Consider the following 45852-nt stretch of genomic DNA (forward strand, 5'->3'; position numbering starts at 1 on the left):
TCTTTTTGCAGTTCAATCGCAAGGCGGGCCGACCGCTTGACCAGGTTTGCAATCGTGGTCTGTTCAGACGGGTCACGGTCTTCGTGAACGACCGACACCGGGTCGACCAAAAGAATAGGGATACTCTTGGCATCGCCTGACTCATTCTCCTGTGAAACATCCAGATGCGTCACGCGCATGTCCGCTTCGGCGTCAAACACCTCGTCCGCCATGAGTTTGTTCATGAGGTCTTCGAAACGATCCTCGCGGTAAAGACCGGCATCGATCAGCATCTTGAGCGTATCGTCCTCCAACGGCTGCACGTAGGACAGCGGCAATTCCTGGTTGTCATGTGCGAAATCAAGGGATGTGATCCCCTCGGCGAAATCGCCCCACGCAAGCTCAACATCCGATTCAATCCGGATCTGCGGACGCTTCACACCGGCTAGATTGCTGGGAAACAGAAATCCGATCTTGTTTACACGACACTGGGTCACGGCTGGTACGTCATAGGATTCAAAGGTCTTCGGCGCTGTCGCCGCATCGAGCTTTCCTTTGCTGTATTGAGCGTCCAGCAGGCGGAACAATCTTCGCCCCTCTGTACTCGCCCGGTTGTACGGGTAGGTCTTCATAATGCGCTCATCCCTTCTTGTTTTCGATCATTTTTACGGAGGGTCTTTGGCTCAAAACCCTTTTGTGTAAAAATGGAAAATACTTCCTTTATTATAGCACGCTTCGGTAAAAGATCACAACAAAATTTAGTCGAAACTATTGAATGCGCAGCATTTTGAAGCAACTTTGATGGACGGTACATCTTCACATAAAAATAAAAAAGATGCTGATATTCAGCATCTTTTTTGAGAAACAATTGCGTTAGACTTCAAGAGCGACTTCTTTCTCCTGGTTTTGCCCCTCGCGAGCCGCTTTCTTCGCTTCACGGCTTGCAACCGTGTTTTCACGGTGCTTTTCAGCGCTAAACGGAACCTCCGGCGTTTTAAGGGAACTCGTATTGACGACCAATCCCTTTCCGCGGCTGTTTGGGAACAAGTCCGCCTCCAGCACCATCGCATCACCATCTTTGTTTGCCGCTTTTTCAATGGCTTCCCATTGCTTAGCGGAGTAGCTCGCCGTATAGGTGTCTTTTTCCTTACCAGCCTTGTCCTTGTATTTATCATACACAAGCATCGGGTTTGTGAAAACGTCATCCGGCTCACGCGTATCGTTTGAGATAGAGAACGCCACGTTCTTTCCGGTCATCCCCGGACCTTTTTGATCGAATACCCCACTGACGTGTACACGTTGACCTTTGAAACTCTGACCTTTTTTGAATGTAGCCATTTTCGCATCCAGCTCCTTTAAAATTCCATATTTTGTTAATTTTGATCTACTTCCATTATACCCCAATCAGACTGAGCGGCAAGCGGTTTGATGCAACAATGACCATCTCTTGTTAAACAAACGTGCAGTTTTCACTTCTACCTGTTTAAACAAAAAACGCACCCTTATGGGGTGCGAGTCTCTTTCTTTTTGAACAGAAACAGCGGTGCGGGGTTCGTGATGAACCGGCGCCACAGGAATTTCATCCATTTGATAAACCCATAAACCGCTAGGATCATCATGGTGACACTCGTCAGAAGCCACACCATCGTATCCATGTCCCCGGCCGCTGCGTCCGCCGGTACGCCAAGATACGCGCCGATAAAGACGAACATGAGCGGGATTCCCTGGACGAACACCGAGGTGCTCATGGCCAGAAGGAAGGCGCCGAAGGCCTTTGTGGCAAACGTCTTTTTCTGGACAGGTGCAACCTTGCTTTCAGGTTGTGTTTGTACGGTTGATTTTTTGGTCAGCATCTTCATCTTGCATCCAACTCCTTTTTAGTAGGTGACTCGAAACCGCCTGACGCGGGTCATTTCTCAGGGTTTGACTGGAAACCTGGGCTTGCGTTCACTTCTGTCACGATGCGCTCGCCCTCTTTTGGATCCCCCGCTGCCGTAAACTCGATGATGGCTTCACTGGATTCAAGGGCTTTTGGGTTCACCATGTCCTCATTCTTCCGGTGCATGTAATACTGAACGAATGCCACGTACCGGATTCGGTCGCCCTCTGATGTCATCGGCACCACATGGACGCTGCCAAGCGTTGTTTTTAACTCCTTGAAATCAATATAGGAAAGCGGGCCGTCATTTGTATCAATCTTTGTGTCCGCCGGCAGATAGACCGACGTGAATGAGTTATCTTTGCCGAGAGATTCGATGTAATCGCTCCGGGCCTTGTCGTAATCCGCTCGCGGATTTCCAGCTGAACGCGGGTGCGAAGTACGTTTTTGCTGCTTCCGTGTCCAGTGCGATGAGCGCCGGGTCAAGTCCTGTCGCCTTTTTGACCGAAACCGACTTTTTCTGATCGAGCTCCACCTGTCGTTTGCGCGCCTCGTTTTCGACGGAGCCGAGCTTACTCAAGAGTGCCGCATGGGTCTCCTCAAGCGCCTTTTTCTCCCCGCTCTGGTTCCAGAGCGAGATACCTGTTAGCAGGAGGGCAGCAATCCCTCCGAGCACAAGGAGGAGAAGGGTTCGGTTGTTTTTGATGTGACTCATGTATCAGATTCCCCCCACGTCAACTTCGTCCTGCAGCCCAACCGTCGTGTAATGGCGGGTCACATTTTGAAGTCTGTGATTTGTGACATCATAGACTGCATACACCAGACCGGCGGACTTCCCGACCTTCGTCGTCATCGAGAAAACGATCGGGACGCGATCTGTGTCCTGATAGGTGATGATCGATTCGAGTTTGAGCTTCCACTCGGGATTCAGCTTCCAGGTCTTAATGTGGTCCGCTTCGCCCGCTCCGGTCAGCTCTGTGTTTTTTTTCTTCACGGCTTCCAAGTTTTTATACAAGGCATCCCGCTGATTTTTATCCTCCGGGAGCGGCGCGTTGGTTTTGTAAAACGCGGTCAGGGCGTCATCCACAGCAATCATGTCCTTCCCGATTTTTCGCGCGGATACGGTCCGGGCATTGATTTCTTTCTGGTGAGCCTTCGCGTCGAATTCCCGATTGAGTCCCGCCAAGGTCTTTTCAGCCTCTACGAGCAGTCCCTCTGTCACCTTGACGTCCGATTCGAGCTTTGTGATAGCGTCGCCCTGGTTGGATATGAACCAAAGCATCCCGGTGAGGATCGTGCCAATGAGGACCACAATCCAGTACGTTCTTATCAGGTGAATCGATTTGTACAGCATGTTATACCGCCTCCTGTTCATGATTATTGTCATCCATTTCTATTCCATAAATAGATAAATTTACCAATAAGCTCCGTAAAAAAAGAAGGCATCGCCAGAAGCGACACCTTCCCTCCTGATACGTCCATTATACTGTACGCTCAGCGTTTTGGCAAGATTTTTTGTTAGATTTGAGTGGTCGCCCACTGCGGTTGCGCACCGGTCGGCTTAAAGAAATCCCAGCCTTCCTGCTCATACCTGTCTTTCTTGATGACGCGCCAGCTCCAAGAATAATTCAGCCCGGCACCCGCACCGGAAACGCCACGAATGTTCTGCTCGACAATCAGGATGTCACCGTTTGCGAATACGTGCTGGACGATCCCCGTATGGCCGAACTCACTGGTTGTGGAATCACTGAACACCGCTCCGGATGAAGGGACGGCACCAATGCTCTCCCCATAATGATCGGCCCACTTGGATGCCACATCCTTCCCGTCCCCGAACGGACGCGTACCGGCCCGCCCTTCCTGGTCCCATCCCGGATACAGACGGATAAAGTAGCTGTGTGAGAGCGCTGCGCACTGGTCGGGGATGATTCCGTTCGTCCAGCCGGAGGCGTTCCCCCACGCAAGACCCGCGTCCTCCGGATTCTTATAGAACTCTTTAAGGGACTCAGGCAATGTTTCCCTCGACCACGGAACGAGCGTCAAGTCTGATGGGACTTCACCAGTCCCGTCTGCTGCCTGATTGCCGTAATGGGATTTAATTGGATTCCCGCATCCATCGTCCTGATGATACGCACCAGCCGCACTGTTGCCACCCGATCGATCGACGTTCAGCCCACTTAAAATGCTGTTCGCGTAATTTCGATCAGCGGTCGCCCTCTCTAGGATAAACATATAATCCGTGGCATTCGTCTGACGATTCAACAAGGAATGGTTTGGAGAAGAAAGCCCGATCCATGTGTTCATAAACCGTTCCGTCTCACGCTGGACGTTCCCAGGCTCTGCACCCAAAAAGTCAGTCAGCTGTCGCTGTCTCACCGCATCGTCCCCAGCAAGCATGAATCGCACCTGAGTGTCGAAATCAAACCAGTTCACACCCTGCTCATTGGCAAATTCGATAAGCAAACGATTTCGACCGTTCGTCCACTGGGCAAGGCCGATTCCGACATAGTTGATGGCCGGAAAACGTGCCGCATAGGAGGCATCAATCAATTCAACCTTGAAATCAGCCGCAATGGCCGACTGTTTGCCAGCACCAATGGCAAACGGTTCGTCATAAATGGTCTCAACCGCTGTCGGGTCAAGTGAGCTTTCCGCCTGCAGGTTGCCAAGGACGGCCGCTGTCTGCTCTTTTGAGCCGCCAAGCTCTGAGTAGACCGACCAGAGCTTCACAGCGTTCTCCCTACGCACCGCCTCTATCTCCCCGTCAAAAATATACTCTTGGGAGGCTTTTGACACCTTGGTCTGCTCGGGTGTACAAAACGTCGAATCATCTTTTTTCGTGATTTCCTGACCAAGACCTACTACAACCAGACCTCCGACACCCACAAATGTAGACATGATGCCCACCGCCATGATATTCCCGATTGCCGTTGTAAGACCGAGAGAGCCGGAGAAAAACGAGCTGATCGCACTGAAGATCGAGCCTAAAAACCCGGCCATCTTGCCCAAAATCCCAAGCGCGAGCGCCTTAATCGCCATAAGACCCTTCATGAGGAGCATACCGGCCATCCCGAGACCGACCGCGCTGCCGCCAAGATTTATTCCAGCTGCGATCTTCACACCCTTGATACCCTTATCGACCCCGTCATCCATCTTCTCTTCGACTTGGTCGGTGAGCCCGTCACCCTTGCCGCCCGCATCTTTTTTCGCCTTATTGAACTGCTTTAGGGCTTTTCTCGCGCTGTTGAACTGAGCAAGTCCAGGCGTCGCATCCATCGCAGTGTCTGCAGCCTGGTGCTCAAGTCGGTCTTTCATTTTCTTATCACTGTAATCGACGCCTGTTGCATCGGCACCCATGTTCTTTCGTTTTCCAGGACCCTTTGCGGGAGAATCCGGCACACCGCCGACCTTTTTATCGGATGCATCAATCCCGGAATCGCGATCCCCCTTCTTCCCGGTTTGATCTTTACTCTCATTTGGATCATTAGGGGCTTTCGGTTCCTTGCCAGCCTCGGCACCAGCAGCACCCGGTTGTTTTCTGCTCGGTTTCGCTCCGGTATTTGCTGTCTGAGGTTTTGATGAACCATTAGAACCTTGTCGCCTCGCACCGTCGTCGGAACCTTTTTTTCCGCCTTGCTCTTTATTCTCTTTCGGACCACTACCATCTTTCGCATCTTTGCTGGCCTTAGATCCAGGTGTTTCGGGTTGCTTTTTGCCCGATTTTGGATCGGCATTTCCGTCTGACGGCGCTGACGGATCCGGTGAACCGGAACGACTTCTCACCCCGTCGGCAAGCCTGGACTTTGAACGGTCTTTTGGAACCGGTGACTTGCCGCCCGGCTCTCCCTGTGTATCCGACAGCTGCCCTCTTGTGGAGCGCCTGCGCCCACTGTACTGCTCCTCACTCATCCCTTACGCCCCCTTCGCATCTTTGTTGAAAACAGTAAAACCCGAAAGACCTCCCGTATGTGGCAGAAGGTCTCCGGGGGTGACTAGATTAATAGAATTGAACTGATTTTTCGTCGGTGAGAACCGAGTACGAAGACTTTTGGGACTGCACATCGGCGTCAAGAATTAAAAGATCGCGCATCAGATCACGCTGCAGCTTGTTTTTCACGGTGAGATAGGTTCGCCATGTGGACTGCAGAGATTCGACCGATCCTTTCGCGGCAACCTGAGCAGAAGGGCTTGTGCCCGTCGCTACGTTTTTCAAATCCAACACCGCACCGTCTGTTCCCTTGAGCAGCTCCACCCGTTCCACCTGTTCGATTTTCGACGGGTCTTTTTGGCGGATGGTCTCCTGCTCGCTCTGTTTCTTCATGTACGCATCAAACGTGGAAAGGTCGTCCATCACCTGGTCGATGTAACCATCACGAATTGTTTTGGTCGAATAATCGAAGATGTGCGCACCGGCCAGGTTCTGTGCGGCAACAAACACTCCCTTGTCATCCACATAGTCACCCTCCACAAACCACGGTGTTTTCGGTGGCTCATAACCTGCTGCCACCAAGCGGTTCGTGTACTCCTTCTCACGATTGAGCAGTTTGCCAAGCTCGCTCGTCTGCGTCTTGATCGCCTCGCGGATTTCTTTGTCACGCGTTTCAGCAACCAGTGCCGTGTAGAGCTTTGTCGGCTCGGTCTCGCCATCATCAAGCCCTTCGAGCGTCTTCACGTCGCTTGCACCAGGATTGACAAACAATTTCCCCTGGTCGTACTTCCCGAAGGAACCATCGGCCGACTCTTTATCCGGAGCCGGTTCAGCCTGCTCAGAAAGTGCGGCGTTCGCACGGATTGTAATGTCAGCCACTTCTTGCGGGATCGTCTCGCTGTGCTGGAAACGAATGATCGCATACCCCGTCGAGCCGAACAGGGAGAACGAAACACGTGGCTTATAGGAAAGACTTTTCGTTTCTCCTGTGATAAAGAGTTCATAATTGTTCGCATCGGAGCTCATGGTCTCAGGACTCTGCATACGAAGCAAAATCATCACGTCGGTTTTTTCCTTGTTTCCGTAAACCCCTTCAACGTACATCTTCTGATCCGACAGCGAGAAAGCAAAATTCTCGGTGTAGATGGCCTGCGCCGACACGCTCTTTGCGATGTCCGCCCGATTCACAACAAAGGACAGAACCGAAAACAGGAGCAAAACGGACAGCGTCGATCCAAGCATAATTGAAAACCGCTCCATCTTATGATGCGGGCCGAGTTTCAGCCGGTCTCGAAGTGATCCGAGCCTCCCGGCCAGAGATCGTTTTTCCTGCGCGCCGCCTTCTTTTCCGGATTCTGCGGCTTTATGATTTTTAAGTCCCTTCATGTCATGTCTCGCCATAACCTATCACCCTCTCTTTCTATCAAAATATTTATTAAAACGCTGTACTGTCAACGTTTTAAACTAACTATTATTCATTATATCACAGGATAAATGGAATAAATAGGAAATTGTCACGGGAATAAACCGGTCGCCCCACACATTTGTCCACAAAAAAAGGGGGCGCCTCGGCGCCTCCTTTTTCCCTTGTCCTTCTCGCTTACGGCAAGAATATGTTCGTGAAATGGAACAATGTGATGGTTTGGCCACCCAAGTCCTCGATTGTCGTTTTCCCGCCTTCTGCGATGCTTTGTACAAACGCAAATCCGGTGGACATAGACAGTGCGCCTCCAACTAGAAGCAATACGATTGCAACAGCCCAGTTCGTCTGCTTTTTCCCTTGTGACATCAACCCGGAGACGATTTGCCAAATGGCGTACGCTACTGCGCAAATCCCGAGGATCATGACCGCAAGTGAGAACCATTCGCCAAGCGTCGTGAACGAGTTCGTCAAAAAGTTACGCAAGTCCCAACCGCTGGCGGCACCTGCTACTAGCTCGATGTTTCCGATACCAAACATGAATTTTTCCCCCTTTACTTGTGAGTAGAAGCGCCAAATGTTAAACAAAACACTGGGTGCTCAACAATTTGAATCTAAAATGATTATATCACACCTTTTTTGGAAGGACAACACAATTTATCCATTTTATGGTAAACAAAATGCAAGTTTGTTTAACAGTCGGAGTCAAATCGTGCCGTCCCGCCTAAAGGATTCTCGGGTTATTCCTCGCTGTTTTCTACGGTTGAGCCGTCAACAAAGGAATCCCATGATTGTTGCATCTGTTTCGTGCTCTGAATGATGCCCGCTCTGTCACTTAGTGCATCCTCGCGGATTCCGGAACGGACAAGGTCACGCTTCATGTGAGTCAGACGACCGCTGAGCGTTTTCATCTGAGTGCGTCCAGCCTCGGTAATCGTACCGGCCTTCTCTTGGTACGCGAGTTTGTCGTACATCGCTTGGGTGTGGCCCATGTGAACCATCTGATTGATGATCGCCGTCCCGTTCGTTCGAAGCGGTCTGCTTGCAACGACCGGCTGGAAGTTTCCGTTTTTCAGCAAACCCTGGGCGTTATCTTTCAGTTTCTTCACGGCGTCTTGAGACGTTTTCACGGTGCTCTCAAGCGCTGTCACCTGACTCTCCGCGCTTGCGATAATCTGTGGTGGCCGCTTGCTTGCCTTGAGTGTGGCAAGTCGCTGCTCGGCCTGTCTCAGCTTCGACTGGTTCGCTTTGAGGTCTGTTGCACGCCTTGTGATCTGATCGCGGTAATCATCGTAATTGCTGATGCCCGCAGAAGCGAGTTCCGCATAGCTCTTAGTTGCCGACTGTTTTGGAACCGCCTGCACCTTCGGTGCCGCTTGTTTCCCGTCACGCCATCCGGCAGGGTTTAGCACGCGCTGTTTGACCCGGCTTGCCTGATCCAGCTGCTGTTTCGCTTTCACCTGTTCCTGTCTTGCTTGACGCATCTCCTGCTTGGGAACCGGTGCAGTTGAGTGCGTCAGGGTCTGAACACGGTTTGCCGCTTCTTCGTGGCGAACTTGCGCCTGCTCATGCTGTGCCGTCGCCCGGTCGATCTCTTCGGCTGTCCCACTTGGCTTCTGTGAAACCCGAGACATGTTCGTTTGGGCATCCGATAGAATTCGCGCCGCCTGATTCATCCGCTGCTCACGTTTTTGGACGACATTTTTCGGTTGCCCCGACGCGATAGCTGCTGCGTGCGCCGCCTGGGCGTTCTGATAGACCTGCTCGGCGCTTTCCACACGGGAACGGGCCGTGGATACTTCATTTTGGGAACGACCAGCCGCATTCGCTGTACGAAGGTCCTGTTCCATCGTCGCCGCTTGCTGTGCAGACGCCGCTTGGGCGGCTACTTTTCGCTCCTGTCTGGCGATCATAGCAGGAGGTAAGCCATCTGTTTTCATCTGTTCGAGTTTCGCCATACTCTCGCCGAGCACTTCTTTCTCGGCATTTGCGTGGCGTGCAGCACTTTTCACGTGATCGGATGTCACCGGCTGACGCGGTACCCCTGTTGCCGGCTTTCCGTTCGGGTTCGCCGCCATTGCTTGCGTGAATGCCTGCTGCGCGACATTCGCATTCTTGTTCATTTTATTTGCATAGCGCTCGGCCTGCATGATTGCATATGGAGAAGCCCCGCTTGCTTTCAGCTCCTCGACCCGAGCGTCCGCCCGTTTCGCCAGATCGTTCGTCCGGTTTGCCTGCTTGGCAAGTGCCGTCAAGTTTTGGCTACCCGACTTCCCTTTCCCCGGAAGCGGTACTGGGAGTACAGCATTTTTCATGGCGCTGTCACCCATGTGTCTCAAATGGGTTTCACCGATCGCCGGATCCTCGACTTTCTCGAATCCGCGCTCATCTACCGGTCCAACTACATCGTTTGCTGATACCCGTGAACCATCAGCTCCAGTCACAAACCCTTGATTGTCCAGTCCGACCGGAACCAGTCCGTTCGCCCCGTTCATCTGGAGGGCTTGACCGTCTGCGCCGACGACTTGACCGTCTTTGTCCAGACCATAATGCGTGGCATCCTGTTCGTTTTTCATCGCTTCATACTGACCGGAATCAAAACGCAACTCATCAAGCGCTTTTGCGGCTTTCGCGGCGGATACCGGCTTGCCATTGTGTCCCGGAATCGATGCGACAGGCTGGAGGGTTCCGTCTTTGTCCAAAGCCACAAAGTCGCCGTTTTCATTCACAAGTTGACCTTTGCTGTTCTGGTAGAACGCCTGGCCGTTTTCATCGGTGTACGCGTTACCGTCTTTATCTGTGAGTACCCCATCTGCACCAACCACCGGTTTCGCACCGGCCATCGCCAGTGGGACCATCGGGCTGATGGCGTTGCCGTCGGCATCAAGTGCATGACCATCGGCATCTTTAATGACGTTGCCGTTTTCGTCAACCTTCTGACCGGTTTCGGTTGTGTTTGCTGGAATGTCATCGTTTTCTGTGAAACCGTCGGTCGAAACTTTTCCGAGAGCCGTCGCATCGCCATAACGCATCGCCTGAACGGCCGCTTCTTTCGCTTCCATTTCACGGTCGTACGATTTCCCATCAATACCAAGAGCACCTTTCGCCACGTCTTTTCCTTTTGCTTTCGCAAGATCCTTCGCCGTGTCCATACGGGACTTGATTTTTTCACCCAGGGATCGTCCTTCCATCCCTCTTTCCTCAGCAAGCGCTTCGCGCTTTGCTTCTAAACCATGCGCCGCACCGAGAAGACCGGCCGCACCGCCAAGAAGTCCGGCATTGTCCGCATCTTTTGCCGCTTGGGTAAGTTTCCCGTCACCACCAATACGCCCTCCGGACATATTCGATACATCGAGCCCTTGACCGCCCGTTCCAGTATCAAGTGCACCCATGACGCGCGTGATGCTGTTTGTGACGACTTCCTCCATCATTTCTTTAAAGACTTTCACATTCTTAATCATGAAGAGTGTCAGGGCTGCTGTGATGACAATAACCATGAAACTGCCCAGGAATTCCATGATGACACCGGCTCCGAAATACTCTCCGCCTGTATCCACCACTTCATTGAAGTTCAAAAGCATCGTCATGATGATGTTCTCACTCAGGCTGTATAGGAAGATCATCCCGATAATCTGAATGATGAGTACAGCTGTTGAAATCAGCAATTTTGTCGTAAAGGCGATCGATCCGAGCGCCGTTCCGAACACACCGGACAAAATCCGTGGAATACTCTTGATCGCTACGCTGACCATCATAACCCCGTAAGCGATGGACAGAACCGCAAGGCTCAGCATCACCGTGATGTTCTCAAACCAGCGTGTCACAGAAGAAATACCCGAACCGCCAAACGTGACCGCCGCATACGCGTCACGGGACAAATCACTGGATGTTTTCTTCGGGGAGAATACTGTCAGCCCCGTGTTGGAGAACGTTGTGTTCAAGAAATTGTACATGGCAATCGGGGACAATCCGCCGACTGTTGCTGCACGGTCTGCACCGATTGGTGCGGTTTTACTTTCCACAACGGCAGGCATGGACGGTGCCACATACCCCTCTCCGGCATTGTATCGAAGGTCTCCGGAATTATAGATGTTCATTCCGTATGCCCCGAACTGAAAGAGAGCGTTTTTGGCAGGACCTTCGGTGAAAAGCCCTTTCGCGCTGCTGTCTACGTTGTTGTCTTCCCCGTTCCAGTGAATCGGCTTCATCCAATCTTCGTCTCCGTCAAATGGATTCAGCTGCTCACTCCACGTTCTGTTTTCACTTGCAGAGAGCGTAAACATCTTGACGATGTTTTCATCATTTTCAGCGCTCCGGTTCGCCGAGCGAATCCGCTGGATCTGACCGGAAACTTCCCCGTCATAATCAGAGCTTGTGTATTTCGCACTCGTCATGTGGCGGGAGAGGATGCTGTACACACTGGAGAAAGAGGATTTTTCACCAGCCGTCATTTCTTCTGTATCGACGTCTTTCCGGGTGCCACCCTCATCGAAAATCCTATCGATCTCGGATGTGGACGCGTAGCGCGCCTTTAAGGCTTCCGCGCGGTCGTTATTCGCCCGGGTGCCATTGACCTCAAGAATCAGCGAACGGTCACTCAAGGATCTTTTTTCATCTTCTTCATAGCGCGGGTTTCGAATATCGCTGTCTGCAGGAGGAGCCAGACGGGAATATTTGACCCAATTCTCAAAATCCACATAAGAGGACAGAACCAGGTAATCCGCATATTCAGACCCGACGGACACTTTCGAATCCAAGTCTTCAATCAATCCGGTGTACGTCGCCCCGATCAGCGGAAGTCCTGCAAAGAGCATGAACACCCGAACACCGTACCTGGCAAACTTTTTCATGGCCGACCCTTTACGGAAGACCAATACGGAAAAGGCCGTCACAGCAAGAAGCATCGGGAATAAAAACAGAATGGAGAATTCCTGAACCGCTTCGTACATGGAGCCCACATACTCCGCAACCCCCGACAAGATGCCGAGATTCGCACTAGCCGTGCCGTTCATCGCCGTTTCAAAGAGCTTAAACGGATTCAATGTTGTGAGAATCATAAGCGCGCCGCGGAACAAAAACGGTGCGGCATTCGCAAGCAGATACACCAGCAGCATGAGGCCGGAGCTCAAGACCCGCATCATTTCCCCAAGGCCTGGGCGTACGGTCGAAACAAGACCCATTTCGGTCAGGACTTCGCCGTATCCCGCATACTGGAAGAACGGGTTGTTTAAGCCCGCCGCGTACACGTTGTTTGCACCCCCGTTGTCCACGACGTGCATCAGCTGGTCGTAGGTGATTGTCGCGGATGCCGATGTATAGGAGTTCATCAGCCAGCCGACAATCCCAGTGTCATCCGAGAGGATTTCCGCATAACCGAGAAGCCCTCCCGCATTTCCTGCCACCAATAGTCCGCTGTCGCTGTTCTTTTCAAGCATGTGCATCTTTTCAACATTGGAGCCCGGCGCGAGAGCCGTGGCGAACTCGCGGGTAAGCTCACTCGCCCTTTGGTACAGGGACAGCTCGGTCACGCCGCCCTTTTCTTCCGCAAGCACGCGATGACCGATGGGCAATAGTGCCGTAAGGACGATGATGATCGCCGCAATCAGCACCAAAGTGGCGCGAGGAATCAATTTCCGAAATTGCAAACTCCCCACTCTCCTTTCTCTTTATATAATAGTTTTATGAAAACTGTTTCATATTACGTAATACTTAACGACTAAGTCCCATCTGAATGTCGCTTGCGAACACCACGTTATCGAACCCGCGGCGAAGATAATACCGGTACCGCTCTTTATGTTCGAGCAGGGTTTTGAGTGCAATCGGCACCTCCTGCTTGAGCGTCGTTTCATATTCTTCGATTGTCGCCTTTGTCATCCCACCGAGGAGCGTGTAATCTGCACTCTCGAACTGGTTGAATGCACGGTCAGCAAGCATCCGGTCGACACTGTTATAAATATGGACGACCCGCACACCATTGTCGTGAAGCTGGTCGAACTGGTCCCGGACATACTGCTTGATGCCCGGTGCGAGCTGTTCTGCTCCGTGCAGAATCACCACATCGCCTTGAGACAGATTGCCGACGGCGAACCCGAGCGCATTGACGAACTGAGCCATCATGACGCCACGGCTTCGTTTAATCAGGGAACTGAAATCATAAATCACGCGATTGGAGATGGCGGCCCGGTCGATCTTGGTTGAAGTCGTCGTGTTGAACAGATCCCCGTTCGAGTCCATCATGTCTCGAAACGCCGTACGGAGGAACCCATACGCGTTCATGACCTCCGGATCTTTATTCCGAGCCTGCACTTGTGCATGGTATTCCATGTCCAGATACGCCTGGAACTCAGGAAGTTTCGGAACCTGATTGTGCGGGATTCCAACGAGTCTTAGCGCATGCCTGTTTTCCTGTGCGTTTCGTGACCACATCCGCTTATCGACGTAGAAATCATTCATGACCTCCTGGAGAGCGCCCTTGATGCGAGGACGCTTTTCGTCGGTCATCGGCTGTAGCTGTTCGAGCATGATCGCCATCTTCTCCAGGTGGGCCGGGAAGATGCTCAGTTCATTTTCTTTGTCTCCGAAAAGCTCGAACGGATTGATGTCACCGGTCGTCATGTCCACATTGGATGTGACGTCGGATAAATCCACACCAATCTCGCCCACATGCGCCCTGTTTAAGACCAGATGAACGACGCGGCGGTTTCTGAGAAGGGCGTTCATGCCGAGCTTCGCACCCCACACATCGACGCCGCGCTGCCCTTTGAAGTCCCAGTTGCTGAGCGTCTGAGCTTCGGCTTTCCCGGCAATGACGACGTGTGAATCGTACTGGTCGATGTCCATCAGGACAGCCGAGTTGTTCACATCCCCTTCCATCTGGCCGATGTATTCGCCCCTCGGGTCTTCGATTCCCCGTGTGACGAGGCTGTAATTTCCGGCAAACTCGGCCGAAGTGAACATGAAGTTGCGCCCCATCTTGTTTTCTACTTTGTTTAAGAGATTCGCAAGCTCGCGCTTTTGCTCCCCGACATACGGTGCGGCAAAGATCGTATCAAAGCGGTCTTTGTACTGACGGTTGATCTTATTCACCGCATCATCCAGCCGCTCAAGGGTCGGTGCCTTGACGAGAAGCCGGATTGCGACGCGCAGGTAGCTGGAACCGTTCATGAGATCATGTGCGATGTCCAGAAGTTGCTGCTGCTTCTTGCTGAGTTTTTGACGGGCCGTGAGGGAACCATCCCGCTCCGTTTCGCTCGCCTGGTTATTCAAGAGTCCTTCTGCTCGACCCTGGTGCTGTTCGACCCAAGACTCGCTCATGCGCCCGACATGCTCGATGCGGCGCACGCTCACATCATTTCCGATGTTACGCGGAATGAGGTTGATCCCCCAGAAGTACCCGAGGTTATCATCCGCTTCGCTTCGATGAAGAACCGTGAGCACCGTCGCATATGACCCGTCCACCTGGAAATAATCCGAGCGGAATAGAAATTTCGATTTAGGTTTGATCGCCCGGAACAGCGGAAAATCACGAATCCTCAACTTCTCGTCCTGCTTTGCGCCTGTTTCCTTTTCGCGCCGTTTGTTTTTGTTCATTAGGTTGCTGAGACCTCTTGCAGGTGCACCACTCATCTTCCATCCCCCTTTCTCATCCTTTGTCTTTTATTTGTGTGATCCAAGAAACGAACCGAAATAACGCTCCATTTCCTTATAATTCAAGGTTTTTGCCAGACGGAACATCAGTCCATCCCCTTCCACATCACCAATCAGCAGATTCTCAAATTCGGCGAGTGCCGCATCAGATGGTGCTCGGACCACAAGATACTGATGGAGCGAGGTCAGACCCTGATTGTTGTTGATCGCATATTTCAAAATATCGTGCTGCTCTTTGAGCAGGGCGTTCAGACCCTTCGATTTCACGACCAGTGCCTTTTTCGCCTCTTTTACGGCCTCCAGCTGTTCATCTACCGAGTGTCCCTCATAAACCGTGTCGTAAATAACTTCGACTCCGACTGGCAACTTGCGGTAGAACGCGTCGACCTTATTGAGAATCATCTGTTTGTCCTGTTCGAACATCAGAGCGGACGCCGATCCGACGATATGGTAACAATGGCCGACCTGTCCGTCCAAAAAGTGGATGCGTCCGTCTTCCGGGTCGACATCCCTCACGTTCAAGAGATACTGTAGCGGATAAACGGTGTCTGACATCCGCACAGGGACGTACCGTCCGCTTTTCGGCAGGTAATTTATCATCGACAGCACCAGCTCAAGACCCGTGCGATTGGTTTTATCCGCCCGTACAAGCAGCACAGACAGGATAACCCAGGCGATCGTGAACCCGATGATGATCGGAATGCCGCCTTTGCCGATGAACGACTGGAACACCAGGTAAAACCAGCCGAATGCGGCAAGGAGTGTAAACAGGATGGTCTTGGCCGACACTGGCCGATTCAACCCCACTCCGTTTTTAGATTTGACGTTGAATTCCATATCGAAGTACGAAACGTCAAGGCTCGTCGGTATTTTAAATCGTGTTTTCGCCAAACGGAAACCCTCCTCTCTCTTTGCATCTGCCATTCTCCCATCGGAACCCCGAACATATGGCAGATTATGGAATATAGTATATCACAAACAAAACGTTGAGTACACAGTGTTATTGTAACAATTTGCGAAGGGTTTACCTCCGGTTTTCACGGTGAAAATCCGGGGTGAGTCTCCACCTTCCGGACGCGCGATCGAGCTCCAGGGAAAGCTCGCACCGGTACGGTTTTCCGTTGCGGCTGATGCCATTGAACGAAATGCTCCCCCCATCACGCAGACGGCTGATTTCTGAATGGCTGAGCCGCTCGCCGCTGAACACCGGAAGAAACACGCACGTCGTTCGGGTAAATTGCTCCGCCTCTTCCCCGAACTGTTCAAAATGGGGAATGATCCCCCACCGGGACGGATACGGTCCGTTTTCCGGGATGAAGCCGAACGATACATTCACCGCATAGGCAGCCTGGCTCCGGTTTGATTCGCACACCAGCAGCAGACGTTCCCCGCTGCGCAGCATCTCCTGTTCTTCTCCTGTGAAGACGTGACCGTTCCACTGGAGCGGAAACGGTGCATCCTTTTGCTCATAGCTTGCCGCATCCCAAGGAGCAAACCCAAAGTATTCATGGCCACCATACTCCTGCCATTCGAGAGACCCGACGATGCCATCCGTATAGGCCGTTTTGATTCGTATCTCATACCCCGCCATCAAAAGGGCGACCTCATCGTCTGTGAACCGGTATCCGGACCAGATGCGGTTAAAGCGCGCAGCCTCGTTGTTCCACAGTGACATATGGACGTATTCTGCTTCATGGTCTTGTATGTATGGATCCGGTTCTGACGCATCGGTTTTTGGCACACTGAGCGGCACGCCGGTCGGACGGAACGGTACGAGAAACGACATCGAATCAAACCTCCTTTTTTACGGAATGGGACTTCGCGGATCAATCAGACACCCTTCCTCCGGTCGAGCATCTTTTGCAGCTGATGCCGCTCCCCATCGTCGAACGTGGAGAGCTGACCTGCAAGTGATTCAATCATGGTCTTCTCACCCGATGTCAGGTGCGAAATATCGAGCTTGCCGTACGTGCGGGATTCCATCAGGGCCTGCTTGATACATTCGGCCGTGTCATGGGTGAGATGGTATGCCTCTTGGAGCCTCGCGACCCAGTCTTGGGGTGCGTTGCGCAGCCCACGCTCGACGGCTGACAGATAAGCAGGACTTACGCCTAGATGGAGAGCCATGTCTTTTAGATACTCGCCGTGCTCCAATCGGATCCTGCGTGTGATCTGACCAAACGGTGTTAATTTAGAGGGCATGTCTTCCTTTACCTCCCTTCCATAAACTGGTTATTGTATTCCAATTATACCATTATATGTAAAATAGTTCTACGCACTTTGTTTAAATTTGGTAAAAAAATCCTTTTTTAATGAGTCACAAAAAAAATTTATTCCCCTGCTGGAGTGTCCCAGATTCAAACAACAAAAACTTTTATTTTCTGCGCTCCCTTATCCACAGGTTTTCAACAGGTTCATATACAGGAGCAGAGCATCTCTTTATATTTTTTATAAATATAGTTGGGACAAAAAGAGAAAGAGAGTCTATAAACCTTGATTTAATAGGGTTTAGGTGTCCCAGATTTCGAAAAAATGTCCCAGATTCACTGCCGTTTGTCCCTGGAATGGCGTGATTTGTCCCAGAAAAACCCGAAATGTCCCAGAAAAAAGGCGATTTCCAGGTCAAACCCCCTTGATTCTTGTGACCTGACGCCTTACTGACGCCTTTTTTTATTCATCTTTTTGCATAAACAATCCATCGCACTTGCGTCCATGCAAGGAAATCTCGTAAAAAAGTTGGGACACGCTGGGACACGAAAAACCGACTCGTAAACCTCGAAAACCGTTGGTATGACTGGATTGAACAGGGCTCAGAGGTCGGGAAAAGAGGCAAAATCGCGATTTCGAATCTGGGACACGCCAAAACAGGCGTGAACCCTTGATGTGCCTCGATTTCCGGCATTTTCTTTCTGTAAAACATACGCCCGTGTCCCTACTTTGAAAACCGAATCTGGGACACGCCAAATCATCCCCCTAAACCCTTGCTGTGACTGGCTTTGTGCCATTAAGACCCCATGGAATCCCGTTCCGTGTCCCAAAAATCTGGGACAGCCGGAGCGACGGGACTCTATTGACATTAATTTCCATTTATTGTATGCTTGAGTGTTTACCCTTTTTTGGTTCCTCAAAGAGTTTCCGAGCGCCAATCCGTGTCGTGGCGAAGAAGAAGCCCCTTCCTGACAAACCCCCGCCATCCACCGACCAATCACAAGATTACAAGAGAATAGATAAGGAGAGAATCCATGAAAAAGAATAGAAGAATGAAAGAATCGCAGAGGAGGAGAGTGTCATGACAAGACCGCACTATCAGGCGGACCGACCTAAGATGGCGAAGTGGCTGGAATCGTTTTTAGACGGTACCCCAAAGCCCGCTGATCCGACGAAAGAGATTCTTACACAGATCGGAGAGAGCGCGCTGTTCGCCAAAATCGCGAGTGTGGAAGAAGACAACCTGGGCGTGAGCGCCCGTCTCCGCCGGAAAGTACCGGACCGCCTTGAATTCAGCGAAATCGCCGCGATCCTGCTGCACATGTTCACGTTCCGGTCGATCGCTACGTCCAAGCAGGCGGACAGCGGCACGCTCGGGCTTTACGTGACAGGGGATGACATCATGTGGCAGAAGGGCTCGAAGTTCCAAAACCCCGAAGGCATCTACTCGACCAGTGAAAAGCTGTTCGCCTACATCATGAGGCAGATCACCGAGGACATCCGTCAAAAGGAGATCGAAGAAGCACTGGCCTTTATCAATACGTACGCACCGGAAGTCGGCACGACGACAGACGCCCACCTCTTCCCTGTTAACAACGGTATCTACAATCAACATTCGGGGAAGCTCGAACCCTTCACAGAAGAATACGTATTCCTCACGAAAATCAACGTGGATTATGATCCGCACGCCAAGAACCCCGCGATTCAGGAAGCGGACGGATCGCACTGGGACGTGGATTCATGGCTTGGAGGACTTTCTGTAACACCGGAGGTGAACGAGCTCTTATGGCAAGTGATCGCCGCCAGTCTGCAGCCGAACCGTGGACGGAACAAATCAATCTGGTTTTATTCTGAATCCGGCAACAACGGAAAAGGAACGGTAGGTCAGCTCATCAAGAATCTGCTCGGGAGAGGGAATTATTCTTCACTCTCTGTGATCGACTTCAATCATGAATTCAAGAAACAGGATCTGCTCGGTGTGGCCGCGAACATCGCCGACGAGAACGACGTGGACAAATACATTGATTCGGTCAAGGACTACAAAGCGAGCATTACAGGCGATGACGTCATCATCAACCGGAAGCATAAAGACCCGGTCAGAATGCAGTTCCGGGGACTGAACATCCAGATGATGAACGGCCTGCCGAAGACCAAAGATAAAACCGGTTCGTTCTACCGGCGCCTGATTATCGTCCCGTTTATCAAGTCGTTCACAAACAACGGGGAGAAAAGCTATATCAAATCAGACTACATCGCCCGTCGTGAGGTGCTGGAATATGTCTTGCACAAGGCGCTGTCGCTTGAGTTTGACGAATTCATCGTGCCGCAGGCATCGGCATACCTGCTCGACCAGTACCGCGAGAAGAACAATCCGGTGCTCGATTTCTGGAACGAGCTGCGTGAAGAGTTTAAATGGGATCTGATTCCTAAGCAGTTTCTGTATGACCTGTACCAGAAATGGTTTGAGCGCAGCAACCCGAGCGGCACACTGATTGGCCAGCGGACGTTCTTCGACCAGCTGTCACCGATCATTGATGCGGACGGCGAATGGGAGAATCATATCGGGGCGGACAAGACCAACATCCGCACCGGAAACAAGATGGATGACGACGAACCCCTCATCACGGAATACGGGCTCGATAAACCATACCGGAACGGCGCTCCTTCCCCGTGGGTACACGGAACCTACAGCGGAACGAACGTACAGAAGATCCGGGACTTCGACCGGAAATCCAAGTATCGCGGCATCGTCCGGAACTGATTCAGGCTTATAAAACCGAAAGGAGTGGGATGTATGATCCTGTGGCTGCTTATCGCATGGCTGATCGCTGCCATCCTGGCTCATCAAGGGCTGAAACGACACCTGGAGGCGAAATCAAGGATGTATGCAAACGACGCGTTTTTGGACCAGTATTTTGAAAAGAAAAGCATGATCCCAAGCGGGGAGGTGCTCCAGTTAAAGGGGCACCGCCTGATCCACAGGCGCCCGAATGAAAAGCGCACGATCAATCTCTATCAGGTCGAGCGCGTATCGGTCCGGTATTTCCGCCTCGCCGTAGGATTAAAAAACGGTGACACCTTGTGGCTGCCGCTCTGGTTTGATTCTCTGCCCTATATCTATGCGATCCTGAAATACCATCGACCGGACGAATCCCGGAGCGCCCTTACAACCCGGAAACCCTGAACAACAAAAACCGCAAAGCCCATGCGCTTTGCGGTTTTTTTTATTCAGACGGCACGATCACCCGAAGTGGGCTTCAAGCCCCCAGAACTTACTACCGTTGTATTCTTTTAGTTCAAGGGACAGATTGCAGGTAAAGCTCTTACCCTTCTTGCTTTTCGCTGTGACCATGACCTTGCCGCCTGCCCGAAGGTCCTGGACTTCCTGTTTCGTGAGCTTGTAGCCGGAGAACTCTGCTTTAAACGGAGCGTTCGCCCGTGTCAGCTTCGTTGGATCCTCACGCGGCTCGAAGTGCGGTTCGATCCCCCAGCTCTTGTTGCCCTTGAACTCCCGCAGCTCAAAGCTCACCATGACGTCGAACGGCTTTCCGGTTTTCTTGCTCACGGCTTGAATCTTTACTTTTTGACCGGCGCGCATTTTCGCCTGATCGTCCTTTGTGAACGTATACCCGGACCACTCTTTAGGGAACGGGGCGCTCTCGCGCGTGTAGCTGTCCGCTTCTTTGCGCTGGAATCCCCAGAACGGACGACCTTTGTATTCTCCCTGGCCGAGTGACCCTTCGACCGTGTACACTTTGCCGGTCTTTTCGCTTTTGGCCTGGAACGAAATCGTCTCGCCGTTCAAGAGCTTTTCGATCTCAGGCGGCCCGAAGATATGCCCGCCCCATTCTTTGTTAAAACGGACGATTTCCCCCGTCGGCTTGTAAATCCCCTGCATTTTCGGCTTAGACTGACGCTGCATCGACGCATCAGGCGCACCGACCGAGGCTTTTAACGTTTCGGCATTGCGGTAAAACACCTCTTTGTCATGCTTGATTAAATCCGTCGCGGTATCCAGCACGGCGTGCGGTTTGACCTTGAAATCGCCCGCGTCTTTCATGGCCTTGAACAGCTTCTCCGTGACACCCGGATCACCGATCTGTGACCCTTGAAGGAGCACAGCCGCAATCTCTCCAATCTTGGTCAAGTCGAGCTTCCCTTTTGTATCTGTGAGAAGGGCGGTCTGTCCGTTCGTGACTTCACTGAGCGTGCTGACCCTTGTCGCACCGGTTCCGACCTCGTACCTGGAAAGCTGCTTCTCCAGCCATTTGTGAGACGGATGCGGCGGCTTTTTGTTCACACCCTCAGATACGATCGCCGCCCCGTTTTTCCCGAGCCCGACACTCGTCACATCGTCCCCATCTTCATCGTTCGTCTCTTTATCCGCATCGAAGATCGCCTTGAACCCCTGGTCGATTGGGACGCTCACCGTGGCCGTGAACGCCGGATGCTTTTCAATATGCCCTTTGATGCTGTCATACACGTAATTTTCCCCGAACATGGCCAGAAAGTTCTTTGCGAGCGTCTCGTAAATCGCTTTCGCGCTCGGACCATAGCTTGATAACGCATCGAGAGACGCAGGTACGACCGTCCCAGGACGGTTCGCACCATGTGCTCCGCCGTCTTTTACGTGTGTCGGGCGCGGCTTACGGTGCGTGAGAAGCGATGTGTCAGCCCCGACCACGCTTGCGATCCTGTCGACAAGCGGCAGCATCTCTTTAAATTGTTCGAGTGAGATGACCTTGTCTTCGGTTCTTGGATAGCTCACGATTTTCGCTTCGTACATCTTTTGATACGTCATGAGCACTTCTTTGGACTTGAATCCTTTCGTGCCGAGGATCGATGCGAGTCCCCCGAGGTCAAGCAGCTTTCCAGGAGCCGTCTCTTTGCGGGTCCTGGAGTCCTCGATCACAGCAGACGGGCCATATGCCGCTTTGTCCTTCTCCGCGTCCGCTTTGCTGTCAAAACGGAAGGTATCACGGTCTTCATCGAACTTTCGGGAAAATACGTTGCCGTTTTCGTCTTTGTATTTGACTTCGAAATACGGCTTTTTCTTATAGGCTTTGACCAACGCGAGCTGGTCGGCGACGAGCTTGGTCATGACGGATTTCAGGCGACCCTGCCGTACAACCACACCGTAGCCCTTAGAGCGTGCAGCGTGCGTCGAGAGACGTGTGAGCTGCATGGAAATGAAATCCCACTGGCTCCGAACGTTCGCCTTCACATATTCGCCGTCCTTGTCATAGCTCGGCAGATCCTGAATGTTTTTGAATCCCTTCTGGAGCTCTTTTTCAGACTCGTCGATGAAGTACATGCGCTTCACGGGGCCTGTCCAGCCGATGGCCTGAATGACTTCCCATCCGATCAGCTGGCCTTCCCCTGACGGATCTTTATCCGTCGCGATGACAATGGCGCTCGCACCTTTGGCCGCTTTCTTGACGTCTGAGATCGCACCGGCTTTACTCGTCACTTTTCCGGTTTTCATGTTTTTTGATTTCTGCGCCTGCTTCTTCCAGTTGAGCTGACGGATGTCCCACGGCATCGTGCCGGGCTCCCAGGACTGAAAATCCACCTTCTCACGGTCTCCGACCATCTCATGGGGCTCCACGAACTCCAGCATGTGGCCATAAAGCGACTGAACCTGATATGCCTGTCCGTCATACGTGCCGTTCATCCCTCCGAGCGCTTTCGCGAAGTTCTTCGCGGCACTCGGTTTCTCTGCCAATAGTAAGTACGTCATATGCGTCAACCTCTCCCCTGTTCTTGTTTTTTATTTGACGGGCCTTAAAGCGCCCGGTTCTGCATCTGTCTCAGTCGCTCCTGTCTTGCGAGCGTCTTCTTCCGCTCCTCTTCTGCCTGGATATGCCCGGAGACCACCAAATCCGTCTCTGCGAGCGCTTTCCGGTTCGACGCAAGCACCCGCATCAATTCCCCGACATCCCTCGGCAGGCCGCCTGCGAGAAGCCCCATCCGGTCAAGCAGCGTCACAGTCTGCAGGACGGTGCTCCGCTCGGTGTAGGTCCTGAACATCGCTTCCTGCTCGTTCAATTTATCAAGAAGGCGACCCATTCCCATGTTGAGCATCCCGATCCGCTCTGCGGTCTGATAGTCCAGTTCGGATCCCGAAACCTTCTCCGGCTCCTCCCGGTATTCCTCGGATGTGTGAGCAACGAACAAGAGTGTGTAGATGTCCAGCTCATCGCTGGCCTGACTTAAATGTGTATCGGGATTAAAACCTTGGTCAAAGACCGGATGCTGCAGCACCATCCATTGTTTGGCGTACTGGATGTGCGTGCCGGCTTCGTCCCTGAACGCATCGAACATCAGATACCGGAGAAGCGATGCCTTCGTCGTAAACACCCGATTTTTCTCTGTGATTTCATATTCACCCCACGGAAAGGCGACGACCGCCCCTGTGTGCTTTTCTTTCAGCCGCTTTTGGACGGCGGCAAGCATCGGCTCAGGGATCCCCGATACTTTCAACCTCTTGATGTCTGGATTTAAACGGACCGGTCGGTCCCCTCCGACATGCTCGAAGATCCCCGGGAGGGTCTTAAATCGCTTCCAGTCAACCGGTGATACTGCACCGGATGGTTGAACCGACTTCTTTTTTTGTGAGGATGTTGCGTCCTCTCCGCCGTGTGAGTGCGAGAGAGCAGGTTCTTCCGGCTCGGGTCGGCCAGAAGATGTACCACCCCCGTGTTCAAGTTTCGGTGTTTCCTGCTGCACCTGCGGTGCGGTTTTTTTTCGTTCCGGCTGCCTGCTCTCTCCCTGCCTTGAAACCTTTTCCTTGTGGCCCCTTATCCCGGCAAGCTCAGCCTCAATGTCGAGATTGAAATCAAAATCTGACATATGTCGTTCACCTCCTTCTGATTTAAGTTAGCTCCCCGTCTTCCTCTTCGACCAGGTAATTGTCACCTCGGATGATGCCGAGCATCGCATCGAACCCGTTCACAACGGACTTTTCCAGATGCTCATGGCTAACGACAAGGTTGTGTACCGCATCGACCATTTGATTCAGTCGCTGGATTTCAGCCGTCGGCAGATCGTACTCCTGGTTCCGCCATTTCACATAGTGATACATCGCTGAAATGAGGAACTCTGTTTGATCCATCCCAAATCGCTCTGACCAGTGGAGTAGGTAATTGTAATCCTCCGGATAAAGCCTCATGTTGACACGGTCGGTCTTCTTTGCCCGAGGTGCAGCCCTGAGTGGACTTACTTCTTTTTGCGCACCGGTATTGGCTGGCATGCTCGCTCACTCCTTTGTAATTGGAAATATATGTAAGTATTATTTTACATGTAAAACGCTGTACGTACAAGGTTTTGGAAAGAATTTACCTATTTTTCTTGTGCAACAAAAAACCGTGACGTCAAACCATTCCCGGCACACCGGGCGATTCAATGCGTGAAGGAAAAAGACGCAAAATCCGTTCAAACCACGCGGTGGCAGGCACCGCCGGGAAAACGGGTGAAGACGAAAACGATAACAAATAATCCTAATAGGAGTGGATAAATATGAAAAACAACAATCAATCAATCGAAATGGTAGAAGTACGCAGTTCAGTCAATGACAACACGGTGTTGCGTTTTGAGCATACAGGGGACGATTCGATTAATATCGTCACAGCAGGATTTGCGAAAATCTGTACTTTACTCAAAATCAATCGCGTACAGGCAGAAAGCCGCTACTACGTGACAAAAGCCTGACCCAAAAGCGATGTGTGAACCACACATCGCTTTTTTTCTTTTATTAAACTAATAAAATCGGAGCGTGATTCTCTATGAAACCAATCGAAAATCTGGACGCGGTGATTCGTAAAACCGAGAATAAGCTGGGTCATTCTCGCCGCCGTGCCAAGCAAACAAATGAAAAACATGAAGGCATCAAAGATAACGGAGGGGTCATCACCGAACACGGCGGATGGGACCGCGGATACTGGGAGGGCCGGGTCGCGGTACTTGAAGACTTACTGGATGATCTGAATGAATTAAAGGCATTCAAGACAGAAAGGGTGGATAACGCATGAATGCAGAACGGACACTGACGAACAGCCTCTCAATCGGACGGAAAATCGGAATGCTGATCGAGCACCTGCAGAGAGGGGGAGAGGTCGAAATCGACGGCTACACCTATGTGTGGCTCAACAACCACATCACCCGCACAACGACCGACGAGAAAGGAGAAACCCACTATTTCGGCATCGACGGGCTCGCCATTAAGATGACGAAAATTTGCGGCTCCACCGGTGAAGAGAGTCCTTATTATGTAGGACAGGTCGACCTTTCGATTCAATCATTCATTAACATGACAGAAAGAATAAAAGAAATAGACTGGCTCGGTATGTGTGCCGGGAATGCCTTGCAATCTATGAATAAAAAACGTTAGTCAAACGGAGCGATTTCGCTCCGTTTTTTTTATTGCCTTACAAGAGGCGGCGACGTTGCACCGCCAGCCAACAGCATAGAGAACGAAAAAAGGAGAGATTCAACATGACGTTTGATATAGAGGTCAAATTCATAGACGGCTCAAGCGTGACCATCGAAGTCGAAGCGGACAGCCCGGACGACGCCCTGAATGCAGCGATGCCGACCGAATTCCGCATTACAGGTGAGTCCGAATAACACGAAAACCTCTCAATCATTAAACCATCGCGGTGTTCACCACCGCCGGTAAATGAGATGAAGGAAAAGGATCAGAATCCGCTCCTTGAAAACTAAATACGCAAGACCCCGGGGCGATTTTCAACGCCTGAGAAAACGGGTGACAAAGGCCAGAGCGCCAATCGTCCAAACTAGGCGGTGCTCACCACCGCCGGTAAAAGACGTGAAGAAACATCACAAATAAAACTATAAAAACACTCTAAAGGAGAGATTTATCATGGCAAAGAAATTTAACGAACTTACAGAAAAAGGTCAAAAGCAACGTCTGGCAAAATACCAGAAAGAAAGAGAAGCGCGCGGAACGCAAGAAACGCTTGCCCGCCTTGTAAAACCTGCAACAATTAAAGAGATTTCAGGTGAAAACAAACTCGCCATCTTCCGCTTTGCCGCTTATGACAAAGCGACAGACGAAACGAAATTCTTCACAGCGAGCGCTTTTATCGCAAAAGGTAAAGAGAAATTAGAAGAATACTACATGAGCCTCACAAAAGGTCAGCTGGTAGCGGTCGAGTACAAAGAAAACAACGGCTACACAAACATCTATAACCTGATGGACCGCTCGTACGCGGACAGCCGCAAAAAGAAATAAAGAGTAAAAAGCGATAGGCAGATTCCTGCTTATCGCTTTTTTTTTCTGCAAGACGAAAAAGATTCAAAACCAGGCAGTGTAACCACTGCCAGCCAATCAGACGAAGAGGGAGAACCGACCCCTCACAGACTTTCAAACCATTGCGGTGAGCCCACCGCCGGTGAAAAGCCTGAATCCAACTATAAAAAGGGAGCGATCACGATGGCTGCGAAAAAATTTAACGAATTAACTGAAAAAGGACAAAAACAGCGTCTGGCAAAATACCAAAAAGAGCGCGAAGCTCGCGGAACAGAGGAAACGTTGGCTCGTCTGGTACGCCCTGCAACAATCAAGGAAATTAAAGGAGACAATAAAATGGCGGTCTTCCGTTTTGCCGCTTACGATAAAGCAACAGACGAAACAAAATTCTTCACAGCGAGTGCTTTTATCGCAAAAGGCAAAGAAAAGCTCGAAGAATTTTACACAAGCCTTGCAAAAGGACAACTTGTGGCGGTTGAATACAAAGAAAACAAGGGCTACATGAACATCTATAACCTGATGGACCGCTCATACGCGGACAAGCGAAACAAATCCGGTGCTGCAGAACCCGCTCTGGAAGAACAGGAAGCGGAACTGGAAGTCTAAGAAAAAGACCAACTCGTATTTACGGGTTGGTCTTTTTTTTCTCTCTAATAAACAATTATTATGCTATCGTTAACGTAGAAGCATTCTATGAGAAGGAGAACGATGAATGATTACGAGAAACGATGCTTGCCCGTGCGGCAGCGGAAAAAAGTACAAAAAATGCTGCATCAATCAAACGGTTAACCCGACCACTCTGTGGAAACAACGAGCGCTCACCACCGCGTCTCTCCATTCGGACACACTGACCGCCACGTATTTTGCCGTATTCGACCATTCGATCAAGAAATCTTGGAGGGGTGCTTGCCACGCCATCTCTGGCATTTTGTACGTCTTGCTGCGCGAGCAGGGCATCGAGACGAAACGACGGCTCGGTTTTGCAATGGTAGAGGGTGCCAAAGTGCCATTCTGCCATTCCTGGGTAGAAATAGACGGCCAGGTTTATGACAGCAGTCTCTATCGTCCGAATGCGACCGGCATCTCTACGGGGGATGCCCTTTCGGCCCCGATCTTTAACGGCATCGACCTCAGTACAGGTGAACCATCGGACGTCCGTTACGGTGTGAAGGCCGCCCGGATCGACCGAATTTACGAACAGCTCTCCCGCTCCACATTTGGTGCGTATATGGACGGCTGGCCGCAGCATAAAGACGGACTTTGGGGGGAAGCCTGTGAAATCGGGGACAAGCTGGGACTCACATTGAAGGTTGGAGGACTCAGAGAGCGCTATGCAGGACAGCCCTTTAAACACTAAAGAACCGGCTCTTAAACGAGCCGGTTCTTCTTATTTAAAAGTATTTGGACACCAGGTAACGCATCTGATCGAACAGGCGAACCGTTTTTCGATGATTGTCCTTATTCTCCTGTTTTTCTTTCTCCGCCACTTTGCGATCAATTTCCGCTTTCGCCGTCAGTTCCTTTGTTTTTAGCCGCTCTTGTGCGATTTTCAGATCCATCTCCAGCTTGAACCCTTTGAGCGTCTCCTTTACGATTGGCGCATTCCAATCCTTTTGGGTCTTTAAATACGCCCTCGTCCGATCGGAGTAGCTTTTATACAGATTTTCGGTTCGTTTTTCCAATGACCTCTGCTCATCTCGCGAATACTGCATGGATGTTTCGATCTTTTTGTCCAAGGCGATGTCTTCCTTTTGGTAAACTTCCGCCTCATTGGTCACATATTTATCCGCATAATAATTGAATTCGCTCTCCAGGTCCCGCGGTTCTGGATTTCCGGCAGCGCTTGCGCTCGGTATTGCTACGCATGCAGCAAGGGCTGTGGCCATGATAACTTTATAGGTTTGTCTCATCTTCATTCCTCCATTATGTATGTCTCTTATAAAATTACCATATTATTCCATAAACGTCCACTTTTGATTGATCGCATTCACCGTTCCCCCTGTGAATTTCTTTCTTTTTTCTTTCGGGTTTTCCGCACAGCGAGGAAGTCAAGCAGCAAAATCGCCAGCACGGCCGAATAGACAATACAAAACCAGACGACCAGCCCCATGACAATCGGCAGGAAAAGCAAAAAATGAAGGAACGAACCGCTTTGATAGAGCTGGAACCAAGAAATCATATCGTCTTCAATGAGAGTCATCCACACGTACGCCGCTGCCGGAACGACCGGGAGGAGAATCAGAGACGATAGTTGCACCAGCCGTTTGTTCGTGTTGCGCATAATCAAATGGTTGATCGCCAGTACGGCAAGCGTAAGACATAAAATTATCATTGAATCACCTCCCCATATAAAAACGCAAACCGTAACGGTTTGCGTTATTCATGACCCGCATTAGTAATGCTCGACCGCTCCCCGGGTGCGACCCTCAATCGTAAACAGGATCGCCTGATACCCCGTCAGATGGTCCACATCCCCCAAGTCGGCATTCATGACCTTCTCGTAGTTCTCCTTCGACTGTTCATCCACCGGCACCATCGGAGCCGTGAAGAAGCACGCGATGATGATCGCAAGCGACATCACGCCTCCAATCAGCATCATGCTCCTGAATGTATTGGCTTCCAGCATGTTCTGTCTCCCGCCTCTCTCGACCGATTATTCACCGGCCGTTCCTCTTACGCGACTCGAACTCGTCCCGGTCACAGCCGGTTTGAAAAACGATGACCCGTTGATGCTTCCAATCTGGCGTGTGAGGACATAATGAATGGCTGTTCCGTAGCGGGCCTGTTCGTCACCCCGGTCGAAGTAGACGGACGATCCGTCTTCCGTTTTGTATTCACGGATGAAAAATCCGCTCGATTTCACGGATGGGTCGTTGCGGTCGCTTTCAAGCAAGCACTCCGCCCCGTCATCCGGACCGTCGACGATGCATCCGCCATACGCCATCTTCGCCTTGTCATTCAATGCGATTTTCGCTTCCTGCGTAAGTCCTCCGTGACGCTCAATCTGGTAGTTTGCCTCCTGCTGGAAGCTGTTCACTTCGTTCAATCGGAACATGAACACAACAGCCACCGTGATAAACATAACGCTTATCATTCCGATGAACCACTTGGCGTATTCCATCACAGCTCCTTCAAGCATGCGCATTCGCCCCTTTCTGATTTGAGATGTAAAATGTTTCCATTTTTATTATAGCGTGTTTCTCCGTCCAGGGCGCCTTTTTGTGGCATCCTGGAGGAGATTCGCCGTGATGATTGTTAAACGATTTGCGTTTCTTACTCGTTTGTTGCATCCTCATCGTCCGCTTTCTCTTCTTTCGATTCAGAAGACTTCTTCTCCGCCTCTGCACTCTCGCCTTCTGCCTCTTGTACCTGTGATGCAGGATTCATCATGTCCCCGCCGAAGTCCAGATCTTTGAAGTTATCAATCATGAGCCCCACACCAAGACCTGCCACAAGGATAAAACTCGACATGACGACTTTGGTCGGGAACATTACAAACCGGCGCAGCTTCATTTCGATGATCTCATCAATGGCGTTCATCATGTCCTCAGAGGCCATTCGCCCGAGTTCGTCGATGACCGACACGTCAAACGTCGACTGCTGAAAATCATAGATCGTGGACATGAACAAGTGACTCATGTCCGTTCCTGATGACCGCTCAGCGAAGTCCGTGAACGGTTCCAAGCTCTCGGGGTTGTCCCCCATTTCACCCATTAGCTGGTACAGACTGCGGCGGTCGGACTCGTCTTCTGTTCTCTGCAGGATTTTATTGAAGATCGTATACAGAGCCGCCGTCCCGCCGGATGCCTTTAAATACGGGATCACCAGGCGCGTAAACTTCGAAAAGTTCAGCTGACGCTGGAACTTCCAGGCCCTGTAGTAATTCTCGACTTTCTTCGCCTGCATCTTGTAGAACACCACACCAAAGATTGGCCCTGCGAGATACAGCCAGACATGGACGAATGCACCCGCCATACAGCCTAGCATTACGACAAACAGGGAGAACATCACCCGTTTTTTCTGGAATTTATCGATCTTCTTGGTGGAGTCCCCCATCTCCCTGAATTGATGGTACAGCTTATCCTCTGCGAGCTTCTCCCAGATTGACGTCTTGGATTCTGTCTCCGGATCAGCTTTGGTTTTCTGTCCTTTCCGAACACGCTCCCGGTTCTTTGCCTGATTGTCTTTGCGGGCCTGCTCCTTCTTTTTGATGAGATCGGCCTGTTTGGCTTCCTTGCGTGTCACTTTGACCCCCGGACGCTTAGCTGCATCCGGAAGTTTTGCGGCACCAGTCGCTTGACTCATACGCTCCACAACCCCTTTCTGTTTGAATGAATGACTATTTTTTCCGGATTTCCATAACGGAATCATCGAACAGGTACCCGACAAACTGCTTGAAGAACAAGGCCAGCATGAGCAGATAGAGCCCGCTTGAAATATAACCCACCGGGTGGCGGGCAAACGCCGTCAGGTACACATCGAACCCGAAACTCACGGCAAGGGCGATAATCAGGATGCCCGTTATGATAATCAGCTGCTTCATGTCGCGCAGGTGTCCGTTTTTCGCTTTTTCATACGCATCCTGCTTCTTGCGGATGTCATTGTGATAGGTCTTGATGTCTTTTAACGTATCGGTGTTCGTTTTCCCCTCGATCATGGCCGTCTCCAGCTGCTCCAGATACTGCAGGAAAATCACATCGTCGTCGTATTTGTCACTGAACCAGATGATTGATTCGCGCATCCGCTCGTTGTCCGCTCCGATCAGCATTGCATGAAATCGTTTCAGGTCTTCTTTGAACTGCCCGTTCGACCGTGAGGTGACTTTCCGGATGGCCATCAACACCGTCTGTTTATCATCTGTCAACACCTGGGTGATGTTGTTCAAAAACTTGTTGCGCTGATTGAACGCCTCGTATTCGTACTGCTTCCGGATGGACTGGGGCAGCAGAAACGTCATCCCATAAATCGCTCCGATGATGATACAGACAGCCGACACCCAGCCGTTGTAGAGGAGCAGGAACGAAAACACCCCGAACAATCCCGCCGGGAGTCCCACATAGTTTACAAAATCCTTTATCCCGAGCTTGCCGCCGTACGCAATCCGGTACGCCCGCAGCTCATCCACGTTCATTGAGTTCTTCTTCTTTGTCGCGATTGCCACGACCCCTCACCCCTCTCATGCCCTGTGCATGTTTTCGTGATAAAGAGCGGATGCTGATCCGCTCTTATACGTCCTCTTTGCTCAGCATCTGTTTTTTCTTGCTCACCAGGTCTTCAACCGATGGTTCGGATGCTGCCGACCTGGAACTCGCCGCAGGGCGTTGAGGTTGTCGTTCAGCAGGCTTGCTCATACGGGCCGCCTCCGCCCCGATGTCCTGCAGAATGCGCTCGACATCGGAATCGATTCCTGCATCCCTTGCGTCGGTCTTTGCCGGACGCACTCTCATCTTTTCTTCCTGGCTCACCCGTCGCTTCGCCTGATGAATCTTTCTCGTTGCCGCACTTGATACAGCGGGAGAGGTTCCAACTTCCGGTGCGATGTAGCCGTCCCGGTTCGTGCGGTACTCCACGCCGACTCCGTCTTCGTCCAGGTTAAGCGCTGCTTTCTCCCGGCCCATCAGAACTTCAAGGGTCGTCCCCATCCGTTTGATTTTCGCATGGTCCGGGCGTCCGTTCTTATCAAGCGGAATCGTGGATTCGAACGTGTGCGCATCTTTCTCCGGATTATAGGGGCGCTCGGATTTGAAGTTCGCCGGAAAATTCATCTCGACCATCGCTTCTTCCATCATTCCCTTGAACTTATCGGAGACATCGAACGTCTCAAAATGAAAGATGCCGTCCACAAAACGCTGCTTGAACACCGTGCGGTCCCCGTCCGGATGGAACTCGATGATCTCCGACAGGTATCGGATGACGTGCCCGTAGTATTTCACTTTCCGGATATGGATCCCGAAGTTGAAATATTCACGGATGTCCTGCTTTAGCGCCTCCTCGGACAGCTCATATCCCATCTTCGCCATGTTGATAAAGCGGGACGGGATCGCGCGCGCTTCGGCGGCATGAAGACTCGTTATGATCGAATGTCCGGAGAGGACCGCCTGGATCATTTCATAGGCTTCCTGTCCACGTGTCTCCGTGACCATGATCCACGCCGGATGGTTCCGGAGGCCCGCTTTAATCAGCTGGGTGACACTGACCCCTTCGGATGTGACCCAGGAGTACACGTCCTTATCCGGGAACATTTCCTTCATGAAGGTCTCCGGTGTATCTTCGATCAAGAGGATGCGGTCATCGAACGGGATGAAGCCTGAAATCAATTTGTGAAGCTCCGTTTTTCCCGTCCCCGTCGTACCGGAGATAACCATGTTCGCCTTCGTGATGGCAGCTGCTCGAAAGAAATCATACATGAACATCGGGGCGAAGCCCTGGAAGTTCTCTTTTGTAAGGGCGAGTCTTGGCCGCACCACACGGAGTGCCATCGTCGTACCGGATTCCGGTGCGGTGTTCTGAGCGTGCACGGCGTTGATCCGCACGTTTTGGAACCGGCCGTCAAAGATCGGACTTTTCGCCGTGAATTCCTTATTGTTGGCATTGGCGAACTTGTTGACGATCCGCACGATATACGCCTCGGTTATCTCAAAATTCGTTTCGAATTTCTGCTTGCTGTCGTTCGTTTCGATGATGAGCTCTTTCCCGTTATAGCCGATGTCTGTGATCGACTGGTCCTGGAGGATCTCTTCGATGACACCTGTTCCAATCGTCTCCCGGACGACATATTCAATCACATCTGTATTGCCTTTGGTTGCCTGCTTGTACTCCCTTTTTACAATTCGTTCAAGGTTTGCACGCACATCCTGATCGAACATCCCTTGCACGACAAGATCTGCATAGCTCTCAATCAGGGATTTCCGAATCTGTTCGACCTCAGCCGAGCTGATTAATTCATGCGGTTCAATTTTTTGCTGCACCTGCGCTTCTCGTTTTCTTCCCAGTGCCATATGCTTGTTCACCCTTCCGTTTTTATTTCGTAAAGTCACACCCGACTGTTCCAGCTGATCGGCTGTGAAGTGCGTACATTCAGAAAAACTAGAAAATATTTCCATTTGTCTTTTTTTATTATACGATAAAAAATGCTGGGCGTATAGGGTTTTCAACTTAATTTGATGGCATAAACAATCGTACGTACACCGAAATACATCTTTTTACAAAAACCTGTTACGTAATATGTAATAAAAAGAACCTGCCAGGTCGGCAGGTTCTATTCTCATTGGGCTTGCCCCAGGTTCCATTCCTCCGGAATGTCAGCCTGTTTCACCGGATGAAGCAGAAGCTCATCTTCATCCGATGTCTCGGAATCCGTATGGTTGAACATATACGCTGGGACGTGTACGTGGTGCAGGAGATCCACGTTCATGAAGTGCGATCCAATCGCTTCCCTGTTTTTCAATACGGCATCGAAAGCGCCTGTCCGGTTAATCCAGACCGGCACATACAGCTCCTGACCCGCATCGAGCGGTGTCCCCCTCATCTCTCCGTTTTCTTTCTGGTTGCCCGTGAACGTAAGTCCCGTTCCCTGCTCCAGATAAGTCTGCGGCAGCTTATAAGAAGAATCCAGCTTGTTGACGCCAGGCGTTTCTGTCCGGTTGAAGTTCACTTGGATGCGGTCTCCGTCCCGGTAGTTCGCACTGGGGTCGTAATACTCAAGCGATTTGTCGATCAGGTTGTGATCGAGATGGACGCTCACACCCGGGGCGAAATTCACGCCCTCAATCCGGTTTTTCACGTCGTTCAGGAGTTCGTTTGAATAATTCAGCTTCGGATTGAAGGAATAACCATAGCCTGACTTGACCACAGGCTCCGTGATTTTTTTCATCACCCACTCTTCGTGAAACGACGCCATGTCTCCCCCGAGCTCCCGCTCGGTCATCACGACACCCTTGAATTTCACGTCACCGTTCGCTTCGGCATTTTCAAGCGTCAGCGTCCCCTCTTTTGAGGTGTAACCGTCCGTGTCGATGGCGCCTTCTCCGTCTTTCACCCAGATCGTGTCCTCATCATACCCCTCGATTCGGACCTCGTAATTCCGCTTATCGGCTTTGTTCAAACCGTCGGCCGGGATGCGGATCGGGTTTTCGCTCCGGAGGTCCCGCTGCTTGTAGGTCTTTTCCGTGACCTTCTCGCCCGTCCCTGTATCATAGATGGCAAGCGTGATGGTTTTGTCCTTCACCGCTTCCTGGTCCAATACGGTCTGGGCCACACGGGTGCTTGTCGGGAGACCCCTGTCTGCTTTGTTCGTATAGATTTGGAACCGCTCAAGCGCAAGCTCCAGGTCGGCCCGGATCGTGTAGCGCACCCGGTTGGAGACCGGAGATAGGCGATAATCGGTATCCGAGTTGATGACCGTCTCGTTCAGGTACTGATCCCCGAACGCATTATCACGGGTTTCCACAGTCACGTCAATTTCGATGGAATCTTTATTGGTCATCTTCCCGTCCACATGGAAGAGAAGACTCACCGCACCGTCCAGCTGTGACGGATCCCCCGTGTACTTGTACCAGCCACCCTCTGTCACATCTACATCCTGCGGCTTATCGCTGTGAACAGGAGAGCGGTTCAGGTAGATCGAAACCGACTTATCCTGGTGGACGCGGTCGGCTTTTAGATCAATACTCTTGATGGCCGCCGTTCCATCGTAATCCGATCCGAGGGTATCACCTGAGAGCGGCAGATGCGTCAGCCCCGTTACCCCTTCTTCGTCCTCGATTGTGGTGTATGGGGACAGTGTGACCGTATATTCACTGTTCTTGTCACCATGCGTCTTATCGATCGACTCATAGATTCCGACCATCCCAACCTTTAGGACTGTGACGGATTTGGTATACGTCCTCAGATGTTCTTTTCTTCGATCGAGGTCTGATTCAATCACACTTTTGACTGCGATGCTCGATTGAACACCGCTCGCAGTGAGGGCAAACGGGTTGATCGTCGTATCAAACGTGATGTTCTCAAGTTTATGCGTGCTGTTGGATACGAGCAGGCTCCAGACCAAGTCGGTCGTACCATCCGGTCTCACGACAACTTCCGGATCCGTCGCAGCATTCCCGATTTTTCCGCTTCCCACTTTATAGTTCAAGCCTTTCGGGAGTGTATGTGTGACTTTCACCCCTGCATCCAAGTCGTCCGGAACACCCGATCTCGGCAGCACAATGCTGTTTTTGGCCGTCCAGTGAATCGTCTCGGAATTGTAGTACGATGTCTTGTCTGACTCCAAGATGCTCGCCGTTTCGGCCGGAACGATCGCAAGAGTCTCGAAATTGACCGAACCGCCAGCCGGTGACTGCTTCTTCGTCATGGTACCCGTCTCGTCCCAGATGGCGGGATTATGATAGGAACGGTTCTTTGTCACGTCGATGCGCACAGACCGGTCTTCTTTCGGATACGGATAAAAGTTGGTCACACCGATAGCCGCTGAGCCGTCTTTCGTTATGGCACCAATCCCGATGTTATCGTGCTTCACTTTGAGTGGTATGAGTCCCCCACCCTGCCATTTTGGACCAACTGGCGCGGTGACATTCATCTGCATGCTGCCGACCGGACCTTTCACTATCGCTTCATCATATGTCTTGTACCAATCGTAATCGTCGATACCCTTGGATGTGAAGTTGGCAAACTCATTGTTTTGGAACTTAGCCACTCCGTACAAAACTTCCTGCGTTTGCTTATTGTTTCGTACGTGTTTCAGCATCGGAGTATAATAGCCATCGCTGTACAGATTTATCTCAGCCGTACTGGCGTATTCTTTGGTGAGCTCAAACGCGTCGGTGTTCCACCTGAATATCGCGCGGTATCCCCCATAGGAGATGACGCTTTTTCCAAGCGCTGCGTTATAAAACACATCTTCTCCAAGCAAGGTCGACGCATCCCCTTTGGAAACCTCAGACCAGCCGACGTTCGGGGTACCAAGCTCCTTACGGCTCGGGTTGGCAAAAAACGTGTTCTGGACATCATACGATCCGTTCGGGTTGTTTCGCTCAGAAAACGTGATACCGACACGCTTATTAAACGGCAATTCATTCCCGTTTTCATCCTCATACCCGGTCAGGATGACGTACGCCCGGTAGTACGCATTGTTCGCATATTCTTCTTCGTTGTTCGGACCGCCAATCCGGTATTCGTTCGCCATCTTTACAATGAAGGAATGAGAAGAAAACACTTTATCCTGCACTCCGTAAAGCGGGCTGCCCGTGTATCCGTCTGACCGATACTGAGGAAACGTGCTTCCGATGACAAACCCAGTGTTCGTCCCTTCGTAGGTGACTTTGTTTCTCGCAATATCAGGAGTGCTCACGCCCCAATCCCCTGAATCCCATACCATTCGGTAGCTCTGATTCTTGATGGTCTGTGGCTTCAAATCCGGAAACTTCGATTGCGGGGCCGAATAGGTGTGAGCATAAGAATACTGATAGGACATGCCGTCTGCGAGCATGTTCGGCTGCCCGATTTTTCGTGACACTTGGTTGATCGGCTGGTGGTCGAACAAGAGGAACGGCTCATCCTTTCGCTCAAAATCGAACGGTACGCTGTCATTCCGGTGCGGCAAAGCGTCCCACGCCACGTTCCCTTCCATTTCGATCTTATATTTGATCGTCCCTTTCGGATCAGGGAAGGTCGCGCCGCGCATGTCGGTTTTCCCCGGGAGTTTTTCTACACCCCAGGACAGGGAGAACGCGTGCGTGTTTTCTTTGTCCAAATCATCACCCGAGATTCCCGCGTATGGATAATACGGGATCCCTTGCCCTGCGAGACCTGAGTTGATATAAGGCTTGATGTTCACCTGCGCGCTTGTCGTCACGCCCGGGAGGTCTGTAAAAGCCGTCGAAACGCCCGTGATTTTTTCACCGTCCACACTCTCGACTTCTACCTTTAAATCAGGCGTGAGGGTCACACCATCTTTTGACCCCTGCACTTCGATTGTGACCGGGATCATTATCGAGTTCCCAGTGCGGGCAATCGTGTAATCCTGGACAAAGCTCACGGTTTTGTTCGCCATGTCCTCTGTGCCACCTACGGCAAATTTCGCGTTCACGCGATCATCCGTGATGCCGTTTTTCAGCGTCCCCGAGATTTTGAGCTTGATGTTTTCAAGCTGATCCGCCCTTTTCGGGTTAATCGTGATTTTCAGAGGATACGTTACCGTATCGAACGAGCGGACAATTTTGTTATGCTCGCTGGAATCGTTTCCGGACTCGTCGCTGTTGTCAAACGGTTCCGTTCCGTCCGCCACATCATCATGTTTGATGAACGCCTCGAACTCGAACAATTCATGGTTCTTAATCGAACCGTCTTCAATGCCCGTTGGTTCTTCGGCGTGTGTCGGTGAATAAAATGAACCCGATAGAATGATAGCGGAAAGCCCCGCTGCCACCCACTTCCTGAAACGTGAATTATGCGCATGTGTCATGCCAACACCACCTCTTTATATTTAGTTGTGATCCGCCCGTAAAACTCACCCCTTTGCTTTGTTGGCACCTGAATTTAAAAACCCAGGCGTTTCACGTATTCGCCCACTCTTTTATTATACATATTTTTCCAAATAAAAGAAGCCCCAAGTAGGGGCATTCTTCTGTGCGTTCAGCGTTTTATGCAATTTGTTTACCAATCGGACGGAATATCGCCCTGCTTCATCGGATGAAGCAGCAGCTCGTCATCGTCCGGCGTCTCGGAGTCCGTATGGTTGAACATGTAGGCTTTCACATGGACGCTCCGATCGATGTCAAAGCGCATGAAGTGCGACCCCACCGGATTTCCGCTCTTGATGGCGGCATTGTACGCCCCTGCCTCCCGGATCCAGACCGGGACGTATACGCGGTGTCCCGCATCCAGCACGTCATCGCCTGGAATGCTGCAGTTCTCTTTCTGAATGGCGGTGTATGTCAGGCCTGACTTCCGGTCTAAAAACACCTGCGGCAGCTTGTAGTTCATCGTGACTTTGTTCGGGCCGGTCGTTTCCGTTCCGTCCATCTGGAGAATCTCGGACCCACTCGCACCGTCCGGGTAATCGAGTGATTCATCCAGGAGTTCTCCGTCCATCTCCACCCGGACGTTCGGATCAAACGTCGTTTGGATGCGGTTTGAAACGTCCGCGAGCAGCTCATTCGTGTACTCTGTTTTCACAGGCAGGCTGAACCCGTAGCCCGATTTGACCGAAGGTTCCGGAATGGCAGGTATATTCAGTGACTCTTTAAATGAAGCCATGTCTTTCCCGAGCTCACGCTCGGTCATCACGACCCCTTCGAAGGCGATGATGCCGTTCCGGTCCGCATCGCTTAGTGTCAGCGTCCCCTCTTTGGAGGCGTAGCCGTCGGTGTCGAGTGATCCTTCGCCATCCCTCACCCAGATGCTGTCCTCGTCATACCCTTCCAGGCGGACGATGAAATTGCGCTTCTCTCCTTTTTGGAGAATGTCGGGTGGGATTAAAATCGCATTTTCCCGTCTCAGCTCCGATTGCTTGAACGTCTTATCTGCGACTTTGTTTCCGGTCGCCCGGTCGTAGATGGCGAGCGTAATCGGTTTCTCGCTTACCGCTTCTGCCTCCAGAACGTTCTGTGCCACACGGATGCTTGTCGGAAGTCCGCGATCGGCTTTGTTCGTGTAAATCTGGAAGCGTTCGAGCTTGAGCTCCAGGTCCGCACGGATTGTGTATTTCACCCTGTTGGAGACCGGTGACAGGCGGTAGTCGGTATCGGAGTTAATCACGGTTTCGCTCAAATACTGGTCGCCGAACCCGTTCCCCTCTGTCTGGATCTGCACGTCGATTTTAATCGTATCCCGGTTCGTCATTTTCCCTTCGACATAAAAGAGAAGGCTGACCGCACCGTCCAACTCACCCGCATTACCCGTGTATTCATACCAGCCGCCAGTGGATGTGTCAATTTCGTTTCGGGTGTGTGCTATGCACCGGTTGATGGTTTAAGAAAATCCTCACAGGTTCATTGTGGCGGCGCTCAATGGTTTGATTGATCGCCTTGATCTTTGCTGTGCCAGAATACTCAGAGCCGAGACGATCCCCTGAAAGCGGCAGATGCGTCAGGCCTGTCACGCCCTGTTCATCCTCGATCGTCGTATACGGAGACAGCGTCAGAGTGAAGTCGCTGTTTTTATCCCCGTAGGTCTTGTCGATCGATTCATAGATACCGACCATTCCGACCTTTAAAATCGTGACGGATTTGGTTGTCGTCCGCAGATGTTCCTGTCGCTTATCCAGCTCAGATTCAATCACACTTTTCACTTCAATGCTGGACTGCACCCCGTTTGTATCGAGCGCGAACGGGTTAATCGTTGTTTCAAACGTGACACGCGGGATGCTTCGGTTACTGTTGGATACAAGCAGGCGCCACACAAGGGTCTTCGACCCATCTGGGTGCCGCATGATTTCAGGCTCGGTCACTTGGTTCCCTGCTTTACCCGATCCTGCCTTGTAGTCAAGCCCTGCAGGTAGGGTGTTCTTGACCGTCACACCGGCATCCAAATTGTCAGGGACGCCTGATTCCGGCAGCACGATGCTGTTATCAACGGTCCATTTAATCGTTTCCGAGTTGTAATACGACGACTTGTCCGATGTAAGCACGCTGGATGTTTCAGCTGGAACGACCGCGAGTGTCTCAAAGTTGATCGTCGACCCGGAAGGCGACTGCTTCTGCAGCATGGTGCCGTTCTCATCCCAAATGGCCGGATTGTGGTACGCTCTGCCTTCTGAGATGTCAATCATCATCGAGCGGTCTTCTTTCGGGTACACATACCAGTTTACGACGGCAACGTTCGCGGTCCCGTTTTTGGTTTTGGATCCGATGCCGATGTTCTCATGCTTCACTCGCAGTGGAACTCGTCCGCCACCCCGCCAGCCCGGACCGACCGGAGCGGTGATGTTTCGCTGAATCGCCCCGATTGGCTTTCCTGTCGCTTTTGCTTGAGCGAACGTGGCAAACCATTCGTAGTCATTGATCCCTTTGCTTGTGAAGTTCCTGAATTCATTATCAGTGAATTTCGGAACACCGTATAACACTTGCTGCGTCTCCCGGTTGTTCCTCACTTCATGAAGCATCGGCGTGATATACCCGTTGTCATAGAGAATGTTCTCAGCGTCTTTTGCATATTTTTCGGTCAGCTCAAACGCGTCGGTGTTCCACCGGTAGACGGCTCTGTAACCGCCGTAGGACGTCACCTGCGGTCCCAAATCGACGTGGAAAAACACATCCTCCCCAAGCAATGAGGACGCATCCCCTTTTGACACGCTGTGCCACCCGACGTTCGGCGTTCCCAGCCATCTACCGCTCGGGTTTCCCTGGAAAGTTCCGTGAGTCGCGTACGCGCCTTTCGGATTGTTTCGTTCCGTGAAAAACATGGAGCTTTTCAGCGGATTCGCAAGAGGAATGTTCGTCCCGTTTTCATCCGTATAGCTTAGCAGCGTTGCGGTTGCTTTATAGTTCACGTTGTTTCCCTTGTCGTCCTGATTGTTTGGCCCTCCGATGCGGTATTCGTTCGGAAGAAGCACCAGGAACGAATGGGAGGCGAAGAACCGGTCATTGGCGTTGAAAATCGAATAGCCGGTGAATCCGCCCGCTTCATAGCGAGGGAATGTACTCCCGATCACATATCCGGTGTTCGACCCTTCGTATGTGACCACGTGTTTCCCTTGGTCAGGTTTTGTGACCTCCCACTCGCCGCTATCCCACACCGAACGGCGCGTTTCGGATTCATTCATGTTGGCTAATTGTGACAACGGCGCACCATAAAACGGAGACTTGTCGAATCGATAGGATATGCCGTCCATTAGCGTGTTTTTTGATCCAACGGCATTATGGATGAAACTAATTGGACGGTGGTCGATCATCATAAACGGCGTGTCACGGCCGTCGAAATCCAACTTTTCGGTTCGTGCGGGCTGATCCCAGGCCACTTCGCCTTCCAGCTCGATCCGGAAATTAATTTTCCCTTCGGGATCCGGGAACGTCGCTCCGCGAAAGTTTGACTTACCCGGAAGGTTTGCGATGCTCCACGATAGCGAGAATGCGTGCATGTTACGCTTATCATCCGGATCACCTGAAATTCTGGAGTACGGGTAATTGGGAATCCCGTTCCGATACAATCCACTGTTTACATACGGTTTAATGCTTACCTTTGAACTGACGGTTATGCCCGGAAGATCGTGGAATGCCGTCACGACGTTATCTTTTTCAATTGTTACACCATCGACACTGACGACCTGAACCTGCAGTTTTGGGGTGAGGTTCACACCTGGCTTTGCGCCAAGCACCTCGATCGCCACCGGAATCATGATGGAATTTCCGGTGCGCTCAATCGTGTATTCCTGAACAAAGCTGACCTTTTTTCCGTTAACATCTTCTTTCCCGCCCACGGCGAACTTCGCATTGATACGAGCACCCGTCACGCCGTTTTCAAGCTCTCCGGAGATTTTCAGCTTAATTTTCTCCAGCTTATCGGCTTTTTTCGGGTTGATCGTGACCTTGAGCGGATACGTCACGCTGTCCCATGAGCGGACGATCCCGTTGTGCGGGCCGGAATCATTCCCGGGCTCATCGTTTGAATCAAATCCCTCTGTTCCGTCTACGATGTCTCCATGCTTGATTGATGCTTCAAATTCAAACAGCTCATGCTGTTTGACCGACTCGTCTTCCACTTCCGACTGCAAAGGAGCCTCGGCGTGAGCCGACGGTGGCACGATCGAAAGAGCCATCATCCCGGCCAGACAGAAGCGAACCATTCGCCTGTATGCGATCCCCATAAACCAACCAACACCCTTCCCTTTTAAATGAGGACAGCAGGGCGTCCTTCACCCTGCTCCTTACTTCATTATAACTGTAAATATATGTAAAAAGAAACAAAATCGTTGAGCGTTCAGCATTTTGTTGAACAAAAAAAAACCGCACGGAGGATTCCATGCGGTTCATTCTCCGGAGCGGCTCGCCGCATCCACAGAGACGGTCGACGTGTGACTCCACTCTCCAACACGGTCATCTTTCAGGCGAATCTTGACCCGAACGGCCTCGACCGGACGTCCCGTCATGTACGTGACATGATCTAATCGTGGAGCATCTTGGCCGGATCCCCCGATGATATAAGTCGGAGAGGAGACCGTGCCGGTCTCCACATTGTCAAACCGGTCGTCTTCTGTGTCGAACATATAATCAAACTGGACCGCGTCCCCTTCATCATAGACGGCCGACAGGCGCTCCCAAATTTCCGGTTCGAACGTTTCCGATAACAGCAAGGCTCCCTCATAAAACCTGGACGTCTGATCGACTTCGGATACAGCTGCAGACAGGATCGCATCGTTCAGCTGCAGCGTGCCCTCATCCCGCTGGAACATGTTCATATACCAGACGACGAGCAGACTTAATAGAGAGATAAAGATAAACATAAGCAAGTAGATTTTCGGCACATCCCTTAGCATGATGGTTCACCTCGTTTTTAATTGGAATAATCTTCCTTTTATTTTATTATACGGGAACTGTCACAAAAAAAGAAGCCCTGATTGTAGGGCTTCTTCTTGTATGCTCAGCGGTTTGATGATTAGTTGCCGCCGAGACCATCATCAGTGTCAATGTCACCAACCATTGTGTTAGCCTTATCGAACACACCTGTCACCAAGTCATCAATGAATCCGCTGTCCCCGAAAATGACATCCCTGAAAATGAATGTTGCACCGGCAATCAAGATGGCCGCTACGATAACCGCTCCGATCATGAAGTACGATCTGTCCGTATTAGATTCTAACATCTGTTCCCACCTGCCCTTTTCTATCAAATAGTGTCGTTATGACCTACGTCCATCTTACACCTTCCATATAATGGAAGTCAACGAAAATTGCAAGAACCGCACCGATGAAATGTTTAACAACTGATTTTAAAAATACTGGACACCCAGCATTTTATGTGATACTTTACAATCACTTCACGAAAAAAAGAGCCGGTTGTCCGACTCTTGGGGTGAACTCGTTCTCACAACGCTGCAGGTGCAACCTTTCCAACTGCGACTGCCGCGCTTATAAGCTGTGCACGGAAAGCGATTGTTGTGATAAGTCCAACATTGGTCATATGGATGAATGCTGGAAGCACTGAATCGATCATGTCATGCAGCCATCCGTTAATCGCAGATGCAAACTCCTCCGTCGACCAATTCGAAGGGTTCAGCCAGGACATATTCACCGAACTGAAATCTAAAAGCGGAATGTTCTCAGCGTTTCCGCCAGAGATCGAACCAACCACTCGAACGATGTTATCCTCAAAGAATCCACCGGTAAACCTCAACAGGATCACGACTAAAAGAAAAAGAACCGCCGACGTGACCATTGTGTTTCTTGATTTTAAAACCATCTCACCCCCACCCCTTTCTCATAGTTTTAAAGATTTCGCACATCTGTATTTTCAATATAATGTAATTTATTACAAAAAATACAAGTATTTTCTTCATTATATCACAGACAATCGTTAACGATATAGAATTGCAACTGAAAGAAGCGCACTCATCTATCAATTTGTTGAACAACTGGTTTAATGTTTAACTTTTTAGAGTGCGCATTTATACAAAAAGGGCTGCTATTGTTAGCAGCCCTCGTTCATGTTTCATTTAAAGCCAATGTTGCTTGGCTCTCGCAAATCTGAGATATTAATGAATTCACGTTGGTCATTGTTCCAATATGTCTTAAACTCAAAAAAGGCGTCTTGAATAGAACGAAGGAGGTAATCTCCAACTTCATCAACCAGTGTTCCGCTTGTGAAAATATGCCGATTATACCAGCCGACTTCGCTTCGGTAAATCGTTTCCTGGTGTTTATTGACATAGAATCGGCTCAACACGACGTGTGAAGCAGCATCTACTTTGACATACATTACAATCATCCCGGTAAAAGATTGGACGAGGTTCTCATCATGGATGATGTCCTTATAGCTTTTCATTCTTTGCTCTTCGTAAAATTCTTCAGCAAACAGTTTCTCATCCCGAATTAATGACGTACCCTCAACGATGGCCAATCCAATTGTTGTCCCAGAGAGCTCAAATTCAAGGATCGAATCTGAATCTCGTCGTATGCTTGAATAACCATGCGAAACGCTCCCTAATTGTTTCTTAATCTCCGTGACAAGAATAGAAAATACACGTTGTGTGTTCTCTTTAACATGGTCAGCAATTTCTTGCAAATCATCTTTTTGATTCAATAAATCTTGTAAAAACGTCTTAGAATTTTTCAACGCAAAGCCCCCTTTTTGTCGTGATTATTATTTGCCGCGGAGAATCCCCGTGTTTGTGCTGGTCGTTCCGTTCTTTTCATAGATGACTTCAAAACCTGACTCCCCATCTGGTCTCACCACTTCGTTCGATGCAGGATTCCCCTGCAGCAATCCGAACGCAAACACCGAGACGATGACCACAAAGAACATCACCGCAACAAATTGGAGCGGAGCCTGGTTGCGCTTGACTTCCCGGCGCGCCCCCTGCACCTGTGTACGGTTTGGGCTGGTGTTATGAGCAGGCGACACCGACTGCCTTGTTGATGCGCGAACGCGGGTGGTTTGTCCAACCTGCCGGTTTCGTGTAGAAGCCGTGCGGACAGGTCGGTCAGCCGCAGGTTGGTCCTGAGTTGTCCCCCTTGTGGACGACCGGACCCGTCGTTCCCCTGGTTTTCTAGCAATCTCCGGTTTTCTTTCGGTTAATCCGGCCGTCCCTCTTGTACGTCTGGTAGACGGCCGACCTTCGCGGACAGCGTGTGTGCCTGTCATACACCTCACCCCTTTTTCTTCTGTGATTGGTTGACCCATTTACCGGGTCGGTTCATTATTGGACAAGTGATGCGTCGAATCCATCCTCTGTAACGTAGCCATCAATGCTCCAGATGTCTTCTTTCTTTGATTTCGCTTCGTCTTCCGCTGCGCGGAACTCCTCAAGGTACTTATCATTCGCACCCTCTTCTACACGGGCAACCCCGTCTTGGATCATCATTTTGTTATAGTTCAGGTGGTCGCCTCCGGCTTTCAGCCAGATATAGCCGAGCGCGCGCCCTTCTTTATCATCCTGTTTTTCAGCGCGCTCCAGCAAAATCGCGGCGCCCTCCAGCTTCATTTTTGCGTATTCGTTGGCTTTGAATCCAAATTGCTCATCCGGCGTACCGTCCGGCAGGTTCTTATCCGGGGCGTCTATTTCTGCGAGACGGATCGTCTCCTCCCCGTTTTCACCGTTTATCACAATCGTATCCCCGTCAACGATGGATGCAACCATCGCCTCTTCGGTGATCGCTTCGATTCCTGTTTCCTGCTCTTTTGGTTCACTTTCCGCCTCGACCGGTTCTTCTGTGACCGTTTCACCAACAGGATCCGTCTTCTCTTTTTCTGCCGCCTGACCGCCGCATCCTGCGAGCGCGCCCGCGAGCAACAGAGTCAAGGTTACGCCAGCGGCACCCTTGTGCAAGCTGAATGGGTCTTTCTTATCTCTCGTCATTGTTTCCCTCT

General features: G+C 51.1%; 41 protein-coding genes (1 of these 41 cut by a window edge). 9 read left to right on the plus strand and 32 right to left on the minus strand.

The window, feature by feature from the left end; genetic code table 11:
- The 13 genes from RKD52_RS22095 to RKD52_RS22155 form a co-directional block, all read right to left on the minus strand.
- Nucleotides 1-611 carry the 5' portion of a hypothetical protein gene (locus RKD52_RS22095; RefSeq protein WP_454101547.1) on the minus strand. Its footprint begins 415 nt before the window's first position, so the window shows 611 of its 1026 coding nt (coding positions 1-611); it begins with the start codon at nucleotides 609-611; its stop codon lies off the left edge, out of view.
- Nucleotides 612-852: 241 nt separating this feature from the next.
- Nucleotides 853-1317 (minus strand): hypothetical protein, encoded by a 465-nt coding sequence (locus RKD52_RS22100; protein ID WP_454101548.1) that lies wholly within the window; start codon nucleotides 1315-1317, stop codon nucleotides 853-855.
- 164 nt (nucleotides 1318-1481) lie between these two features.
- Nucleotides 1482-1838, minus strand: coding sequence for a hypothetical protein (locus RKD52_RS22105; protein WP_454101549.1), 357 nt, complete (start codon nucleotides 1836-1838; stop codon nucleotides 1482-1484).
- Between the two features lie 50 nt (nucleotides 1839-1888).
- The gene (locus RKD52_RS22110) at nucleotides 1889-2344 is read right to left on the minus strand and encodes a hypothetical protein (RefSeq protein ID WP_454101550.1); all 456 of its coding nucleotides are present in this window, start codon (nucleotides 2342-2344) and stop codon (nucleotides 1889-1891) included.
- A 232-nt stretch (nucleotides 2345-2576) separates the two neighbouring features.
- Entirely contained in the window at nucleotides 2577-3212 is a 636-nt protein-coding gene (locus RKD52_RS22115) for a hypothetical protein (RefSeq protein ID WP_454101551.1), read from the minus strand.
- Nucleotides 3213-3376: 164 nt separating this feature from the next.
- Nucleotides 3377-5767: a phage tail tip lysozyme gene (locus RKD52_RS22120; protein ID WP_454101552.1), complete on the minus strand. Its 2391-nt coding sequence runs from the start codon at nucleotides 5765-5767 to the stop codon at nucleotides 3377-3379.
- Nucleotides 5768-5855: 88 nt separating this feature from the next.
- Entirely contained in the window at nucleotides 5856-7187 is a 1332-nt protein-coding gene (locus RKD52_RS22125; protein WP_454101553.1) for a hypothetical protein, read from the minus strand.
- Nucleotides 7188-7386: 199 nt separating this feature from the next.
- A complete protein-coding gene (locus RKD52_RS22130) occupies nucleotides 7387-7794 on the minus strand; it encodes a hypothetical protein (RefSeq protein WP_454101554.1) in 408 nt (135 codons plus the stop codon).
- 152 nt (nucleotides 7795-7946) lie between these two features.
- On the minus strand, nucleotides 7947-12758 hold the full coding sequence (locus tag RKD52_RS22135) for a hypothetical protein (protein WP_454101555.1): 4812 nt from the start codon (nucleotides 12756-12758) through the stop codon (nucleotides 7947-7949).
- Between the two features lie 157 nt (nucleotides 12759-12915).
- Nucleotides 12916-14832, minus strand: coding sequence for a hypothetical protein (locus RKD52_RS22140; protein WP_454101556.1), 1917 nt, complete (start codon nucleotides 14830-14832; stop codon nucleotides 12916-12918).
- Nucleotides 14833-14862: 30 nt separating this feature from the next.
- A complete protein-coding gene (locus RKD52_RS22145; RefSeq protein ID WP_454101557.1) occupies nucleotides 14863-15744 on the minus strand; it encodes a hypothetical protein in 882 nt (293 codons plus the stop codon).
- Between the two features lie 133 nt (nucleotides 15745-15877).
- Nucleotides 15878-16639 (minus strand): hypothetical protein, encoded by a 762-nt coding sequence (locus tag RKD52_RS22150; protein WP_454101558.1) that lies wholly within the window; start codon nucleotides 16637-16639, stop codon nucleotides 15878-15880.
- A 44-nt stretch (nucleotides 16640-16683) separates the two neighbouring features.
- Entirely contained in the window at nucleotides 16684-17055 is a 372-nt protein-coding gene (locus RKD52_RS22155) for a helix-turn-helix domain-containing protein (RefSeq protein WP_454101559.1), read from the minus strand.
- 1087 nt (nucleotides 17056-18142) lie between these two features.
- Between RKD52_RS22155 and RKD52_RS22160 the strand changes: the two genes are divergently transcribed.
- Both RKD52_RS22160 and RKD52_RS22165 read left to right on the plus strand, forming a co-directional pair.
- A complete protein-coding gene (locus tag RKD52_RS22160) occupies nucleotides 18143-19822 on the plus strand; it encodes a DNA primase family protein (RefSeq protein WP_454101560.1) in 1680 nt (559 codons plus the stop codon).
- A 33-nt stretch (nucleotides 19823-19855) separates the two neighbouring features.
- Nucleotides 19856-20245, plus strand: a complete 390-nt coding sequence (locus tag RKD52_RS22165) for a hypothetical protein (RefSeq protein ID WP_454101561.1) — start codon at nucleotides 19856-19858, stop codon at nucleotides 20243-20245.
- A gap of 57 nt (nucleotides 20246-20302) precedes the next feature.
- Here RKD52_RS22165 and RKD52_RS22170 read toward each other — a convergent pair whose 3' ends face one another.
- Genes RKD52_RS22170 through RKD52_RS22180 form a run of 3 tightly spaced genes read right to left on the minus strand, consistent with a single transcriptional unit; the run spans nucleotide 20303 to nucleotide 24313 of the window.
- Complete coding sequence (locus RKD52_RS22170) at nucleotides 20303-22801, minus strand: DNA topoisomerase (protein ID WP_454101562.1); 2499 nt, start codon at nucleotides 22799-22801, stop codon at nucleotides 20303-20305.
- A gap of 44 nt (nucleotides 22802-22845) precedes the next feature.
- The gene (locus RKD52_RS22175) at nucleotides 22846-23913 is read right to left on the minus strand and encodes a hypothetical protein (RefSeq protein WP_454101563.1); all 1068 of its coding nucleotides are present in this window, start codon (nucleotides 23911-23913) and stop codon (nucleotides 22846-22848) included.
- A gap of 22 nt (nucleotides 23914-23935) precedes the next feature.
- A complete protein-coding gene (locus RKD52_RS22180; protein WP_454101564.1) occupies nucleotides 23936-24313 on the minus strand; it encodes a hypothetical protein in 378 nt (125 codons plus the stop codon).
- A gap of 266 nt (nucleotides 24314-24579) precedes the next feature.
- Here RKD52_RS22180 and RKD52_RS22185 point away from each other — a divergent pair, with 266 nt between their 5' ends.
- The 7 genes from RKD52_RS22185 (at nucleotide 24580) to RKD52_RS22215 (ending at nucleotide 27689) form a co-directional block, all read left to right on the plus strand.
- A complete protein-coding gene (locus RKD52_RS22185; RefSeq protein WP_454101565.1) occupies nucleotides 24580-24771 on the plus strand; it encodes a hypothetical protein in 192 nt (63 codons plus the stop codon).
- Nucleotides 24772-24845: 74 nt separating this feature from the next.
- The gene (locus RKD52_RS22190; protein WP_454101566.1) at nucleotides 24846-25091 is read left to right on the plus strand and encodes a hypothetical protein; all 246 of its coding nucleotides are present in this window, start codon (nucleotides 24846-24848) and stop codon (nucleotides 25089-25091) included.
- Nucleotides 25088-25450 carry a hypothetical protein gene (locus tag RKD52_RS22195; RefSeq protein ID WP_454101567.1) on the plus strand — a complete coding sequence of 121 codons (363 nt, stop codon included), beginning with the start codon at nucleotides 25088-25090 and terminating at the stop codon, nucleotides 25448-25450. Before RKD52_RS22190 ends, RKD52_RS22195 begins: the two co-directional genes overlap by 4 nt.
- A gap of 104 nt (nucleotides 25451-25554) precedes the next feature.
- Nucleotides 25555-25686 carry a hypothetical protein gene (locus tag RKD52_RS22200; protein ID WP_454101568.1) on the plus strand — a complete coding sequence of 44 codons (132 nt, stop codon included), beginning with the start codon at nucleotides 25555-25557 and terminating at the stop codon, nucleotides 25684-25686.
- 256 nt (nucleotides 25687-25942) lie between these two features.
- Nucleotides 25943-26314: a hypothetical protein gene (locus RKD52_RS22205; RefSeq protein WP_454101569.1), complete on the plus strand. Its 372-nt coding sequence runs from the start codon at nucleotides 25943-25945 to the stop codon at nucleotides 26312-26314.
- A 201-nt stretch (nucleotides 26315-26515) separates the two neighbouring features.
- Nucleotides 26516-26938: a hypothetical protein gene (locus tag RKD52_RS22210; RefSeq protein ID WP_454101570.1), complete on the plus strand. Its 423-nt coding sequence runs from the start codon at nucleotides 26516-26518 to the stop codon at nucleotides 26936-26938.
- A 106-nt stretch (nucleotides 26939-27044) separates the two neighbouring features.
- Complete coding sequence (locus RKD52_RS22215; protein WP_454101571.1) at nucleotides 27045-27689, plus strand: SEC-C metal-binding domain-containing protein; 645 nt, start codon at nucleotides 27045-27047, stop codon at nucleotides 27687-27689.
- A 34-nt stretch (nucleotides 27690-27723) separates the two neighbouring features.
- On the opposite strand, the gene RKD52_RS22220 is transcribed toward RKD52_RS22215, so the two are convergent.
- The 16 genes from RKD52_RS22220 to RKD52_RS22295 form a co-directional block, all read right to left on the minus strand.
- The gene (locus RKD52_RS22220; protein WP_454101572.1) at nucleotides 27724-28242 is read right to left on the minus strand and encodes a hypothetical protein; all 519 of its coding nucleotides are present in this window, start codon (nucleotides 28240-28242) and stop codon (nucleotides 27724-27726) included.
- Nucleotides 28243-28319: 77 nt separating this feature from the next.
- Nucleotides 28320-28664, minus strand: a complete 345-nt coding sequence (locus tag RKD52_RS22225; protein WP_454101573.1) for a hypothetical protein — start codon at nucleotides 28662-28664, stop codon at nucleotides 28320-28322.
- A 60-nt stretch (nucleotides 28665-28724) separates the two neighbouring features.
- On the minus strand, nucleotides 28725-28958 hold the full coding sequence (locus RKD52_RS22230; protein ID WP_454101574.1) for a hypothetical protein: 234 nt from the start codon (nucleotides 28956-28958) through the stop codon (nucleotides 28725-28727).
- Between the two features lie 27 nt (nucleotides 28959-28985).
- Nucleotides 28986-29471, minus strand: coding sequence for a hypothetical protein (locus RKD52_RS22235; RefSeq protein WP_454101575.1), 486 nt, complete (start codon nucleotides 29469-29471; stop codon nucleotides 28986-28988).
- A 134-nt stretch (nucleotides 29472-29605) separates the two neighbouring features.
- Nucleotides 29606-30637 carry a hypothetical protein gene (locus RKD52_RS22240; RefSeq protein ID WP_454101576.1) on the minus strand — a complete coding sequence of 344 codons (1032 nt, stop codon included), beginning with the start codon at nucleotides 30635-30637 and terminating at the stop codon, nucleotides 29606-29608.
- 34 nt (nucleotides 30638-30671) lie between these two features.
- Complete coding sequence (locus RKD52_RS22245) at nucleotides 30672-31493, minus strand: hypothetical protein (RefSeq protein WP_454101577.1); 822 nt, start codon at nucleotides 31491-31493, stop codon at nucleotides 30672-30674.
- 64 nt (nucleotides 31494-31557) lie between these two features.
- Entirely contained in the window at nucleotides 31558-33369 is a 1812-nt protein-coding gene (locus RKD52_RS22250; RefSeq protein ID WP_454101578.1) for an ATPase, T2SS/T4P/T4SS family, read from the minus strand.
- A 227-nt stretch (nucleotides 33370-33596) separates the two neighbouring features.
- Nucleotides 33597-37793 carry a hypothetical protein gene (locus RKD52_RS22255; protein WP_454101579.1) on the minus strand — a complete coding sequence of 1399 codons (4197 nt, stop codon included), beginning with the start codon at nucleotides 37791-37793 and terminating at the stop codon, nucleotides 33597-33599.
- Nucleotides 37794-37984: 191 nt separating this feature from the next.
- Nucleotides 37985-38944, minus strand: coding sequence for a hypothetical protein (locus RKD52_RS22260; protein WP_454101580.1), 960 nt, complete (start codon nucleotides 38942-38944; stop codon nucleotides 37985-37987).
- A 316-nt stretch (nucleotides 38945-39260) separates the two neighbouring features.
- Nucleotides 39261-42113 carry a fusion protein (includes pXO2-28-29-30) gene (locus RKD52_RS22265; protein WP_454101581.1) on the minus strand — a complete coding sequence of 951 codons (2853 nt, stop codon included), beginning with the start codon at nucleotides 42111-42113 and terminating at the stop codon, nucleotides 39261-39263.
- A gap of 183 nt (nucleotides 42114-42296) precedes the next feature.
- Nucleotides 42297-42803, minus strand: a complete 507-nt coding sequence (locus RKD52_RS22270) for a hypothetical protein (protein ID WP_454101582.1) — start codon at nucleotides 42801-42803, stop codon at nucleotides 42297-42299.
- Nucleotides 42804-42922: 119 nt separating this feature from the next.
- On the minus strand, nucleotides 42923-43129 hold the full coding sequence (locus tag RKD52_RS22275; RefSeq protein ID WP_454101583.1) for a hypothetical protein: 207 nt from the start codon (nucleotides 43127-43129) through the stop codon (nucleotides 42923-42925).
- 221 nt (nucleotides 43130-43350) lie between these two features.
- The gene (locus RKD52_RS22280) at nucleotides 43351-43725 is read right to left on the minus strand and encodes a hypothetical protein (RefSeq protein ID WP_454101584.1); all 375 of its coding nucleotides are present in this window, start codon (nucleotides 43723-43725) and stop codon (nucleotides 43351-43353) included.
- 249 nt (nucleotides 43726-43974) lie between these two features.
- Nucleotides 43975-44598 carry a hypothetical protein gene (locus RKD52_RS22285; protein ID WP_454101585.1) on the minus strand — a complete coding sequence of 208 codons (624 nt, stop codon included), beginning with the start codon at nucleotides 44596-44598 and terminating at the stop codon, nucleotides 43975-43977.
- 27 nt (nucleotides 44599-44625) lie between these two features.
- The gene (locus RKD52_RS22290) at nucleotides 44626-45126 is read right to left on the minus strand and encodes a hypothetical protein (protein ID WP_454101586.1); all 501 of its coding nucleotides are present in this window, start codon (nucleotides 45124-45126) and stop codon (nucleotides 44626-44628) included.
- Between the two features lie 55 nt (nucleotides 45127-45181).
- On the minus strand, nucleotides 45182-45852 hold a 671-nt coding region (locus RKD52_RS22295), incomplete at its 5' end, for a thermonuclease family protein (protein ID WP_454101587.1).

Source organism: Metabacillus sp. SLBN-84, assembly GCF_053629595.1.

What these genes read in the sequence shown, in the direction of transcription:
- RKD52_RS22100 (WP_454101548.1), bottom strand. Translation starts at nt 1,317, where the DNA reads ATGGCTACATTCAAAAAAGGTCAGAGTTTCAAAGGTCAACGTGTACAC.
- RKD52_RS22105 (WP_454101549.1), bottom strand. Translation starts at nt 1,838, where the DNA reads ATGAAGATGCTGACCAAAAAATCAACCGTACAAACACAACCTGAAAGC.
- RKD52_RS22115 (WP_454101551.1), bottom strand. Translation starts at nt 3,212, where the DNA reads ATGCTGTACAAATCGATTCACCTGATAAGAACGTACTGGATTGTGGTC.
- RKD52_RS22120 (WP_454101552.1), bottom strand. Translation starts at nt 5,767, where the DNA reads ATGAGTGAGGAGCAGTACAGTGGGCGCAGGCGCTCCACAAGAGGGCAG.
- RKD52_RS22125 (WP_454101553.1), bottom strand. Translation starts at nt 7,187, where the DNA reads ATGGCGAGACATGACATGAAGGGACTTAAAAATCATAAAGCCGCAGAA.
- RKD52_RS22140 (WP_454101556.1), bottom strand. Translation starts at nt 14,832, where the DNA reads ATGAGTGGTGCACCTGCAAGAGGTCTCAGCAACCTAATGAACAAAAAC.
- RKD52_RS22150 (WP_454101558.1), bottom strand. Translation starts at nt 16,639, where the DNA reads ATGTCGTTTCTCGTACCGTTCCGTCCGACCGGCGTGCCGCTCAGTGTG.
- RKD52_RS22155 (WP_454101559.1), bottom strand. Translation starts at nt 17,055, where the DNA reads ATGCCCTCTAAATTAACACCGTTTGGTCAGATCACACGCAGGATCCGA.
- RKD52_RS22160 (WP_454101560.1), top strand. Translation starts at nt 18,143, where the DNA reads ATGACAAGACCGCACTATCAGGCGGACCGACCTAAGATGGCGAAGTGG.
- RKD52_RS22165 (WP_454101561.1), top strand. Translation starts at nt 19,856, where the DNA reads ATGATCCTGTGGCTGCTTATCGCATGGCTGATCGCTGCCATCCTGGCT.
- RKD52_RS22170 (WP_454101562.1), bottom strand. Translation starts at nt 22,801, where the DNA reads ATGACGTACTTACTATTGGCAGAGAAACCGAGTGCCGCGAAGAACTTC.
- RKD52_RS22175 (WP_454101563.1), bottom strand. Translation starts at nt 23,913, where the DNA reads ATGTCAGATTTTGATTTCAATCTCGACATTGAGGCTGAGCTTGCCGGG.
- RKD52_RS22180 (WP_454101564.1), bottom strand. Translation starts at nt 24,313, where the DNA reads ATGCCAGCCAATACCGGTGCGCAAAAAGAAGTAAGTCCACTCAGGGCT.
- RKD52_RS22185 (WP_454101565.1), top strand. Translation starts at nt 24,580, where the DNA reads ATGAAAAACAACAATCAATCAATCGAAATGGTAGAAGTACGCAGTTCA.
- RKD52_RS22190 (WP_454101566.1), top strand. Translation starts at nt 24,846, where the DNA reads ATGAAACCAATCGAAAATCTGGACGCGGTGATTCGTAAAACCGAGAAT.
- RKD52_RS22195 (WP_454101567.1), top strand. Translation starts at nt 25,088, where the DNA reads ATGAATGCAGAACGGACACTGACGAACAGCCTCTCAATCGGACGGAAA.
- RKD52_RS22200 (WP_454101568.1), top strand. Translation starts at nt 25,555, where the DNA reads ATGACGTTTGATATAGAGGTCAAATTCATAGACGGCTCAAGCGTGACC.
- RKD52_RS22205 (WP_454101569.1), top strand. Translation starts at nt 25,943, where the DNA reads ATGGCAAAGAAATTTAACGAACTTACAGAAAAAGGTCAAAAGCAACGT.
- RKD52_RS22210 (WP_454101570.1), top strand. Translation starts at nt 26,516, where the DNA reads ATGGCTGCGAAAAAATTTAACGAATTAACTGAAAAAGGACAAAAACAG.
- RKD52_RS22215 (WP_454101571.1), top strand. Translation starts at nt 27,045, where the DNA reads ATGATTACGAGAAACGATGCTTGCCCGTGCGGCAGCGGAAAAAAGTAC.
- RKD52_RS22220 (WP_454101572.1), bottom strand. Translation starts at nt 28,242, where the DNA reads ATGAGACAAACCTATAAAGTTATCATGGCCACAGCCCTTGCTGCATGC.
- RKD52_RS22225 (WP_454101573.1), bottom strand. Translation starts at nt 28,664, where the DNA reads ATGATAATTTTATGTCTTACGCTTGCCGTACTGGCGATCAACCATTTG.
- RKD52_RS22230 (WP_454101574.1), bottom strand. Translation starts at nt 28,958, where the DNA reads ATGCTGGAAGCCAATACATTCAGGAGCATGATGCTGATTGGAGGCGTG.
- RKD52_RS22235 (WP_454101575.1), bottom strand. Translation starts at nt 29,471, where the DNA reads ATGCTTGAAGGAGCTGTGATGGAATACGCCAAGTGGTTCATCGGAATG.
- RKD52_RS22240 (WP_454101576.1), bottom strand. Translation starts at nt 30,637, where the DNA reads ATGAGTCAAGCGACTGGTGCCGCAAAACTTCCGGATGCAGCTAAGCGT.
- RKD52_RS22255 (WP_454101579.1), bottom strand. Translation starts at nt 37,793, where the DNA reads ATGACACATGCGCATAATTCACGTTTCAGGAAGTGGGTGGCAGCGGGG.
- RKD52_RS22265 (WP_454101581.1), bottom strand. Translation starts at nt 42,113, where the DNA reads ATGGTTCGCTTCTGTCTGGCCGGGATGATGGCTCTTTCGATCGTGCCA.
- RKD52_RS22270 (WP_454101582.1), bottom strand. Translation starts at nt 42,803, where the DNA reads ATGCTAAGGGATGTGCCGAAAATCTACTTGCTTATGTTTATCTTTATC.
- RKD52_RS22275 (WP_454101583.1), bottom strand. Translation starts at nt 43,129, where the DNA reads ATGTTAGAATCTAATACGGACAGATCGTACTTCATGATCGGAGCGGTT.
- RKD52_RS22280 (WP_454101584.1), bottom strand. Translation starts at nt 43,725, where the DNA reads ATGGTTTTAAAATCAAGAAACACAATGGTCACGTCGGCGGTTCTTTTT.
- RKD52_RS22290 (WP_454101586.1), bottom strand. Translation starts at nt 45,126, where the DNA reads ATGACAGGCACACACGCTGTCCGCGAAGGTCGGCCGTCTACCAGACGT.